This window comes from Phenylobacterium sp. (assembly GCF_035569475.1).
Lineage (GTDB): Bacteria > Pseudomonadota > Alphaproteobacteria > Caulobacterales > Caulobacteraceae > Phenylobacterium.
The window spans coordinates 1-56,543 of record NZ_DATMNA010000092.1; the positions used below are offsets into that span (position 1 = coordinate 1).

Genomic DNA, 56,543 nt, shown 5'->3' on the forward strand with positions numbered 1-56,543 from the left:
CCTGGTTGGAGAACCCGTTCTCGCTCCTGGGCACCAGCAGGTCGGCGACCTCCGAGACGTTGCTCAGGGCCTCCGGGTGCAGCTCCACCTGGCCCTGCGCCCAGCCGCTGAGCACGCGGAACAGCTTCGGGTTCGGCTCGAAGGCGTGCACCGCCTTGCTGTGCGGCAGGAGCGCGTAGGAATAGACCCCCTTGTTCGCCCCCACATCGATCGATACGCGCCGCCTGTCGGCCAGGATCGAGACCAGGCGCAGTTCCGGTTCGCCCTTGCGCAGGTTCCGGTCGTGCAGATAGGCGATCCGCGCCCGCGGCGGCAGCATCCCCTTGAGGCGCTCTTCGAGCTTCAGCGGAGGTTCCCAGGCGTGGGCAGGCGAGGCGTTGGTGGGCACCGGGAAACTTCCTTCCGCGCAGTCGCGACCGTTCCACCCACCGCCCGGGGCGCGAGGCTAAGGCTCGGCTCCAGGACGCCGCGGCAGACTATCACCCTCAGCGGACGGACGGAAAGCCCGGCGGGCCGAGGACGCGGGGAAGAGTCCGGAAGAACGTTCTTGCGTCCTACGGCGCCACCGGATCGGGCGCCGAGACGTAGCGCCCCGCGAGGCTGCCGTCGCGGAGAAACACCAGAATCTCGGTCGGCTGGCCGATGGCGGAATAGCGCTCGGCGAGCGCGCGCGCCGCGTTCTCGGCCTCCGCGCCGCTGAGGAACATCATGCCGTTCTCCAGCGTGTCGCCCTGGACACTCCAGCCATCCTGCGCCGCCCTCACGGTGATCATGAAACTCATCACTAGGCTCCCTGGTCTCATCCGGGCGGATAGACGAATTGCGTGTCACGGGAATGACCGGATGAAGGCCGATGCGGGCCGAGCCCAGCCCGGGAATCAGGCTCGGCGAACGACGCCATCCGGATGCCCGGCGCCGGTCGATGGCCGGCCTCGGCCTCGGTCCAAGGCGCCAACCTAGGCCCTGATAAAGGCCAGAAGGTCGGCGTTGATGGTGGCGGCCTCCGTTGTCGGCATGCCGTGCGGGAAGCCCTTGTAGGTCTTCAGCGTCCCGTTCCGCACCAGCTTGGCGGAGAGGGGACCGGAGTCCGCATAGGGCACGATCTGGTCGTCGTCGCCGTGCATGACCAGGACCGGCACACCGATCTTCTTGAGGTCTTCGGTGAAGTCGGTCTGCGAGAAGGCGACGATGCCGTCATAATGCGCCTTGGCGCTCCCCATCATGCCCTGACGCCACCAATTCTGAATGATCCCTTCCAAGGCCTTCGCACCCGGCCGGTTGAACCCGTAGAAGGGTCCGGACGGCAGATCGCGATAGAACTGGGCGCGGTTGGTGGCGACCTGCGCCTGCAGGCCGTCGAACACCTCTTTCGGCAGGCCGCCGGGATTGGCGGCGGTCTTGACCATCAGCGGCGGCACCGCGCTGATCAGCACGGCCTTGGCCGCGCGGCTCTCGCCGTGGCGGGCCAGATAGTGCGCCACCTCGCCACCGCCGGTCGAGTGGCCGACGTGCACGGCGTCCTTGAGGTCCAGATGCTGGACCACGGCCGCAAGATCATCGGCGTAGTGGTCCATGTCATGGCCGTCGGCGACCTGGCTGGACCGGCCGTGGCCGCGCCGGTCGTGGGCGATCACGCGGTAGCCTTGCAGCAGGAAGAACATCATCTGCGCGTCCCAGTCGTCCGCCGACAGCGGCCAGCCGTGGCTGAAGACGATGGGCTGCCCCTTGCCCCAGTCCTTGTAGAAGATCTCCACGCCGTCTTTCGTCGTGATGGTCGGCATGTTGCGGCCTCCTCATGTCTTCGGCTGCTTGGCGTGCTCGGGACGGCTCGCCGCCGCCGCGCCGGCCGAAGTCTAATCCCGGCGCACGCCCGGCGCTTGCTCGATCGTCCACGGTTTTGGACGATCGGCTCCGCGATCGCGATTTTCAAGCCGCGCGCCTGGGCCGGGCGCGGCGCCGGCGTGCGAATCCGGCCGGGCGATGGCCCACCCCGGTTCCCGCCCCCTACTCCTCGCAGCGCAGGCGGTAGCCGATCCCCGGCTCGGTCATCAGCAGCTCGGGACTGGACGGCTCGGCCTCCAGCTTCTGGCGTAGCTGGGCCATCAGGACGCGGACGAACTGGGCGTCGGCGTTGGTCTCGGAGCCCCAGACCGCGGTGATGATCTGGCGGTGGGTGACCACCTGCCCGGCGTGGCTCGCGAGGATGCGAAGGAGCTGGTACTCCCGCGGCGTCAGCCGCACCTCCTCGCCCTGGATCATCACGCGGCGTGCGGGAAAGTTGATCTCCAGCTCGCCGAACACGAACCTGGGCTGGGCGGAGAACCGCCGCTCGCGCCCGCGCATCACCGCGCGGATGCGGGCCAGCAGCTCGCCCACGCCGACCGGCTTGTTGACGAAGTCGTCGGCGCCCAGGTCCAGGGCGGCGATCTTCTCGGCCTCGAGGTCGCGGGCCGATAGCACGATGATCGGAGCGTCCGACCACTCGCGGATGCGCTGGATCACCTCCTTGCCGTCGATGTCCGGCAGGCCGAGGTCGAGGATCACCACCTCGCTGGGCTCGCTGGCGAGCTGCGCCAGCGCCCCCTCGCCGTCCTCCGCGGCGGTGACCGCGAAGCCCGCCGCGGCCAGCGCCGGGGTCAGCGCGCGCACGATCTGCGGCTCGTCGTCGACGATCAGCAGCCGGCCCAAACTCGCAGTCATTCGCCCGCCACTCCCAAACCGCGCCCCGTCATACCCTGACCGCCGGCAACATCAGCGACATCACCATCCCGCTCGGCGCATCGGTGCGCAGCGCCGCGCTCGCCTGGCCGCCCATGCCCTGCATCACCCCGCGCACGATGGAAAGGCCCAAGCCCGTGCCGGGCAGCCGCCGCGCACCCGAGCCGCGGTAGAACTTGTCGAACAGCTTGCCCAGTTCGCTCTCCGGCACGCCGGGCCCCTCATCGGTCACCTGCACCACCACCTGGCCGCCGCGCGGGAAGCTGGTCAGCGCGATGGTCGCGCCCTCGGGGCTGTAGCGCACCGCGTTCTCCAGCACATTGGCCAGCGCCACCTCGAACAGCACCGGATCGCCCATGGCCACGTCGGCGCCCTCGCCCAGGGTGCAGGAGATCTTGCGCTGGCCGCGCAACCGCTCGAAGCGCCGGCGCGTGCGGTCGACCACCTCGGCCAGGTCGAAGACCGCGCTGGCGGGGTCCAGCGCCCCGCCTTCGAGCCGGGTCATGTTCAGGAGGTTGGTGACGAAGGCGTTCAGCCGCTCGGCCTCTTCCTGGATGGTCGCGGTCAGGTCGTGGCGGGTCTTGGCGTCGAACTGGTCGCCGAACTCCTGCAGCGAGGAGGCCGAGGCCAGCACCGCGGCCAGGGGCGTTCGCAGGTCATGGCTGATCGACGACAGGAGCGCGTTCCGCAGGTCCTCGGTCCGCGCCCGGGCCTCGGCGTCCGCCTTGGCCACGGTCAGGGCCGCGCGCGACGTCGCCGCGGCGCCGGCGTCGGCCAGGATCTGCAGCAGGTTCTCCTCGTCGGCGTCCGGGGCCGGCTCGGCCCGCCAGCCGGCCACCGCGCCGCTCGCCAGTCGGCGCACCCGCCAGCCCGCCGCCTCCACGGTCCTGGGCTCCTTCGTCGCCTCGGCGGCCAGCGCCTGGGCCGCCGACAGCACCATCGGCTCCGGCGCGCCGGAGCCGGCCGAGCACAGCACCTCGCCGTCCAGCACGAAGGCCTGGCCCCGCGCCGCCGCCGCCAGGTGGTCGGCCAGCCGCGCCCGGATCAGGCCCGCGTCGTCCGAGGCCGAGAATTCGCGCGTGCCCTCGAACAGCACCGCGGTGATCAAGGCGCGGGCCTCGGCCCGCTTGGCCTCGTCGCGCACGCGGCCCGTCAGGTTGCCCATCAGCATGGCCACCGTCGGGAAGGTCAGCAGCACCAGCACGTCCTCGGGCGAATAGTGCTCGAAGCCGAAATGCCCGCCGGTCACGTAGAAATTGTAGATCACGAACGAGATGACCGCCGCCGCATAGCCCGGCCCGGAGCCCACCAGGTACGAGGTCACCAGCACGCCCACCAGCCAGGCGCCGCCGACCCGTGTGGAATGGGTGATCTCGTGCAGGAGCTGGGCCGCGCCGGTGGAGATCGCCACGATGACGAAGGCCACGGCGTAGCGCCCCGGCGTCCCGAGGGAGCCGAACCACGAGGGCGAGAATTCGACGCGGCGGGTCAAGGGATCCCAACGGCTCTGTTCCGCCGCCCGGTTCGGCGGCGGCCCCACTGTGCCCGCTCCCGCGCGGCGCACCAAGCATGGTGGGCTTATGCGGCCCTGGGCCGCGCCGCTCTCAGATGCCCGCCAGCCAGGCCTTGTACTCCGGCCGCTCCAGCAGGCGCTCGGCGTAGCGCGCCGCCGCGCCGGACTTGTCGCCGAAATCCGACAGCTTCACGCCATAGGTATGAAACCGCGTCGCGACCGGCGTGTAGAAGGCGTCGGCGATCCCCCACGCCTCTCCGCCCAGGTACGGCCCGCCGAACTTGGTCAGCAGGCCCGTCCACAGGGTCACGATGCGGCGGATGTCCTTGTGCGTCGCCTTCGAGAGCGTCACCGGCTTGGGCCAGGCCGCCAGATCCATGGGGCATTCGCCGCGCAGGGACGAGAAGCCGGAGTGCATTTCGGCGGTCGCCGAGCGCACATAGGCCCGCATCCGCGCGTCCTTTGGCCACAGCTCCATGTCGGGGAACCGCTCGGCCAGGTACTCGCAGATCGCCAGCGAGTCGGAGATCTGCACGTCCCCGTCCTTCAGCGCCGGCACCAGGCCGGTGGGCGAATGGGGCAGGATCGCCGCCTCCGAGCCGCCGTTCTCCTGGCGAAGCTGGATGATCCGTTCCTCGAACGGCACGCCGGTCTTCTTCAGCACAAGCCACGGCCGCATCGACCACGTCGACCACGCCTTGGTGCCGATCACGAGTTCCATCAAGCCTCCTTACGCCCTGCGCCAAGGCGATAGCGCGGCGACGCCGCTTCCCTCAACGCCCTAAATGCATGAGGTTTGCCTAAGCAGCCGTTAGAGCCGCCCCCAAGAAACGCACAAACCGGAAACGCACATGGCCGACATCACCACGCCCACCGGCGAAGCGCTGGTGGACGAGACACCCGCTCACGCCGAGCCTCCTCCGGTCTCCGACGCCTACCGCCGCTACGCGCTCTGGCTCCTCCTGCTGGTTTATGTGGTCAACTTCATCGACCGCCAGGTGATCAATATCCTGGCCGAGCCGATCAAGAACGATCTGCATCTCGCCGACTGGCAGCTTGGCCTGCTCTCCGGTTTCGCGTTCGGCCTTGTCTATACAGTGCTGGGCTTCCCCCTGGCGAGAGCCGCCGACCGCCATCATCGCGGCTACATCATAGCCGCCTGCCTCGCCGCCTGGAGCGCGTTTACCGGCGCCTGCGGCTTCGCACAGAATTTCGGCCAGTTGGTGGCGTTCCGCGCCGGGGTCGGGATTGGCGAGGCCGGCTGCACGCCCACCTCCCACGCCCTGATCGCCGACTACAGCCCGAAGGAGAAGCGCGCCTCGGCGCTCGCCTTCTACGCCATGGGCACGCCGATCGGCTCGCTGCTCGGCCTGGGCATCGGCGGGGTGATGAGCGACTACTTCGGCTGGCGCCAGGCCTTCATGGTGGCCGCCGTCCCGGGCCTGATCCTGGCCATCGTCGCGGCCTTCACGCTCAAGGAGCCCCGCGCCCGGCTCAGCGCCGCCATGCGCGCCGCGGGCCAGGGCGCCACCGGCGCGCTGGCCACCTTCTCCGAGACCATCCGCTACCTGGCCGCCAAACGGGCCTTCTGGTTCCTGGCCTGGGGCGCGGGCGTCCGCTCCTTCCTGGGCTACGGCCACGCCGCCTTCGCCCCCAGCTTCTTCTACCGCTGCCATGGCCCGGAGGTGGCGGCGCTGGCCCACCATTTCCACCTGCGGCCCCAGACCTTTATCGGCCTCTCGCTCGGCATCCTGGCCGGGGTGGCCGGCACGCTGGGCTCGTGGGTCGGCGGCCAGATCGCCGACAAATGGGGCGCGCGCGACCTGCGCGTCTACGGCTCGGTCCCGGCCGTGGCCGTGCTGATCGCCGCCCCGGTGGCCATCTTCCTCTATTCGACCCCCTCCGCGGCCCTGGCGCTCAGCCTGATCGCCGTCACCAACTTCGTGGGCACGCTCTGGTACGGCCCGGTCTACGCCTCCGCCCAGGGCATGGTCCCCCAGCGGATGCGCGCCATGAGCGCCTCGATCATGCTCTTCGTGATCAACTTCCTGGGCCTGGTGCTGGGCGCGCTCTGCATCGGCCTTCTCTCGGACCTCCTGAACAAGGGCCTCCACCTCGGCCCCGCCGAGGGCGTCCGCTGGGCGCTCATCCTTTCCGTCATCGGCGGCGCCGTCAGCGCGCCCCTCTTCTGGCTGGCCCGCCGCCAGGTCCGCGAGGAGATGGTGAGCTAGGGCAAAGCCTAAGGCCGGCTCCCCGACGCCGAGAACAGCAGGTCCGACCAGCGCCAGTCGCCGGTCCCCACCGCCAGCCGCGAGGCGCCCGGCCCGTCGTGCAGCGACAGCACGATCAGCCCGTGCACCGGCTGGGCGCGGCAGGCCACCGGCGCGAAGGCCACGCGCCACATGATCGCCTCGCGCACCGCCGCCAGGCCTTCGCCCTCCTGCCCGGGATGGCGAACCCAGGCGCCGTCCCAGACGCGGATCGCCTTGCCCGGCGCCACCTCGGCCACCGTCGCCTGCACCTGGCGGTCCTCGCGCAGCGCCTTCTGCAGCCAGCGGGCCATGTCGCAGCCCGCCCCGCCGCCGGCGCCCGCGCCCACCGTCGCCGCGCCCGCCAGCTCCGAATCGCTCATCTCAACGGGCGCCGCCGCCGCGGGGCCCGGCTTGGCCACGATCGGCGCCACGGTCACGGGAAGCTTCGCCGCGCGCCCCAGCCGGGGCGGCGGCGGTTCCTCGGGCTTGGGCTCCGGCGCGCTCTCCGGCGCCACCGGCGCGGGCGGCGTCGGCGGGACCAGGGACACGCTCATCGTCGGCGGCTCCGCCGGGCGCGGCGCCGCCGTCCAGGTCGCCAGCAGGGCTGCCCCTGCGGCCACATGGACGGCGAGGCTGAGCGCCGTCGCGCCGAAGCGCCGGCGCCGGCCTGAAGGGCGGCGATCCTGCGCCACGGCTCCTGCGGACCCCCGAAGGGGCCGCCCGCCTGACGCCTAGGCCAATACGATCAGCACGACACGGCGGTTGGCCGCGCGGCCGTCACGCTTCTTGTTCGGCGCGACCGGGTCGTCGGCCCCGTAGGAGATCGTGCCGATCCGGTTCAGCGCCACGCCGTGCTCGTTCAGATAGCGCCGCACGGCCTCCGCCCGCTCCTCGCCGAGGCGATAGTTGCCTTCCTTGGAGCCCGTGGCGTCGGTGTGGCCCTGCACCTCGACATAGACGTTGCGGTTGTCGGTCTTCAGCTTGTCCACGAAGGCGTCGAGCCGGGCCTGCGCCTCAGGCGAGAGCTGCGCCTTGGAGACCCCGAACTTCATGCTGTCGTCCGACAGGACCTGCGAATAGAGGAACTTGCCCTCCGCCAGCTTGCCCGCCGCCGTCGCCCGCTCGAGCGCGTCCTTGGTCGACTGGTCCAGGTTGGCCAGCTTGGCGTCATGGTCGGCCACCTTGGCGGTGACGTCGGTCACCTGGCCGGAAACGCTGTCGACCCGGGTAGAGACCTGCCCCACCTGCTCGTTGACGAACTTCTTGGTGGCGCACCCGCCCAGGGCCGCCACCCCCAACACCGCCGCCGCGGCGATCAGCGTCCTCGAAACCCGCTGGCTCATCGATATCTCCTTCACACCCAGACGGCCCAAGCCGCCGCAGACCCACCAGCCGAGGCGCATTGCAGGGATGAAAAACGGCGCCCTCCCGGCCCGATCAGGGCCATTCCGCGGCGCAGCTTGGCCGTAGCTTGCCGGGCCTGTCGCGGCCTTCGCCGGGGACGGGCAGCCAATGAACCCCTCTCTCTCCAAGGCGACCGTTGGTATCTTCTAAACCCCTATCCACCCTGGCGCCTGCCCGTTAACCTCCCTCCAAACCGCCGCCCGCCCACGGGCGGTGAGAACACTTTCCGGGGAACGCTTCGCCATCATGACCGCCACGACCGTGGGCGCCGCGCCCGTCGCCCAGCCGCCCGCCGCCAAGCCCGTCTATTCGGAGAACTACAAGCGGCTGATCCTCTTCCTGCTGGTCACGGCCTACACGCTGAACTTCATCGACCGCACGATCATCGCCACGCTCGGCCAGCCGATCAAAGACACCCTGAAGATCAGCGATACCCAGTTGGGCCTCCTGGGCGGGCTCTATTTCGCCCTGCTCTACACCTTCCTGGGCATCCCCATCGCGCGGCTCGCCGAGCGGTTCAGCCGGGTCAACATCATCTCGGCGGCGATCATCATCTGGTCGGGGTTCACCGCGCTCTGCGGCACGGCGGGCAGTTTCGCGGTGCTGGCGGCCTACCGCTTCGGGGTGGGCATCGGGGAGGCCGGCCTGTCGCCGCCGGCTCACTCGCTGATCAGCGACTACTTCGAGCCCAAGAAGCGGGCCTCGGCGCTGTCGATCTACTCCTTCGGCATTCCGCTGGGGACCATGATCGGGGCGGTGGCCGGCGGGCTGATCGCCAAGACCTTCGGCTGGCGCGTCGCCTTCATGGTGGTGGGGCTGCCGGGCGTGATGGTGGCGATCGCGCTGAAGGTGCTGGTGAAGGAGCCGCCGCGCGGCCACTCCGAGCCAGACCCGGCGGCGGTGGCGCGGCCCCAGGGCGCGGAGCCCTATGCGGGCGAGGAGCTGGTCCCGGCCGCGCCGGCGCCGTCTCTCGGCCGCGAGTTCGCCGAGATGGGCTCGGTGATCAAGCTGTTGTTCGGCAAGTGGCCGATCCTCAACATGGTGCTGGGGATCACCCTGGTGTCGTTCGGCAACTACGGCGGGGGCCAGTTCGCGCCGCCCTATTTCCTGCGCACCTTCCACCTGGACGTGGGCCAGGTGGGGCTGATTGTGGGCCTGGCGGCGGGCTTGAGCCAGGGGCTGGGGACGCTGATCGGCGGGCCGCTCACCGACCGGCTGTCGAAGCTGTCGCCGCGCTGGTACGCCCTGGTGCCGGCGATCGGGGTGGCGCTGGCCTACCCGGCCTATGTGGGCGTCTACACCGCGGGAAGCTGGCAGATCGCGGGAGCCTTCATGCTGCTGCCGGGGCTGTTCTCCTACGTCTACCTCGCGCCGACCTTCGGGGTGGTGCAGAACATGGCGCCGACCCACCAGCGGGCGACGGCGGCGGCGATCCTGCTGTTCTTCCTGAACCTGATCGCCCTGGGCGGCGGGCCGCTGTTCTCAGGCTGGGCGATCGACCATTTCGCGGCCTTCCACTACGCGCACGCCGGCTCGGGATCGATCTGGGACGCGCTTGGCGGGTTCTTCGGCTCGCACCCGGCGGACTTCCAGACGGCGTGCCCGGGGGGCAAGGCGGCCAAGACGGCGAGCGACGCGGCCAAGGCGGCCTGCTCCGGCGCCCTGGTGCTGGGCACCCGCCAGGGCATCCTGGTCTCCTACGCCTTCGGCCTCTGGGGCGCGTTCCACTACCTGCTGGGCTCCCTGGGCCTGGCCCAGGCCATGTCCAAGGCCCGCGCCGACCGCGGCGAGCGCGACTAGCCAATATCCGCTCATCCCCGCGCAGCCGGGGATGAGCGGAGTGAGCTTGGGCGCAGCCCTTCACTTTTTCATCTCAGAATTTGACTTGGCGCTGAGGTCGCCCGCATACCGGGCGGCATGATCCCCCGCTACGCCCGCAAGGAAGCCGCCGCGATCTGGAGCCCCCAGACGCGCTTCAAAATCATGTTCGAGGTCGAGGCGCATGCGGCCGACGCCATGGCCGATCTGGGCGTCATCCCCAAGGAAGCCGCCCGGGTCATCTGGGAGAAGGGCCGCGACGCGGTCTGGGACGCCGAGCGCATCGACGAGATCGAGCGCGAGGTGAAGCACGACGTCATCGCCTTCCTGACCCACGTCACCGAGATCGTGGGTCCCGAGGCGCGGTTCCTGCACCAGGGCATGACGAGCTCCGACGTCAACGACACCACGCTCGCCGTCCAGCTCTGCCGCGCCACCGACCTCCTGATGGAGGACGTCGACCTCGTCCTGGCGGCGCTGAAGCGCCGGGCCTACGAGCACCGCTTCACCCCCACCGTCGGCCGCAGCCACGGCATCCACGCCGAGCCCACCACCTTCGGCCTCAAGCTCGCCGGCCACTACGCCGAGTTCGTGCGCGCCAGGGAGCGGCTGGCCATGGCCAAGTTCGAGATCGCCACCTGCGCGATCTCCGGCGCCGTCGGCACGTTCGCCAACGTCGCCCCCGAGGTGGAAGCCTATGTGGCGGAGAAACTGGGCCTCGCCGTCGAGCCGGTCTCCACCCAGGTGATCCCGCGCGACCGCCACGCGGCCTATTTCGCCGCCCTGGGGGTGGTCGCCTCCTCCATCGAGCGCTTGGCCACCGAGATCCGCCACCTCCAGCGCACCGAGGTGCTGGAGGCTGAGGAGCCCTTCGACCCGGGCCAGAAGGGGTCGTCCGCCATGCCGCACAAGCGCAACCCGATCCTGACGGAGAACCTGACGGGCCTGGCCCGGCTGGTGCGCTCCGCCGTGGTGCCGGCCATGGAGAACGTCACCCTCTGGCACGAGCGCGACATCAGCCACTCCTCGGTCGAGCGCGGCATCGCCCCGGACGCCACCGTCCACCTGGACTTCGCCCTACGCCGCCTGGCCGGCGTCATGGAGCGGCTGGTGATCTATCCGGAGAACATGGCCAGGAACCTCGACCGCCTGGGCGGCCTGGTGCACTCCCAGCGCGTGCTGCTGGCGCTGACGCAGAAGGGCGTGGCCCGCGAGGTCGCCTATGCGGCGGTGCAGCGCAACGCCATGCGCGTCTGGCGCGGCGAGGGCAATTTCCTGGATTTCCTGAGGGCCGACCCGGACGTCACCCTCACCGAGGCCGAGCTTTCGGAGCTCTTCGACCTCGCCTACCACTTCAAGGCCGTCGACCGCGTCTTCGCCCGGGTGTTCGGAGACGAGGCGAACGCGACGGACCGGATGTCGGCCGCCGCGACGGCCTGACGTCTAGCGCAGTCAGGCCTCGCCGCGGACCTGTTCGCGCGCCTGGGCCAGCAACTCGGCCATCTTCATACGCACTTCGCCCTCGGAGATCTGCACGCCGGAGCCCTTGAGGTCCTCGAAGACCTTGCGCAGCACGTCTTCCTCGCCCGGCTGCTCCAGGTCGGACTTCACCACGGCCTGGGCGTATTCGGCGATGTGCTTGTCGGTGAGGCCCATCAGGCCAGCCGCCCACTCGCCTAGAGCGCGGTTACGCCGCGCCGAGGCCTTGAACTCCTGCTCTTGATCGAGCGCGAAACGCTTCTCGAAGCCACGTTCACGGTCGTCAAAGGTGGTCATGGGGTCCCTGGGCAAAGCAACTCTGCGGGCGATCACATATCCCGCCCGGTCGGGCGCCGCAATCGAAAGGCGGCCCCGCGGCGAGGTTTGCGCCCCCGCGCCGCATCCGCTAATTTCCCGCCGCCTCATATGAAGCGAGACGCCGAGTCGAATCCGCGCGCGAGGGACTTGGACCCCGCGCGTTTTTCGTTATTTCGACCGGCAAAGCCCTCGCCCACGGAGAAGGCGCGATTATGACCCGGCGTAAGAAGATCTACGAGGGCAAGGCGAAGATCCTCTACGAAGGTCCCGAGCCTGGCACTCTGATCCAGTACTTCAAGGACGACACCACCGCCTTCGACGCCACCAAGAAGGCGGTCCTCGAGGGCAAGGGGGTCATCAACAACCGGATCAGCGAGCACATCATGACCAAGCTCGCCTCGATCGGGGTGCAGAACCATTTCATCCGCCGCCTGAACCTGCGCGAGCAGTTGATCCGCGAGGTGGAGATCGTTCCGCTGGAGGTGATCTGCCGCAACGTGGCCGCGGGCTCGCTGTCCACGCGCCTGGGCCTGCCGGAGGGCCAGGCCCTGCCGCGCTCGATCATCGAGTTCTGCCTGAAGGACGACAAGCTGCACGATCCGCTGGTGTCGGAAGAGCACATCACCGCCTTCAACTGGGCCACCACCCAGGAGATAGACGACATCATGGCGCTCACCCTGCGGGTGAACGACTTCCTGACCGGCATGTTCGGGGCGGTCGGGATCACCCTGGTGGACTTCAAGGTGGAGTACGGCCGGGTCTGGGAGAACGACTTCTCGCGGATCATCCTGGCCGACGAGATCAGCCCGGACAGTTGCCGCCTGTGGGACTCGACCACCAACGAGAAGCTCGACAAGGACCGCTTCCGCCGCGACCTCGGCAACGTCATCGAGAGCTACACCGAAGTCGCCCGCCGGTTGGGGATCATGAAGGAGATGCCGACCGTGATCCAAGGAGGCCTGCACTAGTGAAGGCGACCGTCCATGTGTTTTTGAAGCCCGGCGTCCTGGACGTGCAGGGCAAGGCCGTCGAGCAGGCCCTGCACGGCCTGGGCTGGGGCGGCGTCTCGGGCGTCCGCGTCGGCCGCACCATCGAGTTCGACCTCGCCGCCAAGGACGCCGCCGGCGCCGAGGCCGAGGTCAAGGCCATGTGCGACAAGCTGCTGGCCAACACGGTGATCGAAAGCTACCGCGTGGAGGTGGCGTGAGGGGGCTCTGCGCCCTCCTTCTCACCGCACTCCCGCTCTGCGCCTGCGCGCCGAAGCCGCAAGGTCCCGCCTTCGCGCCGATCGCGCTCGACTGCGCCATGCCGTTCGACGCCCAGGCCGCCAGGATCACCGCCCAGCCGCACCTGCTGCCGGCCTCGCACGCCCCGGGCGAGCCCTATTTCTTCTATTCCACCGACAACGGCCGCGCCTCCTACCTGATCACCGAGAAGGGCGCGCCGGGCCATCCGGCGATCATGATGCAGACCGCCGAGGGCGGGCAGGTGAAGACCGTGGGCTGCGCCTATGGCGACCAGAAGGGCTATAGGCAGCTTCTGGCCTACCTCGACTCCCTGAAGACCTGGACGCGCCGATGAGCGGCTTCCACCTCGCCCAGTTCAACGTCGCCCGCCTGAGCGCCCCGATCGAGGCGCCGGAATCGGCCGAGTTCCGCGCGGCGCTGGACGAGATCAATGCCCTGGCCGAGGCCTCGCCGGGCTTCGTCTGGCGCGCCACGGGGATCGGCTTCGATTCCGAGAAGCCCGCCTGCGACATCGACCCGATGATCCTGGCCAACCTGTCGGTCTGGGAGAGCGCCGAGGCCCTGGCCGCCTTCGCCTACCGCTCGGCGCACGGCGGCTTCGTGCGGCGCGGACGCCTGTGGTTCGAAGCGGGCGCCGAGGCCCAGGTGGTTATGTGGTGGATCCCCGCCGGCGCCCTGCCGACCCGCGCCGAGGCCTTCGAACGCCTCGACCGCCTGCGCGCCCACGGCGCCTGCGACCAGGCCTTCGACTTCAAGACCCGTTTTCCCGCCCCCGACCGCCAGGAGACCCTCGCATGAAAGCCGCCGTCATCGTCTTCCCCGGCTCGAACTGCGACCGCGACTGCAAAGTGGCCATCGAGCGGTCCACCGGCGCTCACGTCGACATGGTCTGGCACGGCGACACCGAGCTGCCGTCCGGCGTCGACCTGATCGTCCTGCCGGGCGGCTTCGCCTACGGCGACTACCTGCGCTGCGGGGCCATGGCGGCGCTCTCGCCGATCATGGGCGAGGTCAAGGCCGCCGCCGAACGCGGTGTGGCCACCGTCGGCATCTGCAACGGCTTCCAGGTGCTGTGCGAGGCCCGGATGCTGCCCGGCGCCCTCCTGCGCAACGAGCGGCTCAAATATGTCTGCAAGACCGTGGAGCTGGAGGTCACCAACGCCCAGACGCGGTTCACCGCCGGCTACACCGGCCGCCGGCAGGTGGCCATGACCGTCGGCAACGGCGAGGGCAACTTCTTCGCCGACGAGCCCACGCTCGACCGGCTGGAGGGCGAGGGCCAGGTGGTGTTCCGCTACCTCGACAACCCCAACGGCTCGTCGCGCGGCGTGGCCGGGATCGTCAACGCCAAGGGCAATGTGCTGGGCCTGATGCCGCACCCCGACCGCGCCTTCGAAGCCGAGCTCGGCTCGGCGGACGGCGCCATCCTCTTCCAGAGCGCGCTGGCCAGCGCCTAGACGCCGGCCGAAACGACGCCCGTGCGCGTGCTTCTGACCGGATCGTCAGGCTGGCTCGGCCGCTTCCTGGCCCCTCGCCTCCGGGCGGCCGGACACCAGGTCGTCGGCATGGACGTCGTCCCGGGCGCCGAGACCCAGGTCGTGGCCTCCGTCGCCGATCGGGCCGCAATCGAGCGCCTCTTCAAGGACCACGGCGTCGAGGCGGTCGTCCATGGCGGCGCCCTGCACAAGCCGGACATCGCCCGCTTCCCCGTCCAGGCCTTCGTCGACGTCAACGTCACCGGGACCCTCAACCTGCTGCAGGCCGCGGTCGCGGCGGGGCACGACCGCTTCGTCATGACCTCCACAACCTCCCTGATGATCTCGCAGTCGATCCGGGACGAGGCCGGCGCCGCGGCGGTCTGGCTCGGCGAGACCACCGGGCCGCTCGCGCCGCGCAACATCTACGGCGTGACCAAGCTCGCCGCCGAGGGCCTGTGCCGGCTTCACCACGCCGAACACGGGCTGAGCAGCATCGTGCTGCGCACCGCACGGTTCTTCCCCGAGGACGACGACACCCATTCCGAACCCTCAGGCGAGAATCTCAAGGCGAACGAGTTCCTCCATCGGCGGCTGACCGTCGACGACGCCGCGCAGGCCCATGTGGCGGCCCTGGAGCGGGCCCCTTCGATCGGCTTCGGGACCTACATCGTCTCGGCGCCGACGCCGTTCGCGCGTTCGGACGCCCAGGCCCTCAAGCGCGACGCCGCCGCCGTGGTGGCCGGCTACTTCCCCGAGGCGGCGGAGCTCTACGCCCGACGCGGCTGGCGGCTGCCGTCCAGCATCGGGCGGGTTTATGATGCGGCCCTGGCCGAGCGCGAGCTGGGCTTTCGCTGCCGGACCGATTTCGCGACCGTCCTGGACGCCCTGCGGACGGGCGCCCCGCCGCCGTTCGCGCACGACCCCGCCTATGAATCGCCCTCCGCGGCGACCGCCCGTTAGACCCTGCTGAGAGCCCTTCCCAACCTCGCCTCATCGGCTACGGTCCAGCCATGACCCGATTTGCGCTCCCCGCGGCCCTCGCCGCCGCCTTCGCCCTGCTCGCCGCCGCGCCCGCCCTGGCCCAGACGCCCGCCGGCCCCGAGATCACCCCCGACATCCCGGCCAAGTTCGAAAAGCCCACCGCCAACAACGACTGGGTCAAGCGCACCGTGATGATCCCCATGCGCGACGGGGTGAAGCTCTACACCGTCATCGTCATGAAGAAGGGGACCAAGGACGGCCCGATCCTTCTGACGCGCACGCCCTACAACGCCAAGAAGCGCGCCGAGCGGTTCGACAGCCCGCACATCACCGACGAACTGGCGCAGATGGATGAACCCTTCGTCACCGACGGCTATATCCGTGTCTACCAGGACATCCGCGGCAAGTGGGGCTCCGAGGGCGACTACGTCGTCACCCGCCCGCTGATCGGGCCGCTGAACCACACTGGCGTCGACCACGCCACCGACACCTACGACACCATCGAATGGCTGGTGAAGAACGTGCCGGAGACCAATGGCCGGGTCGGCATGATCGGCTCGTCCTACGACGGCTTCACCACCCTGATGGGCCTGATCAACCCGCACCCGGCGCTGAAGGCCGCCGTGCCGCAGAGCGCCATGGTCGACGGCTGGATGGGCGACGACTTCTTCCACTACGGCGCCTTCCGCACCACCAATCTGGACTACATCGCCGGCCAGATGACCGCTCGCGGCGAGGGGAACAAGATTCCCAGGCAAGCCCTGGACGACTACTCCAACTTCCTGCGCGCCGGCTCGATCGAGGACTACGCCAAGGCCGCCGGCCTCGACCAGGTCCCCTACTACCGCAAGCTCACCGAGCACGCCGCCTACGACGCCTTCTGGAGCGAGCAGGCGCTGGACAAGGAGCTGGCCCGCCAGCCGCTGAAGGTGCCCACCATGTGGGTCGGCGCCCTGTGGGACCAGGAGGACATGTGGGGGACCATCCACTCGTACCTGGCCACAGAGCCCAAGGATAAGAACAACGACATGAACTACCTGGTACTGGGGCCGTGGCGGCACTCCGGCGTCAACTACGAGCAGCGGCAGCTCAACGCGCTCAAGCTGCCCGGCGACACGGCCACCGAGTTCCGGCTGAAGATCCTCAAGCCCTTCCTCGACGAGCACCTGAAGACCAACGGGCCGAAGGCCAACACCCCGCCGGTGTTCATCTTCCGCACCGGCGACATGGAGTGGGACCGCCTGCCCAAGTGGCCGCTGGCCTGCGAGGAGGGCTGCGCGGGCAAGATGAAGCCGCTCTACCTGCAGCCCGGCCTGGGCCTTGGCTTCCGGGCGCCGGCGGCCGCGGGCCCGGCCTACGACGAATATGTCTCCGACCCCGCGAAGCCCGTGCCCTATGTCCGCCGCCCGGTGCGCACCGACGACGGCGACCAGTGGCGCTACTGGCTGACCACCGACCAGCGGTACGTCGACGACCGCCCCGACGTGCTCACCTATGAGAGCGAGGTGCTGACCGCCCCGGTGCGCATCTCCGGAGCGCCGATCGTCAACCTCTTCGCCTCGACCAGCGGCGCCGACTCCGACTGGGTGGTGAAGATCATCGACGTCTACCCCGACACCGTGCCCAGCCAGGCGGAGATGGGCGGCTACGAGCTGCCGATCGCCATGGACATCTTCCGCGGCCGCTATCGCGAGAGCTTCTCGACCCCGCACGCCATTCCCGCCAACGCCGTCGAGAAGTACCGGTTCGTCATGCCGACGGCCAACCACGTCTTCCTGCCGGGCCACCGGATCATGGTGCAAATCCAGTCAAGCTGGTTCCCGCTTTACGACCGCAATCCGCAGACCTTTGTTCCGAACATTTTCTTCGCCAAGCCCGCCGACTATCAGAAGGCGACCCAGCGGATATTCCACTCAGGCCCCCAGGCGACAAACATCGAGCTGCCGGTGGTGGAGATGCATTGATCCGTCTTACTGGATCAGTATGTTGCGCCCGCGCCGCATCGCGACTTGGCAACAATACGAAATGCTGGCGTCGCGTTTCGGAAAGACGATGGCGCCATTAGTCGCCCCGAACTCGTGAGTCTGCAGCTTCCTCCAACCGACCCGCAACGGGTTGCCCTTTCGAATTAGGTCCCGCGGGTGCGCACCCAAAACAAGTTTCGCCAACTGCCCGTGCTCGCGCTCGCCCTCCTGCTGTCTGCGTGCGGCGCCAAGGAGGCCAAGAAGCCGCCGCGGATCCCCGAGGTCGGCTACGTGGTGATGACCGCCCAGACCGTGCCCCTGGTGATCGAGCTCTCCGGGCGGACCAGCGCCTACGAAACCTCAGACGTCCGCCCCCAGGTGAACGGGGTGATCAAGGCCCGCCAGTTTGTCGAGGGCAGCCTGGTGAAGCAGGGCCAGACTCTCTACGAGATCGACCCCAGCCTCTACCGCGCCGCGGTCTCCCAGGCCGAGGCCAACCTCGCCAACGCCCAGGCCACCCTGGAGACCGCCCAGGCGAAGGCCGCGCGCTACAAGCCGCTGGCGGACATCGAGGCGGTCAGTAAACAGGACTATTCGGACGCGAAGGCCGCCGCCGGCGTCGCCGTCGCGCAGGTCGCCCAGTTCAAGGCCGCGCTGGAGACCGCGCGGATCAACCTGCGCTTCACCTCGGTGCCCGCCCCGATCTCCGGGCGTATCGGCCGCTCGCTGGTCACCACCGGCGGGCTGGTGACCACCGGCCAGACCAATCCGCTGGCCCAGATCCAGCGGCTGGACCCGATCTTCGTCGACATCCAGCAGTCCAGCTCCGATCTGGTGACCCTGCGCCGCGAGCTTTCGGCCGGCGGCGTGACCGCCTCGTCGGCGGCCGTGCGCCTCACCCTCGAGGACGGCAGCGACTATCCCCTGACCGGACACGTGCAGTTCGCCGAGCCGGTCGTCGATCCGAACACCGGCACCGTGACCCTGCGCGCGGCCTTTCCCAATCCGCAGGGTCTGCTGCTGCCGGGCATGTACGTGCGCACCCGCCTGGCCCAGGCCGCCGCCCCGAACGCGATCCTCGCGCCGCAGCAGGGGGTCTCGCGCGACCCGCGCGGCAACGCGACGGTCTATCTGGTCGGGCCGGGCGACAAGGCCGTGCTGCGCACGGTCAAGGCCGACCGCACCATCGGCGACAAGTGGCTGGTCACCAGCGGCCTTGAGGTCGGCGACAAGGTGATCGTCGAGGGCCTGGACAAGGTGAAGCCCAACCAGCCGCTGCATCCGGTCCCCGCCGGCTCCGCCCCGCGCCATGGCGGCGGTGCGGGCGGGCCCGGCGGCAAGGCCGGCGGCAAAGGCGACGGCCCCGCCCGGCCGGGGCGCTAGGCCCCATGATCTCCCGGATTTTCATCGACCGTCCGGTCTTCGCCTGGGTGATCGCGATCGTGATCATGCTGGCGGGCATCGGCTCGATCCAGGCCCTGTCGGTCGAGCAGTACCCCGACATCGCTCCGCCGCAGGTCAACATCCGCGCCACCTATCCCGGCGCCTCGGCTGAGGTGCTGGAAGCCAGCGTCACTCAGTTGATCGAGCAGCAGCTCACCGGCATCGACGGGATGATCTACTTCTCGTCGACCTCCGACTCCTCGGGCGGGGTGGGCGTCACGGTGACCTTCCAGAAGGGGACCGACCCGGACATCGCCCAGGTCCAGGTGCAGAACAAGGTCCAGCAGGCCCTCCCGCGCCTGCCCCAGCCCGTGCAGCAGCAGGGCCTGATCGTCACCAAGTCCAATCCCGACTTCCTGCTGATCACCTCGATCTACGACCAGACCGACCGCGCCAGCAGCGCCGACATCTCCGACTATGTGGTCTCCAACATGCAGGAGCCGATCGGCCGCATCCCCGGCGTCGGCGATCTGCGGGTGTTCGGCGCGCAATACGCCATGCGCATCTGGCTCGATCCCTACAAGCTCGCGGCCGTGAAGCTGGTGCCGGGCGACGTCATCACCGCCATCCAGGCCCAGAACACCCAGGTCGCCGCCGGCCAGATCGGCGCCCTGCCCTCCTCCGACGCGCAGATGCTCAACGCGACGGTCACCGCGCACTCGCGCCTGACCACCGCCGACGAGTTCCGCAAGATCATCCTCAAGACCCAGACCGACGGGTCGAAGGTGACGCTGGGCGACGTCGCCCGCGTCGAACTGGGCAGCGAGAACTACTCGACGCTCAGCCGCCTCAACGGCCACCCGGCGTCCGGCATCGCCGTCAACCTCGCGCCCGGCGCCGACGCGCTGAAGACCGCCGAGCTGGTCCGCGCGGCGATCATCGAGCGGGCGAAGTCCTTCCCGCCCGGCTACACCTACGCCTTCCCCAACGACGCCACCGCCTTCATCAAGCTGTCCGTGCGCGAGGTCGTGCTGACCCTGATCGAGGCCATCCTGCTGGTGGTCATCGTGATGTTCGTGTTCCTGCAGAGCTGGCGCGCCACCCTGATCCCGGCCATCGCCGTGCCGGTCGTTCTGCTCGGCACCTTCGGCATCCTGGCGCTCGCCCATTTCAGCATCAATGTGCTCACTCTGTTCGGCCTGGTGCTGTCCATCGGCCTGCTGGTCGACGACGCCATCGTCGTGGTGGAGAACGTCGAGCGGGTGATGGCCGAGGAGCCCGGAATCTCTCCGCGCGACGCCACCATCAAGTCCATGGACCAGGTGCAGACCGCCCTGATCGCCATCGCCCTGGTGCTGTCGGCGGTGTTCCTGCCCATGGCCTTCTTCGGCGGATCGGTGGGCGTGATCTACCGCCAGTTCTCGATCACCATCGTCTCGTCGATGGTGCTGTCGGTGTTCGTGGCCCTGACCCTGTCGCCGGCCCTGGCCGCGACCCTGTTGAAGCGCCCGGGCGAAGAGCACCACGATAGCAACGTCCTTGACCGGGCGCTCGCCCGCTTCGGCGGCCGGTTCAACACCTGGTTCAACGAGACCGCCGACCGCTACCAGCGCGGGGTCAAGTGGGTGATCGGCAAGATGCGGGTCGCCATGTTCATCTACGCCGCGCTGGTCGCGGGGCTGGTGGTCCTGTTCCTGCACCTGCCGACCAGCTTCCTGCCGGCCGAGGATCAGGGCACCGCCCAGCTTCAGTTCACCCTTCCGCCCGGCGCCACCATGCCGCGCACCCTCGCCGCCGTCAGGCAGGTCGAGAACTATTTCCTGACCAAGGAAAAGGCCAACGTCTCGGCCGTCTACGCCGTGGTCGGCCAGAGCAACCAGGGCGCCGGCCAGAACGCCGGCCGCGGCTTCATCTCCTTCACCCCCTGGGACGAGCGCAAGGGCAAGGAAAACACCGCCCCGGCCATCACCCAGCGCGCCACCCGCGCCATGGGCGGCCAGTTGCGCGACGCCCAGTTCTTCGCCCTCAACCCGCCGCCGGTGCGCGGCCTCGGCCAGTCCAGCGGCTTCACCATGGAGCTCTTGAATTCCGGCAGCCTCGACCGCCAGCAGTTCAAGGCCGAGATGAACCAGTTGCTCGCCGAGGCGCGCAACGATCCGGTGCTGACCGGGGTCCGCCAGAACTCACTGGACGACAATCCGACCCTGAACGTCGACATCGACGAGGAGAAGGTGGGCGCGCTCGGCGTCCCACAGGCCCAGGTCGACCAGACCCTCACCGCCGCCTGGGGCGGCAACTACGTGGACGACTTCGTCGACCGCAACCGGGTGAAGCGGGTCTACGTCCAGGGCGACGCGCAGTTCCGCAGCCGGCCCGAGGACCTCAGCAACTGGTTCGCCCGCTCCGCCAGCGGCGAGATGGCGCCGTTCTCGGCCTTCGCCCACATCGGCTGGGGCCAGGCGCCGAGCGCGCTCGGTCGCTTCAACGGGGTGTCCAACTACGAAATCCAGGGCGACGCCGCCGCGGGCAAGAGTTCCGGCGAGGCCATGGACCACATCGCCGCCATCGCCGCCAAGCTGCCCGGGGTCTCGGTGGCCTGGAGCGGGCTGTCCTACCAGGAGCGGCTGTCGGGCGGCCAGGCGCCGATGCTCTATGCGATCTCGCTGCTGGTGGTGTTCCTCTGCCTGGCGGCGCTCTACGAGAGCTGGTCGGTGCCGTTCTCGGTGATGCTGGTGATCCCGCTGGGCCTGCTGGGCGCGGCGCTCGCGGTCTGGCTGCGCAGCCTCACCAACGACGTCTATTTCCAGGTGGGCCTGCTCACCACCATGGGCCTGTCGGCCAAGAACGCGATCCTGATCGTCGAGTTCGCCGAGGGCGCGGAGCGGCGCGGCAGGAACCCCTATGACGCGGCGATCGAAGGCGCGCGCTTGCGCCTGCGGCCGATCCTGATGACCAGCCTGGCCTTCATCTTCGGCGTGCTGCCGCTGGCGATCTCCACCGGCGCCGGCGCCCAGAGCCGCATCGCCATCGGGACGGCGGTGATCGGCGGCATGCTGACGGCCACGGTGCTGGCGATCTTCTACGTGCCCATGTTCTTCGTCCTGGTGCGCCGCATCTTCCGCAACCGCCACGCCCCCGAATCCAGCGGCGGCGAGGCGGCGCAAGAGACCCCGGCGTGAGGAACCTGCTGGCCATCGCCTTGAGCGGCGCGGCGCTCGCCGGCTGCACGCTGGAGCCGCACTACGTGCGCCCCACGCCCGCCGCGCCCCAGGCCTGGCCGGTGGGCGAGGCCTATCCGACGGCGCCCGCGCCGCCTCTGCCCTCGCTCAGCTACCGCGACGTCTTCAAGGACCCGCACCTGCAGGGGATCATCGGAGAGGCGATCGGCAACAACCAGGACCTGCAGGCCGCGATGGCCAATGTCGTCATCGCCCGCTCGCAGTACCGCGTGGAGCGCGCCCAGCTACTGCCGCTGGTCACCGCCAGCGGAAACGTCACCGAATCCCTCGGCAAGGTCACCGTCGTCCAGCCCAACGGGGTCGTCACCCCGCCGCGCCAGGCCACCCGGAACTACCAGGCCGACGTGGGCTTCAGCTCTTTCGAACTCGACGTCTTCGGGCGGGTCCGCTCGCTCACCCACGCCGCCCAGCAGCAGTATTTCGCCAGCGAGGCCGGGGTTCACCAGGCGCGCCTGACTCTGGTCGCCGAGGTGGCCGCTGCCTACCTGACCCTCGCCACCGACCGCAGCCTGCTGACCATCGCCAAGGACACCGTCACGAGCGCGGCCAAGACGGTCGAGCTGACCCAGGCGCGGCTCAGCGGCGGCGTGGCCGCGCGCACCGACCTGCGCTTGGCCCAGACCGTGCTGGAGCAGGCCAACTCCGACGTCGCCAACCTCACCACCATCGTGGCCCAGGACCGCAACGCCCTTGAGCTGCTGGTCGGCGCGCCGGTCGCCGACGCCGACCTGCCGGCCTCCATCGAAGCCGTCGACGGCCTGCTGGCGGAGGCGCCCGCGGGCCTGGATTCCCGCGTCCTGCTGCGCCGCCCGGACGTGGTCACGGCGGAATACAGGCTGCGCGCCGCCAACGCCCAGATCGGCGCGGCGCGGGCCGCCTTCTTCCCCGCCATCAGCCTGACCGCCCTGGCCGGCGTCGCCAGCCCGGCGCTTGGCCAGTTGTTCACCAGCAAGAACTACGACTGGACGGTCTCCGGCTCGGCCTCCCAGACGATCTTCGCCGGCGGCGCCAACATCGCCAACCTGTCCCTCGCCAAGGGACAGCGGCAGCTCGCGGTCGCCCAGTACCAGAAGGCGATCCAGACGGCCTTCAGCGAGGTCGCCAACGCCCTGGCTCGCCGCGGCACGATCACCGCCCAGCTCGCCGCCCAGAACAGCCTGTTCGCCGACGCCAACGACGAGCTGATGCTCGCCACCGCCCGCTATCGCGAGGGCGTCGACCCCTTCCTGAACACCCTGGTGGCCGAACGGACCCTCTACCAGGCCCGTCAGACCCTGACCGCCACCCGCTTCACCCGCGCCGACAACCTGGTGACCCTCTACCGCACCCTGGGCGGCGACGAGCTGATCGACACCAAGCCTCCGCCCAGGCTCACCCTGCCGCGCTAGGCGCGCCGGGCGCCGTTGGGGCATGCTTGCCGCGCCGCCCGCCGGGACTAAGGTGCCTCCCGGCGAACAGGGAGACCACGGCCATGGCGGATTTCGGAGCCGATATCGAGCTTGAGGACTTCCGCGCCGAGGCCGCCGCCTGGCTGAAGGCCAACTTCCCCGCATCCCTGGCCGGCAAGGGCCAGTTGGCCATGGCCGAGCGCGCCACGCCGGGCGCGGACCTCACGGCCTGGAAGCAGGCGATCGGCGAGAAGGGCTGGGCGACGCCCACCTGGCCGACCCAGTACGGCGGCGGCGGGCTCTCGCCGGCCCAGGCCCGCGTGCTGGCCCAGGAAATGGCCAAGGTCGGCGCCTTCAACCCCCTGCTGTTCGGCATGGGGATCACCATGATCGGCCCGACGATCCTCGACTACGGGACCGAGGCGCAGAAGGCCCAGCACATCCCGCCCATCGTCCGCGGCGAGGTGCAATGGTGCGTCGGCTATTCCGAGCCCAACGCCGGCTCGGACCTGGCCTCGCTGCAGACCAAGGCCGTCGACGCCGGCGACCGCTGGGTCATCAACGGCCAAAAGACGTGGACGAGCGGCGCGCAGTACTCCGACTGGTGCGGCCTGCTGACCCGCACCGACCCCACGGCGAAGAAGCACGACGGCATCTCCTTCATGCTGGTCGACATGCATCAGCCGGGGATCGAGACCCGGCCTATCGCCCTGATCGCCGGCGCCTCGCCCTTCTGCGAGACCTTCTTCACCGACGCGGTGGCCCCCAAGGACGCCCTGCTGGGCCAGCTCAACGTCGGCTGGACCGTGGGCAAGCGCCTGCTGCAGCATGAGCGGGCGAGCCAGACAGGCGCCATCGGCGGCGGCCGCCAGGCGCCGCTCAGCCAGGTCGCCAAACGCTATGTCGAGATGGACGCCTACGGCCGCATCGCCGACACCGACCTGCGCTCGCGCCTGGTCCGCCACGAGATGGACGCCAGGACCCACGCCCTGACGCTGGCCCGCGTCATGGCCGAATCCAAAGAGGCCAACGGCGCCACCAACGGCGCCTCGGTCCTCAAGAACTCCGCCACCCACGTCGCCCAGACCCGCGCCGAGCTGACCCTGGAGATCATGGGCGGCCAGGGCCTCGGCTGGGACGGCGAGGACTTCACCCGCGAGGAGATCGAGACCGTGCGCGCCTGGCTCGGCGGCAAGGCCATGTCGATCTACGGCGGCTCCGCCGAGATCCAGAACAACATCATCTCCAAGCGCATCCTGGGCCTGCCCGACACCACGCACTCGTCTTAGCGAAGCCTCATCGCCGGGGGGCGAACCATGACCTATCCGATCCTCGCGCCGGTCGTCGCCCTGGTGCTCTGGACCTTCGTGATGTGGGCCTGGCTCTACGCCACCCGCATTCCGGCGATCGTGGCCCTGAAGATCGTCTACGACCCCAAGCGGCCGGCTTCGGAGTTCAACGACCTGATCCCGCCGCGCGTCCGCTGGAAGGCCGACAACTACAACCACCTGATGGAGCAGCCGACGCTGTTCTATGCGACCGCGCTCGCCCTGGCGATCCTGGGCCAGGGCGCGGGCCTGAACCTCTGGCTGGCCTGGGCCTACGTCGCCCTGCGCGTCGTCCACAGCCTGGCGCAGGCGACGGCGAACGTCATCGTGGTCCGGTTCTCGATCTTCATGGCCGGTTCGGTCGTCCTGCTGGCCCTGGCGGTCCGCGCAGCGATCGTCGTGTTCTGAGCCGGACCCCGGACGCAAGAAAGGCCGCCCTTGCGGGCGGCCTCTGCCGCTTCCGTCTGAACCGCGCAGGACCGAAATCCCGGGAAGCGCCGCGGGGCCCCTTGCCCCGGCGCCGGGCAAGCCCAACGCCGTTGCCACCGTGTTCGCCGAAGGCGCGGGCCCTGACAAGGGGCCAACCGACGTTGTGCGACGGTTGCGCTCGCCCTGTGCCCGCCGCGCCACGCCCCGAAATGGCCCCATTGGCACCCCCGCGCGGCCACATGCCGCCTGTTTAAGGTGAATGTCGGCTGATCGGCATCCGGTCGGATCCTGAACAGCCCCCCAGCCCCCTGATTGGGCGCAGGTCAGCCGACGCCTCTTCCCCAAATCGCCAGACGACGCGGCATCGCGCAAAGCGCGACGATCTGTAGGGCCGCGCCTATCGCGCTCGCCTCCGAGTCCGGCTAGAAGCCCGCCATGAGCGTCGCGCCCTCCAAGACCATGGCCGAAACGGCCGCCGAATTCGGCCTGAGCGCCGCCGAGTACGGCGTCATCGTCCAGCGCCTGAACCGGGAGCCCAACCACGTCGAGCTGGGCGTTTTCTCGGTGATGTGGTCCGAGCACTGCTCCTACAAATCCAGCAAGATCCACCTCGGCAAGTTCCCCACCACCGGTCCCAAGGTGATCTGCGGCCCGGGCGAGAACGCCGGGGTCGTCGACATCGGCGACGGCCAGGCCTGCATCTTCAAGATGGAGAGCCACAACCACCCCTCCTACATCGAGCCCTACCAGGGCGCGGCCACCGGGGTCGGCGGCATCATGCGCGACGTCTTCACCATGGGCGCGCGGCCGATCGCGCTGCTGAACGCCTTGCGCTTCGGCGACCCCGGCCATCCGAAGACCAAGCGGCTGGTCTCGGGTGTGGTGAGCGGCATCGGCGGATACGGCAACTGCGTAGGCGTGCCCACCGTGGCCGGGGAGACCAACTTCCACCGCGGCTACGACGGCAATATCCTGGTCAACGCCATGTGCGTGGGCCTGGCCGACGCCGACAAGATCTTCTACTCCGCCGCGCCGGCGCCCGGACTGCCGGTGGTCTATTTCGGCTCCAAGACCGGCCGCGACGGCATCCATGGCGCCACCATGGCCTCGGCGGAGTTCGACGACGCCTCGGACGAGAAGCGCCCTACCGTCCAGGTCGGCGACCCCTTCGCCGAGAAGCTGCTGATCGAGGCGACCCTCGAGCTCATGGCCTCCGGCGCGGTGGCGGCCATCCAGGACATGGGCGCCGCGGGCCTCACCTCCTCCTCGGTGGAGATGGCCGGCAAGGGCGGCGTCGGCGTCGAGCTCGATCTCGACCAAGTGCCCCAGCGCGAGGAGGGCATGAGCGCCTACGAGATGATGCTCTCGGAGAGCCAGGAGCGGATGCTGGCCATCCTCAAGCCTGGGCGGGAAGCAGATGGGGAGCGCATCTTCGCCAAGTGGGGCCTGGACGCCGCCACCATCGGCTGGACCACCGACACCGGCCGCCTGGTCCTGAAGCACCAGGGCCAGACCGTCTGCGACGTGCCGCTCGCGCCCCTGTTCGACGACGCGCCGCTCTACGACCGCCCCTGGACCGCGCCCGAACCGCAGCCGCGCCTGACCGCCGCCGACGTCGCCGCGCCCCAGGACTACGCCGAGGCCGTGCTCAAGCTGATAAGCGCCCCGGACATGGCCTCGAAGCGCTGGCTCTGGGAGCAGTACGACCGCCACGTCATGGCCGACACGCTGGAGGACAGCTCGACCGGCGCCGACGCCGGCATCGTGCGGGTCCACGGGACCAAGAAGGCGCTGGCCGTCACCTCCGACGTCACCCCGCGCTACGTCCAGGCCGACCCCTACGAGGGCGGCAAGCAGGCGGTGGCCGAGGCGTGGCGCAACCTCACCTCGGTCGGCGCCCTGCCCATCGCCATCACCGACAACCTCAACTTCGGCAACCCTGAGCGCCCCGCCATAATGGGCCAGATCGTGCGCGCCATCGAAGGCATGGCCGAGGCCTGCCGCGCGCTGGACTTCCCCGTCGTGAGCGGCAACGTCAGCCTCTACAACGAGACCAACGGCGCGGCTATTCCGCCCACGCCGACGGTCGGCGCCGTGGGCCTGATCGCCGACTACGCCCGGCGCGCGGATTTCTCGTCCATGAAGCCCGGTGACACCCTGATCCTCATCGGCGAGACCACCGGCGAACTCGGCGCTTCCATGTACCTGCGCGAGATCCTGGGCCGCGAGGACGGCGCCCCGCCGCCCGTCGATCTCGCGGTCGAGCGACGCAACGGCGACTTCGTGCGGAGCCTCATTCTTTCAGGCCAAGTCTCTGCCGTGCATGATCTTTCCGACGGCGGCCTAGTCGCGGCGCTGGCCGAGATGGCGCTCGCCTCCAAGGTCGGCGCCCAGCTCCTGGCCGAGGCCGACGCCCCGGACCACGCCTGGCTGTTCGGCGAAGACCAGGCCCGCTACCTCGTCGCCACCTCCGCCCCCTCCGCCCTCCTCGCCGCCGCCGCGGCCAGCGGCGCGCCGGCCCGCGTGGTTGGTGAAGCGGGCGGCGACGCCCTCGCCCGCCCCGGCCTCTTCAGCCTCAGCCTGGACGCCCTGCGCGCCGCGCACGAGGGCTGGATGCCCGGGTTCATGGGCGCGTGAGCTCCGTGCGCCTGCAGCGCCCCCTCCACCCCTTCGGGGTGCCCCTCCCCCGCGCCTGCCGGCGCAAGGGAGGCTTTCAAATCATTCGGCCTCGATCTCCAAAAACCTCCCCCATAGCGGCAGCGTACGGGGGAGGGGGACCCCGAAGGGGTGCAGGGGGCGTCGCCACCGCAGAGAGCGCAATTCCGTGAACGACCGCCCCCACCTCGCCTACGCCCGCAGCCTGATCGGCCAGCCGGGCTCGCGCGCCCTGATCCCGACGCCCGCGGCGGTCCTCGACCTCGACGCATTCGAGGCGAACCTGGCCCGGATGGCGGCCCGGGCGAAGTCGGCCGGCCTTGCGCTGCGCCCACACTCCAAGTCCCACAAGAGCTCGGCGATCGCCCGGCGGCAGATGGAGGCCGGCGCGATCGGCGTCTGCTGCGCCAAGCTGGCCGAGGCCGAGGCCATGGCCGCCGCCGGGATCGGCGCGATTCTGGTCACTTCCCCCATCGCCGGCGCCGCCAAGGCCGAGCGCGCCGCGGCGCTGGCGGCCGGGCTTGCCGACTTCCGCATCGTCGTCGACCACCCGGACGGCGCCGCCGAGCTCGGGGCGGCCGCCCAGGGGCCCATCCAGGTGCTGATCGACGTCGACGGCGGCATGGGCCGCACCGGCGTCCACGACGCCGCGCAAGCGGTTGCGGTGTTCCGCGCCATCGCCGCGCAGCCGAACCTCAAGTTCATCGGCGTGCAGTGCTACGGCGGCCATTGGCAGCACATCGCCGGAGCCAATGCGCGAGCCGCCGCAGTCGCCGACGGCATGGCCTATCTGTCGTCGGTGCTGACGGCCTTGCGCCAGGCCGGCGCGGAGATCGGTGTGGTCACCGGCGGCGGCACCGGCTCCTTCGCCGCCGACGCCGCCCAGGGCGTGCTGAGCGAGGTCCAGCCGGGCTCCTATCCCTTCATGGACCGCGACTACCGCGAGGCCCTGCAGAACGATCCCGACGGGGCCTTCGAACAGAGCCTGGTCATCGCCACCACCGTGATCAGCGCCAACCATCCCGACTGGGTCACGGTCGACGGGGGCCTCAAGGCCTTCTCCACCGACGGTCCCCTGCCCGTCGCCCTGACGCCCAAGTTCGCCGAGAGCGCCTACCGCTACTTCGGCGACGAGCACGGCCGCCTCGCGCGGCCGCAGGGCGAGGCGGTCGCCCGCGGCGAGCGCGTCGACTTCGCGCCCGGGCACATCGACCCGACCCTCGACCGCTATGACGTCATGTACTTCGTGCGCGGCGACACTCTGGTCGAGATCGCCCCGTTGGAGGCGCGCGGCGCCTCGCAATAGGGACCGGTCGGCGCGCTAGCTGATCCCGTCGGGGACCCCGTTTGTGACCGGCGGCGGGGCGCAGGACCCGGCGCGCGCCTGGACCACATAGAAAAGCGCCCGGCTCTCGGCGAAGGCGGAGTGTTCCGCCAGCGGAGTGGTCGGCTGGCCGGTGGTGATGCTGCTGGCCTCGATGTCCGCGCCCGGCTGGTTCAGCGTCTGCTGGTTCCAGCGCGAGAGCTGGACGTTGCACGCCGCCACCGCCGCCTCGGCCACCGTGTCGGCGGTGTCGCGCGACCCGGCCAGGCTGTAGGCCCAGCGCTTAACGCATTCCTCCATCGGCGCGGCGCCCTCGGCGCCCGCGACGATCGGTGTGGCCTTGGGCTGCTTGAAGTCCACGCAGAGCTTGGAGTTGGCGGCCATCTCGTGGCGCTCGTCGCACGCCCCAAGGGTCAGGGCGGCAAGGGTCAGCACGGCGGCGGCGGCATAGCGCTTCATGGGTCGGACCTCGAGGGAATGGGGCTGGCCAGGGATCCGCGCGCCGCCAGGACCGGCGGCGCGCGCAAGGGTTGCGTCAGCGGTTGTAGTAGGGCGTCGCCGGGACCACGGCGTTGCCGTACTGGTCGTAGTAGACCCGGCTGCGCGTCGGCGCGCCGTACTGCGCCGTGGAATAGGGCGAGTTGGAATAGCCGCGGCGGCCGTTGCGATAGTAGGCGTGGCGGTACGAGCCGCCGCAGCCGCTCTTGGCGATCTCGTGGCCGACCACCGCGCCGCCGAGGCCGCCGATCACCGCGCCGCCACCACCCTTGGAAATCGAGTTGCCAAGCAGGGCGCCGCCAACGCCGCCCAGGATGGTGCCCGTCTCCTTGCGCCCCTGGCACGAGGCGCTGGCGTCGGTCGGGCCTGCGATCAGGGGCAGGGAAACGGCGGCGGCGAGGGCCGTCAAGGCAAGGATGTTACGCATCTTCTGGGTTCCGATCTGTGATCTCAGACCGGCGTAACGCGCGAGACTGTGTCGGGATGCCAACAAAGCGGCGCCGTGTGCCGGTTGACCCCGCTCCAGGATCGCGCACCATCGCCTCCAAGATGACCCGCACCATCCTGATCTGGGCGCTCGTCCTGGCCGTTGGAGCCTTCGCCCTGCAGTGGCTGGAATACCAGTACCTGGCGCGGCGGTTCTCCTTCGAGATCTATGTGGGCGTGATCGGGACGGCGTGCGCCGCCGGCGGGGTGTGGCTGGGGTGGCGGCTCACCGCCCGCCCGGCCGCCGGCCCTTTCGCCCGCAACGCCGCCGCCCAGGCGGCCCTGCGCCTCACCGGCCAGGAGATGAGGGTGCTGGAGCGCCTGGCCGCCGGCCAGTCCAACAAGGAGATCGCCCGCGCGCTCGGCCTCTCGCCCAACACCGTCAAGACCCACCTGGCCAACCTGTTCGCCAAGCTTGAGGTCGCCCGCCGCACCCAGGCCATCGGCAAGGCGCGCGACCTGCAGCTCATCCCCTGACGGCGCGCCCGACAAATGGACCAGACGAACGAATTCACCCTTTTGGGCGATACCGTCCCGGCGGCCGTCGCCCCAGGCTCCCGGCGATCCAACAGGGAACCCACACCATGACCCGCATCATCCTGACCTATGGCCTGATATCGGGCCTCGTCATCATCCTGGGAGTCATCGGCACGCTCATCGCCACCAACGGCGGCCACCACGGCGCCGCGAACCTCTGGCTGGGCTATCTGATCATGCTGGTGGCCCTGTCCTCGATCCTGGTCGGCGTGCGCCAGCATCGCGACCAGGCGCTGGGCGGGACGATCAAGTTCCGCACCGCCCTGCTGATCGGCCTCGGCATCGCCCTGGTCGCCTCGATCGCCTACGTCCTGATCTGGGAGGTCTACCTGGCGGCCACCCACTACAGCTTCATGGACAAGTACGCGGCCTCCATGCTTTCCGCCAAGCGCGCCGCCGGCGTCACGGGCGCGGCCTACGCCAAGGCCGTGGCCGACGCCGAGACCATGCGCCGCCAGTACGCCAACCCGCTCTATCGCCTGCCGGAGACCTTCCTGGAGATCTTCCCCGTCGGCCTGCTCATCGCGCTCGCCAGCGCCGCCCTGCTGCGCAACCCGCGGTTCCTGCCGGCCAAGACGCGGGCGGCGACGGCCTAGCCGCGCATTGGTGGGGGACGCCTGCGGCGGCGCCCGACCCTGTATGCTCTCAGTTCTCGGCCGATGCGGACGCGCCGCGCGAGACCATGCTGACGAGCTCGATGTGCAGGTGCGGGCCCTCGCGGCCGTGGGCGCCTTCCGCCGCGACCCTGGCGAGGGGGGCGCCGGCGCGCTTCAGCCTGGCGGCCGCGGCGGCGGGCGTGAGGCCGGCGACCACGGCGTCATAGGCGCCCGGCGCCTCCGGGTCGCCCAGCGAATGGCGCGACAGGCGCCCGGCCGGCACGGTTCCGGCGCCGGCGCGGCGCAGGGCGTTCTCCTGGGCCACGGTGCGGTAGCCGCTCGTCTCGCGCCAGCGGCCCGGGCCGAACACCCGATCCATCATGGTCTTGAAGTCATTCGGCGGAGGCGCCTCGGCGTGTTCACGGCGGTGGCGGCCCGGGTTGGCTTTCTCGGCCTCGTCATCGGCGCTGACGACCGCGATAACCGGCGCAGCGGACGGCGCGGCGGCGGCGCGGATGGCCAGCGCGCTCCCGCATGGCGCCAGCCCGCAGGCCAGGATCAAGCTCGCCAAAAGGGTTCTCGCCGCCAATCTCATGCCCCCAGCCTACGAAAGAATGGCTTCCAGACCGTTGACCGGCGGCCGCACCCCAAATTCGTCATCGTGGGGTGCGCCGGCCTTCCGGGTTTTCCTCGGCGCCTCTGCCCTACCCCACCGCCCGCCTGAGCAGGTCCAGCGCCGCCGCCGAGAATGCGACCATGTTGGCCGCCCGGTCGCTCTCACCGGTCTCGAGCGTCACCGCCATCTCCATCGGCCCGGAGATCGCGATGCAGGTGTGGCCCGCGGCGTCCCCATAGCCATTGCCGGTCGGCCCCGCCGCACCGGTCTCGGAGAGGCCCCAGGTGGCCCCGAACCGCTCGCGGGCCGTGCGCGCCAGGAGCAGCGCGTAGGGCTCGCTGGCCGAACGCATCCCAGCCACCGCCTCGCGCGGCAGGTCCATCAGCACCATCCGCGCCTTGCCTGTGTAGACCACGGCGCCGCCCAGATAGTACTTCGACGCCCCCGGCACGCCGAGCAGGGCCGCCGAAATCAGGCCGCCGGAGGAGCTTTCCGCCACAGCCACCGTCTGGCCCTGCGCCTTCAGCCGCTCGCCCAGCTCGGCCGCCCGTTCGTTCAGCGCCTCCATGCCATCTCCTTTTTCTTGGCCAGCCGCCGCATCGGCGCCCATGATGCCGGTCAATTAGAGCACTCAGGCATTTTCCCGGGAGGATATTTCATGGACGCCCAATCGCAGTGGACGGGCCTCGACGCCGCACGGCTGGAGCGCATCGGCGATCACCTGGAGCGCAACTACATCGCCAACGGCAAGATCGCCGGCTGCCAGGTCAGCGTCGCCCGCCACGGGCACCTGGCCTACTTCAAGTCTTTCGGCCAGATGGACCGCGAGCGGGCCAAGCCCACCGCCGACGACACCATCTACCGCATCTATTCCATGACCAAGCCGATCACCTCGGTGGCGCTGATGACCCTCTACGAGCAGGGCTATTTCCAGCTCAACGACCCGGTCAGCCGCTACGTCCCCTCCTGGAAGGACCACCGCGTCTGGGTCTCCGGCGAAGGCGCGGACATGAAGACCGAGGCGCCCGCGCGGCCGGTCAGCTTCCGCGACGTGCTCTCCCACCAGGCGGGCCTGACCTATGGCGGCGGCCTGCCGGGCGTCGGCATCCAGCACCCCATCGACCGCATCTACCGCGAGCTGAAGATCCGCTCCGCGGGCAGCACCGACAGCATGGTCCAGTTCATGGACAAGCTCGGCCAGGTGCCGCTGCGCTACCAGCCGGGGACGGCCTGGATGTATTCGCTGGCCACCGACGTCTGCGGCGCCCTCGTCGAGATCATCTCCGGAAAGCCCTTCGCCCAGTACCTGCAGGACGAGATCTTCGAGCCGCTCGGCATGAAGGACACCAGCTTCTTCGTGGCGCCCGACAAGGTCGACCGCTTCGCCGCCAACTATCAGCGTGGGCCTGACAAGAAGCTCAAGCTGATCGACGACCCGGCGACCAGCGAGTTCACCAAGGACCCCGGCTTCAAGTCCGGCGGCGGCGGCCTGACCGGCACGTCCGCGGACTACCTGAGGTTCTGCGAGATGCTGCGCCGGGGCGGCGAGCTCGACGGCGCGCGTATCCTCGGGCCGCGCACGCTCGAGATCATGCACATGAACCACCTGGCCGGCGGCAAGGACCTGACCCAGGTGGCGCTGGGGACTTTCTCGGAGACCGCCAATGAGGGCGTGGGCTTCGGCCTCGGCTTCGCCTCGACGCTGGGCCAGGTGGAGACCGGCACACTCGGCGTCGGCGACTACTACTGGGGCGGCGCGGCCTCGACCATCTTCTGGGTCGACCCGAAGGAGGACCTCTCGGTGGTGTTCATGACCCAGCTCATGCCGTCCGGAACCTTCAACTTCCGGGGGCAACTGAAGAGCATCATCTATTCGGCGATCATCGACTGAGGCGTCGCGACACCCTGCTGACATGAAGCTGTCAGCAGGGCCCCGCTAAGCCTGTCCGGCAAGCTGAGGGCAGGACCATGAACGCCATCGCCATCGTCAAGGACGGCCGGCACGACTTCGACTTCTTCTACGGCCAGTGGGCGGTGCAGCACCGGTTGCTGAAGCGCCGCGGCGCGCACTGCGAGGACTGGCTGGAGTTCTTCGGCACAGCCCAGTGCCGCGGGCTGATGGGCGGGCTGTGCAACGTCGAAGAGAATGACATGCCGGCGCGCCGCAGCCAGGGGGTCGCCTTCCGCAGCTTCGACATCGCCCGGCGCACCTGGTCGATCCATTGGGTCAGCAGCACGGACGGCCTGGTGGGCGAACCGGTCTACGGGCGCTTCGAAAACGGCGAAGGCCGCTTCTACGGGGTCGACCTGGACGACGGCCGACCGGTGAAGGTGGCCTTCCACTGGAGCGGGATCTCCGAGCGCGCCGCACGCTGGTCGCAGGCCTTTTCCTACGACGAGGGGCGCTGCTGGGAGCTGAACTGGACCATGGATTTCACCCGCGTGGGCGCCTGACGCCGGGACCCGCTCGGGGTCTTCGATTGAGCTTCTGCGCGCCCGGCGCTAAGCACCGCCGCATGCCCATCGCCCAAACCCAATTGGAAGCCATCCTGCGCGAGGGTTTCCCCGACGCCGAGATCGAGGTCCAGGACCTGGCCGGCGACGGCGACCACTACAAGGCCCGTATCGTCTCGACGGCGTTTGCGGGCCTGCCCCGCGTGCGCCAGCACCAGCTCGTCTACGCCGCCCTGAAGGGCCGGATGGGCGGCGAACTCCACGCCCTGGCGCTGGAGACGTCGGCGCCCTGACCTCCCGCCGCTGCGCGGGGGAGGTTGACCTGAGCCAGCCGGCTCCCTAGCTCTTGGGCTACCCGTTTTGCGCCGAAGGGCCGGACCATGACCGACGCGACCACCGCCAATCCCGTCCACGGCTTCATCGCCAAGACCGTGGAAGACCATCCCGTGGTCCTGTTCATGAAGGGCGTGCCGGAACAGCCGCAGTGCGGCTTCTCCGCCCAGGTCGTGCAGATCCTCGACCACCTGGGCGCCGACTTCGTGGGCGTCAACGTCCTGCAAAGCGACCCGCTGCGGGAAGGGATCAAGACCTTCTCCGACTGGCCGACCATCCCGCAGCTCTATGTGGCGGGCGAGTTCGTCGGCGGCGCCGACATCGTGCGCGAGATGTTCCAGTCGGGCGAGCTGAAGGCCCTGCTCGACGAAAAGGGCCTGCTGGCCGCCTGATGGCGTCGGGCGCGCTTCTGGAGCCGCCGCCCGGGCGCAAGGTCTTTCGGCTGACCTTCCAGCCGACCCCCGCCGACATCGACGACAACGGCCATGTGAACAACGTGGTCTATCTGCGCTGGGCGCAGGACCTGGGCGTGGCCCACTGGCAGAGCGTCGCGCCGGCCGAGGCCCAGGCGACCTGGGCGTGGGTGGCGCTGCGCCACGAGATCGACTACCGCCGCGCCCTACTGCCCGGCGAGGCGGGCCATGGCCGCACCTGGGTCTCCGGAACCGCCGAGGGCCCGCGCTTCGACCGCTTCATCCGCATCGACGCCGCTGACGGCGCCATGTGCGCCCAGGTCAGGACCACCTGGGTCCTCATCGAACAGGCCACCGGCCGCCCCAAGCGCGTCCCGCCCTGGATGGTGGAGCTGTTCGCCTAGACCCTGTCCCGGCTGACGGAGGTGGGGTCACCCTCCGCGCGAGACCGCGGTTCGGGAAGCATCAAAGGCGGAGAAACCCCACCTCCGACCTGCTCCGCAGGCCAGGTTCTCCCGCAAGGGAAAGGGCATGTCGGCCGCCCTCCGCGCCTGAAACCCGCGTCCCCGCGCCCAACTCTGCAAGCCGCCGCCAAGCGGGGCCGTAATTTCGCCATCAGCCCCTCCGAGCTTTTTTCGAAGCGCGGTTCAGCGAACGTCGCACGCCTGGGGCATGAAATGAGACATCGCATCGGTTCGGCAGCCGCGCTGGCGGTGTTCCTGCTGGCCCCAGGCCCGTTCGCCGCCGCCCAGCCGCCGCCCGCGCCTACTGCGCCCGCCTCAAGCCTGGTCGCCGAGACCCCGGCCAGCGAGCTCGGTCGCCGCCTGCTGGCCGCCGCCAAGGCCGGCGACGACGCCTTCCTGGCCTTCAGCCACGAAGTCGATCCCAATACCAGGCGCCCCGACGACGTCACCCGCACCATGGGCCAGCAGCTCGCGGCGATACAGCTCCACGCCCTCGTGGCCGCCACGCCGACCCATGCCGAGTTCCAGGGCTACGATCCAAACATCGAGAGCTGGGTGCTCCTCACCCTCGATGTCCCCGCCGACGCGCCGCACACCATCACCGGCCTGCGCCTGCGCGCCAGCCGCCGTCCGGCCGATGTCGCCGCCCCGCCGCGCCTTCAGCCGGCCGCCCTGGTCGCCGCCGCCCGCCAGCGCCTGGAGGCCGCCGCGGCCGCCGACCGCTTCTCCGGCGCGGTGCTGATCGAGGAGGCCGGCAAGCCGGTCCTCTCCGCCGCCTACGGCCTGGCCGACCGCGAGGCCAAGACCCCGGCCGCGACCGACACCCAGTTCCGCTTCGGCTCCATGGGCAAGATGTTCACCGCGGTCTCGATCATGCAGCTCATCCAGGCGGGCAAGATCGATCCCACCGCCCCGATCGGCCGCTACCTGCCGGGCTATCCGAACCGCGACATCGCCGACCATGTGACGGTCAACAACCTGCTCACCCACACGGGCGGCACCGGCGACATCTTCGGGCCGGAGTTCGAGGCCCACCGCCTGGCGCTGAAGGAGCCCGCCGACTACGTGGCCCTCTACGGCGGGCGGCCGCCGCTGTTCGCACCTGGCGCGCGCGACCAGTATTCCAACTACGGCTTCATGCTGCTGGGCCGCATCGTCGAGACGGTGAGCGGCCAGTCTTACGACGACTACATCTCAGCCCATATCTTCAAGCCTGCCGGCATGACCGCCACGGGCAACCAGCCGGAGAGCGTCCATCTGCCCAAACGGGTTGTCGGCTACATGAGCCGGGGCGGCCAACTCGTCTCCACCGCCGACACCCTGCCCTGGCGCGGCACCCCGGCCGGCGGCGGCTATTCCACCACCGGCGACCTCGGCAGGTTCGCCAACGCCCTGATGGCCAACCGCCTGCTCGACGCCGCCCATACCAAGATGCTGACCGACGGCGGCTTCACCGGCGCGGACGGCAAGTTCTGGCGCTACGACTTTGGCGCCCCGGCCGGCGATGGCCGCCGCTACTACGGCCACAACGGCGGCGCGCCCGGCATGAACGGCGAGCTGCGCATCTTCCCGGCTGAGGCCCCTAAGGACGGCAAGCCCAGCCACCCGGCCTATACGGTCGCCGTCCTCGCCAACCGCGACCCGCCGGCCGCCACCGGCGTCGCCAACTTCATCACCGACCGGCTGCCCTAGGGCGCGCGGCCGGCTCACCAGAACGGCGAGACGTCTTCGGACAGCAGCACCGCCGCCACGGTAAACGCGCTCGCCGCCCACAGCAGCGCCACCGCTCAGACCAAAGGCCCCGCCTTCGCAGCTTCACTTGATTTCCGCATGGGTAAGCGCCTCCGGCACTGAACCCCGCCCCGCTCGCGCCGGCCCGTTGAACGGTCTCCCGGGAGGAGGATGCCGGCGGCGCTTAGCCCATTCCCGTCAGTGTTGGGGCTTCAGCTTCCGGTCGAAGAAGTCGAGCGTGGCGTGGGTGCGGTGGATCATCGGCTTGGAGGTCCAGCCCGTGCGGTGCCGCAGGCCCGGATAGGTCATCATCTCGAACGGGATACCCTTGGCCTGCAGGCCGGCCAGGACCCGGGTCGAGTTCTCGAAGATGACATTGTCATCAGCCATGCCGTGGATCAGCAGGAGGGAGCCGGGCTTCAGGTTCGCCAGCCGCGAGGTCACCTGGGAGTCGCGATAGCCCTGCGGGTTGTCCTTGGGCGTGCCCATGTAGCGCTCGGTGTAGGCGGTGTCGTAGAGCGTCCAGTCGGTGACCGGCGCACCCGCCACGCCCGCCGCGAACGGCGAATGGGGCACGGTCAGCAGCATCAGGGTCATGTAGCCGCCGTTGGAGAACCCAGTGACCCCCAGGTGGTCGCCGTCCACATAGGGGAGCGACTTCAGGTAGGCCGCGCCGGCGAGCTGGTCCTCCACGTCCGGCCCGCCCATCCTGCGGTCGAGCGCGGTCTTGAAGGCCACGGAGCGGTTGGGCGTGCCGCGGTTGTCGATGGCGAAGAGGATGTAGCCCGCGTCCAGCAACACCTGGTCGGCGGGCGAGGCCCAATGCCGCTGCACCAGCGCCCCGGCCGGGCCGCCGTAGACCTGGACGATCACCGGATAGCGCTTTGCCGGATCGAAGCCGGCGGGCTTGCGCATCGACCAGTGCAGGACCTGGCCGTCCGAGGCCTTGAGGGTCCCGAACTCCGGGATGCTGAGCCGCTCGCGGTAGGGCCAGAAGGGATGGCGCGCGTTGAGCGGATTCTCCTCGATCCAGCGCACCAGGGTTCCGTCGGCCTTGTAGAAGCCGGTGCGCGGCGGGGTCTTCGGGTCCGAATAGCTGCCGGCGAAGGCGCCGCCGGACTTGGCCACGTCCGCGGTCCACCAGCCGCCGGCCGGCGTCAGGGCCTTGGGCTCGCCCGGCGTCAGCCACGAGACCTCGTAGAGCCGCCGCTCGACGGGCGTGTCCTTGCTGGCGCCGAAGATCGCCACATGCCGCGCCTCGTCGACGCCCTCCAGGTCGGCGACCGGCCAGTCGCCATGGGTGACCTGGCGGATCAGCTTGCCGTCCCCGGCGTAGAGATAGAGGTGCTTGTTCCCGTCCCGCTCCGACGACCACAGGAAGGTCCCGTCCTTCAGCGGCTTCATGTCCTCGCTGAGGTCCACCCAGTGCGGGCTGGTCTCGCTGAGGATCACGTGGCCGGCGCCCGTGGCCGGATCGACCGCCAGCAGGTCCAGCCGCTTCTGGTCGCGGGTCAGGCGCTGGACGTAGAGGGTCCTGCCGTCCTTCGCCCAGTTGACGCGGCCCAGGTAGATGTCGGCGTCGGCGCCGAGGTCGACCTTCACCCGCGCCCCGCTCGCCACGTCGGCGACGTAGAGCTCGACCACCGCGTTGGGCCGCCCGACGCGCGGGTAGCGCTGATGGACGATGGTCCCGCCCTCGGCGCCGATGTCCACGCGGTCGATGACGTCGACGCCCGACTGGTCGACGTGGGTGAGCGCGATCCGCGTCTCGTCCGGCGCCCACCAGTAGCCGGTGAAGCGATGCAGCTCTTCCTGGGCGATGAACTCCGCCGTCGCCCAGCTCTTGAGCTCCGTCCCGCCGGTGGTCAGAGCCCGCTCCGTCCCGCCGGCCGCGAGCGGCATGAGGTAGAGGTTGTCGTCGCGGACGTAGGAGACGAATCCACCCTTGGGCGAGATCTTGCCGTCGATCTCGTCGCCCGGCGTGTCGGTCAGCCGCCGCGTCGTCCCGCCGGCCCGCTCGTAGAGCCACAGGTCGCCCTGCACCGGCGCCAGGATGTACCTGCCCTCGTCGTCCCAGTGGTACTCGACCACGCCGCGGCTGCGCAGGCCCAGCCGTTCGCGGCGGCTCTTCTCGGCCTCGGAGAGGGCGTGGCGGTCATCGGAGAGCGCGCGGCCGTCGATCAGCCGGCGCGGCTCGCCGCCCTTCACGTCGGCGATCCACAGGTCGTTGACGTCAACGTCGTCGGTCTTGGCCTTCAGATAGGTCACCGCCGAGCCGTCCGGCGCCAGCGCCACGCCGCGCGCCTGCGGGCCGGAGAGGTCCGGACTGGCGAACACCCGCTCCGGCGTCAGGATCTCGGCGCGGGCGCCCAGGGGAAGCGTGGACAGGGACATGCAGGCGGCCACCGTGGCGATGAAGAACTTCATGGAATCCCCGACCCGTTTGCGGGGGACCTGAGCGCAACGCCGCGCCCTTGCCAAGGGGCCTGGCGCCTAAGGCGGGGCCACGGGATTGAGCAGGAAGACCGGCGTGCGGGGCGCGAGGCCCAGTTCGGCCCAGGTGAAGGCGATCTCCGCGCGGCCCGGCGCTGTCCTGCAGACATCCACATGGCTGCGCGCGAAGGCCACGGCCACGGCGCCCGCCCGCCGCTCCACATAGAAGGCGAAGTCGGGCCTGGCCGTGCAGCCGCCGCTCGCCACGCGGATCGTCAGGCCGTCGCGGCCCGGCTCGACGGCGTAAAGCGGCTCCAGCTCGGCCAACGGCCCGGGCGCGGCCCCCGGCGGCGCAACGGTCGCGCAGCCGCCGAGCGCGAGGGCGGCGAGAACGAAGCACCTGCGATCCATCCCCCCACTCCGCCACAGCCCCCCTCAAAGCAAAAGAGGGCAAAGCAAAAGGCCCGGGATCGCTCCCGGGCCTTCGCAATCTGTTCCTCCCCCACAGGGGGAGGTGGCCCAAAGGGCCGGAGGGGGTTTCCGCCGCGAACTCGGCTGAGGACCCCCTCAGTCGCTCCGCGACAGCTCCCCCTGAGGGGGAGCAACTACGACGCGTAGAACTCGATGACGAGGTTGGGTTCCATCTTCACCGGATAGGGCACTTCGGCCAGTTCCGGCATGCGGACGTACTTGGCGCTCATGCCCTTGCCGTCGACTTCGATGTAGTCGGGGGTGTCGCGTTCCGGCGACTGCAGGGCTTCCAGCACCAGGGCCATGTTGCGCGACCGCTCGCGCACCGAGACCACGTCGCCGGGCTTCACGCGGTAGGACGGGATGTTCACCCGCTTGCCGTTCACCAGCACGTGGCCGTGGTTGACGAACTGGCGGGCCGCGAACGGCGTCGGCACGAACTTGGCGCGATAGACCACCGCGTCCAGGCGGCTTTCCAGGAGCGCGATCAGGTTCTCGGAGGTGTTGCCCTTCCGGCGGGCGGCCTCTTCGTAGATCTTGCTGAACTGCTTCTCGGTCAGGTTGCCGTAGTAGCCCTTCAGCTTCTGCTTGGCGCGCAGTTGCAGGCCGAAATCGGAGACCTTCTGCTTGCGGCGCTGGCCGTGCTGGCCGGGGCCGTAGGCGCGCTTGTTGATCGGGGACTTCGGGCGACCCCAGATGTTTTCGCCCATCCGGCGGTCGAGTTTGTACTTGGCGCTATGGCGCTTGGACATGCATCGCTCTCATTCGACCCGAGCCGGCGCTTCTGAAAAAGAAGCGCGATTCCAACGGCGGCCTTCGCGTCAACCCGTCATAGCTCCGCCGCGCGGCAAGCGCGCTGCGAAGAAGGCGCGGTGTATGCCCACCGCTCCTCGCCGAGTCAAGGTCAGGCGCGAACCAGCGCCGGCGCGCGCCAGCGGCCGTCGAGCATCTCGGACTTGGCGAGATAGGCCCGCAGGCTGATCGAGAAGGGGCCCTTGGCCGGCGCGGGCAGCCAGTTGGCGGTGCGGTCTCCGCCCGGGTCGGTGCGGCCGATCCAGATGTCCAGCGAGCCGTCGGCGTTCGTCTTCAGCCCCGCCGTGCGGTCGCCGATCGAATAGCGGTTGAGCGGGTTCTCGGTCAGGAAGAACTGCCCGTCGGGGGTCGCCTCGTACATGGTGATCGACCAGAAGGCGTTGACCGGCGGCAGCTTTCCGGCCGCGAAGCTCAGCCGATAGTCGCCGTTGAGGGTCGCGCCCGGGCCGCTGTCGCTCACCGGCCGCAGGTACATGGCCTCGGGCGGGGTCAGGGCGGCCAGCCCGCCCAGGGCCACGGCGGCGCGGAAGTCGTAGTCCTGGCCGAACCAGCCGATGTCGCCACGCGGATAGGTCCAGCCCTGCACCACGTTCGGCGCGGAGCGGCGGAGCGCGCTCGGCAGGGCCTCGGCGACGCCCGCCTCGATCTCCCGCGCGGCCGCGGCGTCGAGCTTGCCCGGATCGAAGCCGCCGCCGGGCTTGAGGCCGAGCGCGGCGATCCGGCGCAAGACCACCCCGTCGGTGGCCGGCGGCGGGTCGGAGATCAGCAATCGCTGGGCCGAGGCGAAGTAGTCCTGCCACGAGGACTTGCGCGTCGCATAGGCGGGCGGCGCGACGCCGGCGGGCCCGTGCAGCACGAAGCCGTCCTGCACCTTGTGCGCCGCCGGCAGGTCGGCCGGCCCGTCGTTGAGGATCCGCGCCAGCAGCCAGGCGTGCGGCGTCGAACAGCGCACGACGTTCGCCCCGGAGCCGGGCTGTCCCGGCCCCACGATGGTGTAGCGCCCGCCGCCGTTCCCCGTGGTCCGCGTGCCCAGGACGGCGTCGTTGTCGCTGTACATGTTGAGCAGGGCCACCGAGACGTAGCGGTCCCCGCTGGGCGGTATCGTCAGGGTGACCGGCCCCTTGGTGAGGTCCAGCCAGGCGCTGGAATAGAGGGTGTCGTTGTTGGGCGTGGTGATGGCGCGGTTCTTGGGGCCGGCCAGGCTGCGGGTAGGCCGGAAGGCGTTGATCGCGGCCGGCTGGCCATCGCCGTGATCGTTCAGCATGCGGTCGCGCGCGGCCGCCATCTCGATCAGCGGCAGGCAGTAGATGAAGGCCTCGCGCGCGGCGCCGCGCAGATCGCCGGCCGCCGCGAAGGCGCGCGCCGTGGGGATGAGCCCCATCGCGCCCGCGAACGCCAACAGTTCACGCCTGTTCATGCGAAGCCCTCTCCCTCGTGGCCGGGGAGGTTTGGGCCAGGCGCCGACCGCGGACAAGTCGGGCGGCCTCGATTTCCGGCAAGCGGAACTGCGCCGTCACCCGCCGGCCGCGCCCGTCCGGCGCGCCAGGGCCTGGGCGGCCTCCTGGGCCTGCGCCCACCAGAGCCGGACCATTTCGCCCGCGGGGCCGGGCCTGGCCAGGGTCACCGCCTGACCGGCCCACAGCGACATCATCTGCGGATCGCCCGCCTTGTCGGCCGCCGCCCGCATCGCCTGGGTCAGGCGGTTCTGCACCGGATAGGCGGGAACCTCTTCCTGCACGGCGGCCATCTCGCGCAGGAAGCGGTTCTGCAAGCCCCGCGCATAGCGGCCCGAAAAGGCCCGCGTCAGCCGGGTGGCGTCGTCCGGCGCGGCGCGCAGGGCGGCCTGCCAGGTCGGGCCGTTGGTCGCCTCGTCGGCCAGCAGGAAGGCGCTGCCCATCTGCACGGCTGCGGCCCCGAGCGCGAGCGCGGCGGCCACCCCGCGCCCATCCATGATCCCGCCGGCGGCGATCACCGGCAGGTCGACAGCGGCCAGCACCGTGGCGACCAGGGCCATGGTCCCCACCGACGAGGCCTCGATATCCCCCAGGAAGTAGGCGTGGTGGCCGCCGGCCTCGAAGCCCTGGGCGCAGATCCCGTCGGCCCCGGCCTCGGCCCAGGCCCGCGCCTCGGCCACCGAATTGGCGGTCCCGACCACATAGCTGCCGGCCGCGTGCAGGGCGTCGACCTGGGCCCGGGTCAGGATCGAGAAGGTGAAGGAGGCCACCGGCGGCGCGGCCCGCGTCAGGGCCTCGAGCTGGGCGTCGAAGTCCTGCGAGAAGCGGTTCGGGTGCTCCGGGACCTCGAGCCCCAGTTCGGCGTACCAGGGCGCGAGCCGAGCCAGGGCCGCGTCGACCTCGGCCGGCGCCGGGCTGGCCGGCGGCGCCATCAGCAGATTCACGCCAAACGGTGCGTCGGTGCGGGCGCGGATGGCGTCGATGGCCGGGCCGATCTCGTCCGGCGCCAGGGTGGCCGCGGCGAAGGTCCCCATCCCGCCGGCCTGGCTGACCGCCACGGTCATGGCGTCGAAACTGGCGCCGACCATGGGCGCCTGGAGGATCGGGATCGGCAGGCTTTCCAGCAGGGCCGCGAAGCTCATTCGCTCTCTCCTTTCCGGGCCACCTCTCCCCGCTCCGCCTTCTGTTTCGCGAGCTTGGCCAGCACCCGGCCGCGGCCCCGGGAGAGCGCCGTGACCACGCCGCGCAGGGTGCGCACCTCCTGCACCGACAGATGCGCCTTGCCGAGCGCCGAGCGCAGGTTCTGGACCATCGAGGGCCGCTTCTCCGGCGGATGGAAGAAGCCCGCCTCGTCCAGCTCGCGCTCCAGGTGCTCGAAGAGGCCCAGCATCGCCGCGCCGTCGGCCGGCGGAAAGGCCTCGCGGAAGATCGGCGGCGCCGCCTCTTCCTGGGTCAGGCGCCATTCGTAGGCGTTGATCGCCACGGCCTGGGCGAGGTTCAGCGAGCGGAAGCGCATGTCGATGGGGAGTGTCACCACCGCCTGGCAGAGCGCGATGTCCGCGGTCTCCAGCCCCGCCCGCTCGGCCCCGAACAGCAGGCCTACCCGCTCGCCCTCGCCCACCGCTTGCGCCAGCCGGGCCATGGCGGCGCGCGGCGTCAGGATCGGTAGTTGCAGCTCGCGCGGCCGGGCCGTGGTCGCGTAGACCCGCTGCAGGTCGGCGATGGCCGCCTCGACGCTGGTGAAGAGCCGCGCGGCGTTCAGCGGCCAGTCGGCGCCGGAGGCCGAGGCCCAGGCGCGTTCCTGCGGCCAGCCGTCCCTGGGATTGACCAGCCGCAGCTCCGACAGCCCGAAATTGGCCATCACGCGGGCGGCCGCGCCGATGTTCTCTGCGAGCTGTGGCGCGTTCAGGATAATGACAGGTGCGGCAGGGGAGGCTTCGGCCATGAACGGGTTACAGTCGCTTGGCGGGGCGAGCGCAAGCCTTGGTCGGCGCCAACTGCTGATCGGCGCCGGCGGCCTGGTGCTGGCGGGCTGCCACAAGAACGAGGCGCTCACCGCCTCGCACACGCCCCGGCTGAACATGAAGCGGCTGGATGCGGAGGTGGCCGCCATCGCCGCGCGCGCCGCGCCGGGGGTGCTGGGCTTTGGCCTGATGAACCTGGAGAGCGGCGAGTTCTGGGTGCGGCTCGGAGAGCGGCCTTTCCCGATGCAGAGCGTCTTCAAGCTGCCGCTGGGCGCGGCGGTGCTGTCCGAGGTCGACGCCGGTCGCCTGAAGCTCGCCGAGACCCTGACGATCGAAGCCGAGGACCTGTCGCCGCCCTGGTCGCCCATCGCCGACGCGTGGCCCGGGCGCAGGGTCTACACCGTACAGGAGCTGCTGGAGGCGGCGGTCAGCGACAGCGACAACACCGCCGCGGACCTGCTGATGAAGCGGATCGGCGGGCCCGGCGCCGTGAGCGCCTGGCTGCAGGGCAAGAACGTCAGCGGGGTGCGCGTCGACCGCTATGAGCGCGAAGTCCAGCCGGACGTCTATGGCATGGCGTCGTTCCGTCCGGCCTGGAAGGGCGAGGCGGCCTTCAACGCCGCGAAGGGGACCGTGCCGCCGACCCGCCGCCGCGCGGCGATGCTGGCCTACATGGCCGATCCGCGCGATTCGGCGACGCCGGGCGGGATGCTGGGCTTCCTGCGCCGGCTGGACGAGGGCGAGCTGGCCTCCCCGGCCTCCACGGCGCGCCTGCTGACCATCATGCTGGGCGCGCCGCGGGGCGCGGACCGCCTGAAGGCCGGCCTGCCGAAGAACGCCCGCTTCGCCCACAAGACGGGCGCGTCGGGCACGGACCAGGGCCTGAACGCCGCCTTCAACGACGTGGGCATCTTCACGCTCGCCGACCGGCGCAGCTATGCGATCGCCGCCTTCCTGACGGGCTCGACAGCCTCCGACGCCCAGCGCGCCGCCCTCTTCGCCGAGCTTGGCCATACGGCCGCCCACAGCGTCGGCTGACCCTCGTCCGCCCCGTGCGCGGAGCAGCCTTTGCGTCCGCGCCGACGAAGGCTATTAGGGCGCCCAACCCTGGTTTCGCGCGGAGCGCCTGTCCCACATGGCAAAGATCAAAGTCGCCAACCCTGTCGTCGATCTCGACGGGGACGAGATGACCCGCATCATCTGGAAGCTGATCAAGGACAAGCTGATCCTCCCCTTCCTGGACCTGAAGATCGAGTATTACGATCTGGGCATGGAGAACCGCGACGCCACCGACGACAAGGTGACGGTCGAGGCCGCCGAGGCGATCAAGAAGTGGGGCGTCGGCATCAAGTGCGCGACCATCACCCCCGACGAAGCCCGGGTGAAGGAATTCAACCTGAAGAAGATGTGGAAGTCGCCGAACGGCACCATCCGCAACATCCTCGACGGCGTAGTCTTCCGCGAACCGATCATCTGCAAGAACGTACCGCGGCTGATCCCCGGCTGGACCCAGCCGATCATCATCGGCCGCCACGCCTTCGGCGACCAGTACCGCGCCACCGATTTCAAGGTGCCCGGCCCCGGCAAGCTGACCATGAGCTGGGTGGGCGAGAACGGCGACCAGCTGGATTTCGAGGTGTTCGACTTCCCGGCCGCCGGCGTGGCCATGGGGATGTACAACCTCGACGCCTCGATCCGCGACTTCGCCCACGCCTGCCTGAACTACGGCCTGGCGCGCGGCTTCCCGGTGTACCTGTCGACCAAGAACACCATTCTCAAGGCCTATGACGGGCGCTTCAAGGACATCTTCGCCGAGGTCTACGAGGCGGAGTACGCCGCCAAGTTCAAGGCCGCCGGCATCGTCTACGAGCACCGGCTGATCGACGACATGGTCGCCTCGGCGCTGAAGTGGTCGGGCAATTTCCTGTGGGCCTGCAAGAACTACGACGGCGACGTGCAGTCCGATTCCGTGGCCCAGGGCTTCGGCTCGCTGGGCCTGATGACCTCGGTGCTGATCACCCCGGACGGCAAGACCATGGAGGCCGAGGCCGCCCACGGCACCGTCACCCGCCACTTCCGCCAGCACCAGCGCGGCGAGGCCACCTCGACCAACTCCATCGCCTCGATCTTCGCCTGGACGCGCGGCCTGGAGCATCGCGCCAAGCTGGACGGCAACGCCGAGCTCGACCGCTTCGCCAAGACGCTGGAGAAGGTCTGCGTGGCGACCGTCGAATCCGGCTCGATGACCAAGGACCTGGCCCTGCTGGTCGGCGACACCCAGGGCTGGCTCACCACCGAGGGCTTCATCGACAAGGTGGCGGCGAACCTGGAGAAGGCCCTGGCCGCCTAGGATCCAGGGCTCGGACCAGGCCCTCGCGGAATCGGGACCCGGTCATCGGTTCGTTCTTGCTTCGTTCCACGGCTGCGGTATCGTCGCGGCGGATCGAGAGGGACGCACCATGACCATCGGCTACATCACCATCGGCTACAACGACGAGGCCCGGGCGGTGGCGTTCTACGACGCCGTGCTGGGGGCGATCGGCTATGAGCGCGGGCCGCTCGACGGCGGCTGGGCGTTCTACGGCAAGGGCGACGCGCCGGGCGTCGGCCTGTGCAAACCCTTCGACGGCCAGGCGGCGCGCGGCGGCAACGGGGCCATGACCGGCTTCAAGACCGACACGCCCGACCAGGTGAAGGCGGCCCACGCCGCGGCCCTGGCCTATGGCGGGACCGACGAGGGCGCGCCGGGCTTTCGCCCGCCGGAAGCGACGACGGGCTTCTACGGCGCCTATGTCCGCGACGGCGCGGGCAACAAGCTCTGCGTCTACGCCACCGTCGCTTGATTAGGCGCTGATCGCGGCCTTGGCGGCCGCCAGGCCTTCGGCGGCCCTGGCGCCGTCGGGGGCGCCGCCCTGGGCGAAGTCGGGACGGCCACCGGCGCCCTGACCGCCCAGGGCCTGCACCGCCGACCTGGCGATCTCCACGGCGTTGTTGGCGGCCTGGGCAGAGCCGGTCACCGCCACGGTGACCGCGGCCTTGCCGTCGGCCGTGCCCACGAGGACGATCACCCCGTCGGGGAGCTGCTTCTTGAATTCCTCGGCGATGGGCCGCAGGTCCTTGCCGCCGACGCCGTCCATCACCCGCGCCAGCACCTTGACGCCGGCGACGTCCTCGGGCCCGGCCGCCGCGCCGCCGCCCGAGCCTGCGCCCATGGCGAGCTGGCGCTTGGCGTCGCCGAGCTCCTTCTCCAGTTGGCGGCGCTGGGCCTCGAGGGTCGCCACCCGGACCGGAACCTCCGAGACCGGGACCTTGAACTGGTCGGCGAGGCCCTTGGCCACCGCCGCTTGGTCCAGCAGCCAGCGGCGCGCCAGTTCGCCGGTGAGCGCCTCGATCCGGCGCACGCCCGCCGCCACGCCCTGCTCTTGGACCACCTTGAACAGGGCGATGTCGCCGGTGCGCGCCACGTGGGTGCCGCCGCAGAGCTCGACCGAATAGGCCCCCTGCCCGTCCAGCGACTCCCCGAGCGTCAGCACGCGCACGGTCTCGCCGTACTTCTCGCCGAACAGGGCCATGGCGCCGGCGGCCATGGCCTCCTTGGGCGCCATCAGTTGGGTCTCGGCCGGCAGGTTCTGGCGCACCACCGCGTTCACCTCGGCCTCGATGCGGTCGATCTCCTCCGGGGTCACCGGTGCGCCGTGGCTGAAGTCGAAGCGGATGCGCTCGCCGTCGACCATCTGGCCCTTCTGGGTCACGTGCGGACCCAGCACATTGCGCAGGGCCGCGTGCAGCAGGTGGGTGGCGGAGTGGTTGGCCCGCGTCTGGGCGCGCCGCTCGGGGTCGACCGCCAGGCGCACCTGCGCGCCGGGCGCCAGCGCGCCCTCGGCGATCTCCAGGTCGTGCACGAACAGGTCGCCGGCCTGCTTCTGGACGTCGGTGACGCGGGCGCGGCCCTTCGTTCCGTCGGCCATGGCCCATTCCACCTCGCCCTGGTCGCCCGCCTGGCCGCCGCTCTCGGCATAGAAGGGCGTGCGGTCGAACACCGCCTGGACGCGGGCGCCGGCCACGGCCCCGTCGATCTCGCGGCCGTCCTCGACCAGGGCCAGCAGCTCGCCGGTGACCTCGATCGCCTCGTAGCCCACGAACTCGGTCGGCCCCAGCCGGTCGCGGATCGCGAACCACTCGCCCGCCGCGGCCACCTGGCCGGAGCCCGTCCAGGCCTCGCGGGCCTGCTCGCGCTGGCGCGCCATCGCCGCGTCGAAGCCGTCGAGGTCGACCGTCAGGCCCTTGGCCCGCACCGCGTCCTGGGTCAGGTCGAGGGGGAAGCCATAGGTGTCATAGAGCCTGAAGGCGGTGTCGCCGGACAGCACGTCGCCGGCGCCGAGCCCGGCCGTCGCCTCGTCCAGCAGGCTCATGCCGCGCCCGAGCGTGCGGCGGAAGCGCTCCTCCTCCTGGCGGAGGGTGTCGACGATCGCGGGCTCGGCGCGCTTCAGCTCCGGGAAAGCCTCGCCCATCTGGGCCACCAGGGTCGGCGCCAGGCGGTGCATCAGCGGCTCGGCCGCGCCCAGCAGGTGGGCGTGGCGCATGGCGCGCCGCATGATCCGGCGCAGAACGTAGCCGCGGCCCTCGTTGGACGGCGTCACCCCGTCGGCAATCAGGAAGCTGGACGAGCGCAGGTGGTCGGCGATCACCCGGTGCGAGGGGCCGTTCGTGGCGCCGCCCTCGCCGCCGACCAGGTCGCGGCTGGCGGCGATGAGGCTGCGGAACAGGTCGATGTCGTAGTTGTCGTGCACCCCTTGCAGGACCGCGGCGATCCGCTCCAGGCCCATGCCGGTGTCGATGGAGGGCTTGGGCAGGTTGGTGCGATCGCCGCCCGCGAGTTGCTCGTACTGCATGAAGACCAGGTTCCAGATCTCCACGAACCGGTCGCCGTCCTCGTCCGGGCTGCCGGGCGGGCCGCCGGGGATGTGGGCGCCGTGGTCGTAGAAGATCTCCGAACAGGGACCGCAGGGGCCGGTGTCGCCCATCGACCAGAAGTTGTCGGCCGTGGCGATGCGGATGATCTTGCCGTCCGGCAGGCCGGCGATCTTCTTCCAGAGGCTGTGGGCCTCGTCGTCCTCGGCGTAGACGGTGACGAGCAGCTTCTCGACCGGCAGCTCGAACTCCTTGGTGAGCAGCTCCCAGGCGTATTCGATGGCGCCGGCCTTGAAGTAGTCGCCGAATGAGAAATTGCCGAGCATCTCGAAGAAGGTGTGGTGGCGCGCGGTGTAGCCGACGTTGTCCAGGTCGTTGTGCTTGCCGCCGGCGCGGACCGACTTCTGCGACGACGCCGCGCGCGGCCAGGGCGCGGTCTCGGCGCCGGTGAAATAGTTCTTGAACGGCACCATGCCGGCGTTGACGAACAGCAGGGTCGGGTCGTTCTGCGGCACCAGGGGAGCCGAGGCGATCACGGCGTGGTCCTTCCGCTGGAAGTAGTCCAGGAAGTGACTGCGGATCTCGTTCACGCTCGGCATTGGGCTGTCGCAACTCTCGTTCGATTTCGGCGGACGGCCGCCCGGCTTCGGGCGCGCCCACCCCAGATGGGAACCGGCTGACCGTTTACGAAACTTGGCCCGCCTCGAACAAGGAAAAGGGCGCCGCAAACGGAAAAGGACGCCCGGGCGAACCCGGACGTCCTCGCTTCCGATGCCGCGCGCCGGCGCGGGGTGCGCCACGGGCCGGTTGGCGGGAAGGCCCGTCGCGAAGGCGGCGCGCGGCAGGGAAACCCTCCAGGCCGCCTATTCGTCTTCCGGCTCGGGGCCGCCGACGAGGAGTTCCTCCTCGATGACCGCCTTGGCGCCGCGGACCGCCTTTTCGATGTCGTTGGCCACGTCGGGGTTGGCCTTCAGGAACTCGCGGACATTGTCGCGGCCCTGGCCGATGCGCTGGCTCGCGTAGGAGAACCAGGAGCCGGACTTCTCGATCACGCCGGCCTTGACGCCCAGGTCGATGATCTCGCCCAGCTTGGAGATCCCCTCGCCGTACATGATGTCGAACTCGACCTCGCGGAACGGCGGGGCGACCTTGTTCTTGACCACCTTCACGCGGACGTTGTTGCCGATGATCTCGTCGGCCCGCTTCACCGACCCAGTGCGGCGGATGTCCAGGCGCACCGAGGCGTAGAACTTCAGCGCATTGCCGCCGGTGGTGGTCTCCGGCGAGCCGTACATCACCCCGATCTTCATGCGGATCTGGTTGATGAAGATCACCAGGGTGTGGGTCTTGGAAATGGAGGCGGTGAGCTTGCGCAGCGCCTGACTCATCAATCGGGCCTGAAGGCCCGGCAGGCTGTCGCCCATCTCGCCTTCGATTTCCGCCCGCGGGGTGAGCGCGGCCACCGAGTCGATGACGATGATGTCCACCGCGCCCGAGCGCACCAGGGTGTCGGTGATCTCCAGCGCCTGCTCGCCGGTGTCCGGCTGGGAGACCAGCAGCTCGTCCAGGTCGACGCCCAGCTTGTGGGCGTAGGACGGGTCGAGCGCATGTTCGGCGTCGACGAAGGCCGCGGTGCCGCCGGCCTTCTGGACCTCGGCCACCACATGCAGGGCCAGCGTCGTCTTGCCGGAGCTTTCCGGCCCGTAGATCTCCACGATCCGCCCCTTGGGCAGGCCGCCGATGCCCAGCGCCATGTCGAGGCCGAGCGAGCCGGTCGACACCGACTCGATCTCCACGATCTTGCCCTTGTCGCCCAGCTTCATCACCGAGCCCTTGCCGAAGGCCCGGTCGATCTGGCTCAGCGCCGCTTCCAGAGCGCGCTGCTTGTCACCGTCTTCACGTGCCACGAGTTTCAACGCCACCGGCTGAGTCATTTTTCCCAAGCCCCTTATCCTACGATTCCGCCAACAGGATCGGCCAATCGACCCGCCCTCGGGCCACGACCGCCGTGGGACTCATGCGTACCGGCTTTGTTCCATGTTCGCAAGATGTTCTTTTTGACGTCGCGCCGGGGTATAGCGAAGGATCGATCGCAACCAGCCGCGCACCACAGCGGGGCCACAAGCGCGGACATAGGCGGTGCCTGATCCCGCACAATTTCGCGCGTTAGATGGCCGCGAGCTGATCGAAGATGCCGACCGTCACGCGCTCTGCCATGTGATTGAGCGCCAAGCGTAGCTTGAATTCAGACATGATCGACCTGACACGAGTGGGACGGCGGAGATATTGTCACGCTCAAGCCGCCAGATCGCCTTGGGAAACGGGACGACGTCTCCATGACCGCCAACAACCGCATCGTCCTCTCGAGCGACCACCACGGCCTTCAGCTCCGGCAGGCCATTGCCGCTCATATCGCGGCGCAGGGCTGGGTGGCGGTCGACATCGGGCCGACGACGCGGGAGAGCACGGACTATCCCAGGCAAGGCGAAGCGGCGGGGCGGCTCGTCGCCTCCGGTGACTGCCGGTTCGGCGTCATCCTGTGCGGAACCGGCCAGGGCATCATGATGGCGGCGAACAAGGTCAAGGGCATCCGCTGCGGCGTCTGCGCCGACACATTCTCAGCCCGCATGATCCGCCGGCACAACGACGCCAACATGCTTTCGATGGGTGTGCGCGTGGTGGGCGAAGGGCTGGCGCTCGACATCGTGGATGCGTTCCTGACCGCCCGGTTCGAGGGCGGCCGGCATGCGGCGCGGGTGGCGATGATCGGGACGCTGGAGGGGTAGCCTGGATCTCCGCCTGCGCGGGGACGAGCGGATTGGCGGGGCCCGCCGCGTCGTCTGTCAGGTCCGCCCCAGGCGGGGCTCTGTCCCGGCCAGCAGGCGCTGAATATTGGCGCGATGGCGCACGATCACGTAGGCGCCGCCGGCGATGACCAGCAGCCGATAGGGCAGCGGTTGCGGCAAGCCGCAGATCAGCGCGATCGCGGCCAAGGCCGCCAGCATCGAACTCAGGGAGACGATCCGAAAAACGGCCAGCCCGACGCCAAAAGCCGTCGCCGCGCCCAGGCCAACCGGCCAGGACAACGCCAGCAACACGCCCAGCCCCGTCGCAGCGGATTTGCCGCCCGTGAAATTCAGCCAGATCGAACGGCTGTGCCCCAACAACGCGGCGAGTCCGGCCAGGCACACGGTCCAGGGCGCCCAGGCCTGCAGATCTAGCGCCGTCGGCGGCGTGACGGACAGCCATGTCGAGAGCCAAGGATAAAGCCAGCGGGCGAACAGGATCGCCGCCACGCCTTTCAGCACATCGACCAGGATCACCACCAAGGCGGGCCATTTCCCCAGGGTCCGCAGCACGTTCGTCGCGCCGGTGGATCTGGAGCCGTGTTCCCGGATGTCGATGCCTTTGAGCAGCTTCCCCGCCAGATAGCCCGTCGGCGTCGAACCGAGGAGATAGGCGATCGCCACGCCGGCTCCGCTCGCTATCCAGAAAGCCATGGGATTTGCCTTCGACGCTACAGGTTCAGGCGCTAGTTCGGCGCCTTGGCGGCGGGGAGCAAGGGCTATGTCTGCGGGTCTGCCCCTGGGCGTTGGCGAATGTCCCGTTTGGCGCGAGCCGAAACCTAAGCTACGGCTCCCAGGACGCCCCACCTGAGGCGCTCGTCGTCCAGGGGCGTCCTCTCACCGAGGCCCCGATTACCCTGCACCGGATGGACCCGCTCGCATGAACTGTGCCCGGCAAGGCCGCGCGTGATTTCGGCCTTCAGCGGATCGGCCGGGGGCGGCGTCGCATGCGCGTAGCGGGACCCTGGCGGCGCGCCCGGGGCGGCGCGGTCGCGGCGATGGCGGCGCTGGCGGTGGGGGCGGCGTCGCCGGTCCTGGCCCAGGCCCAGCCGCCGGCGGCGGGGCCGCTGGCCACGACGTCGAACGGCGATCCCTTCGAACGGGTGAACCGCGGGCTCTTCGCCTTCAACGGCGTCCTGGACCGCGTCCTGCTGCGCCCGGTGGCCATGACCTATCGCCGGCTGCTGCCGCGGCCCGTCCGCCGGGGCGTGCACAATGTCCTCGGCAACCTCGACGAGCCGATCGTGCTGGCCAACGACCTGCTGCAGCTTCGCCTGCGGCAGGCGGCGCAGACCGCGGCGCGGTTCGTGGGCAATACGACGGTGGGCGTTCTGGGCGTCTTCGACGTCGCGACCCCCGCCGGCCTGCCGCACCACGACAACAGCTTCGGCGACACGCTGGGGCGCGCCGGCGTCCCGGTCGGGCCCTACCTGTTCCTGCCCGCGATCGGCCCCACCACGGTGCGGGAGCTGCTGGGCGGCGCGGCCGACTTCTATATCGACCCGGTGGCGCACCTGGGCGGGGTGAACGCCCAGCAGGTGGGGATCGGGCAGGCCGTGCTCGGCGCGCTGGACGCCCGGGTGGAGGCCGACGCGGACATCAAGAGCCTCGAGGCCAGCGCCATCGATCCCTACGCCACCGCCCGCTCGGCCCACCTCCAGCAGACCGCCGCGCGGCTCAACGGGGGCGAGGTCCCGCTGGACGCCCTCCCCGACATTCCGCCGGAGACCGCGCCCGCGCCGCCGGTCCCCGAGGCGCCGACGCCGACGCCCGACTCGCCGCCGGAGCCCTAGACCGTGCGGATGACCTCCCCTGCCGAGCTGGCCGCGCAATCCGGCTTCGTCGCCAAGCTGGTCGCCCGCCTGGTGGGGCTGGGCGCGGGCCGGCCGCGGCTGGTCGCGCTGGCGGCGCTGGCGGCCTTCGTGGCCAGCCTCGCCTATCTGGCGGCGAACCTCTCGATCCGCACGGACCTCAACGGCCTGATCGACAAGAGCGTGCCGTGGCGCCGCACGACCATGGCCATCGAACAGGCCTTCCCGCAGATGGGCGACGACATCGTGGTCGTCATCGACGGCCAGACCCCCGAGCGCGCCCACCGCGCGGCTACGGCCCTCACCACGGCGCTGCAGGCCCGCACCGACCTGTTCAGCCAGGTCGACCCGACGGACGCCTTCCTGGATCGCGAGGGGCTGCTGTTCCTCGGCCTGCCGGAGGTGAAGGCCCAGACCCAGGCCCTGATCGCGGCCCAGCCCCTGCTGGGCCCGGTGGCGGCCGACCCCAGCCTGCGCGGGCTGGCGGACGGCCTGCGCGCCGCGCTGACCGGCGCCGAGCAGGACCCGCAGCGGCTCACGCTGCTGGGTCCGCCGCTGGCCAGGATCACCGCCGCCCTCGATTCGGCCGCGCGAGGCAAGCCGGTGGCCTTCTCCTGGCAGGCCCTGTTGAGCGGCGGCGCGGCCGACCGCGGCGACCTGCGGCGCATCGTGCGGCTGACCCCCGTGGTGGACTATTCGAAGGTCGCGCCCGGCGAGCGCGCGGAGGCGGCGATCCGCAGGACCGCCAAGGACCTTGGCCTTAACCCCGCCTCCGGGGTCACCGTGCGCCTCACCGGCAGCGTCCCGATGGCCGACGACGAGCTCGCTACCTTGGGCGAAGCCATCGGCCCGATCGCCGCCCTGAGCCTGGCGGGCGTCGCCGCGGTGCTGATGCTCGCCACCCGGTCCTGGCGGATGATCTCGGCGATCGCGGCCACCGTGTTGGTGGGCCTCGGGATGACCAGCGCGCTCGGCCTGGCGATCTACGGCGCCTTCAACGTGATCTCGGTGGCCTTCCTGCCGCTGTTCGTCGGGCTGGGAGTCGATTTCGCCGTGCAGTTCGCCATGCGCTATCGGGTCGTGTCGCAGGATGCGCCGAGCGTCGCCGCGGCGCTGGTCCAGTCGGGCCAGTCCATCGGGCGCAGCATCGCCCTGGCCGCAGCGGCGGCGGCCATCGGCTTCCTCTCCTTCCTGCCCACCGCCTACAAGGGCGTCTCGGAGCTCGGCGGCATCGCGGGCCTGGGCATGATCGTCAGCTTCCTGCTGACCCTGACCCTTTTGCCCGCCCTGATCGGCCTCCTGGGCGCACGGCCGCCCCCGCCGCGGACGGCGGCGGTCGGCCGGCCGCCCTCAGCCCTGACGCTGGCGGCGATGGGCGCGGCGGCCCTGGCCGGCGCGGCGACCCTGGGCCTGCTCCGGTTCGACTTCGACCCGCTCTCGCTCCGCAACCCCGCGACGCAGTCGGTCGCCACCTATCACGACCTCGCCGGGCGGCCGGAGACGACGCCCAACACCCTCGACATCCAGCGGCCGGACCTCCGCTCGGCGACCCAGCTCGCCGACCGGCTCGCCCGCCTGCCGCAGGTGGCCCACGCCTACACCCTGCGCAACCTCGTGCCTGCGGACCAGGCGCCGAAGCTGGCGGCGATCGGCGACGCGGCGCTGCTGCTGGACTCGACCCTGTCGCCGTTCGAGGTCGCCGCCCCGCCGGACGACGCCGCCATCGTGGCCAGCCTCGACGCCCTGGCGGCGCGGCTGCGCGAGGTCGCCGCCGCGCCCGGACAGCCCGGCGGGCCCGCCAAGTCGGCGCGCCAGGCCGCCGCCGTCCTCGAGAGCCTCGCCCGCGCGCCCGCCGCCGGCCGCGCCCGGGCGCAGGCCGCCGTCCTGCGCGACCTGCCCGAGGCGCTGGACGAGATCCGCATGGCGCTGGCCGCCCAGCCGGTCACGCTCGACACCCTGCCCCCGGCCCTGAAGCAGCAGTGGGTCGCTCCGTCCGGCGTGGCGCGCATCGAGGTCTGGCCGAGCGGCGATCCCACCCGCGCCGCGGCGATCCAGAGGTTCGTCGCGGCGGTGCGCGGGCTGGCCGCCGACGTCAGCGGCGTCCCCGTGATCGTGCGCGATGTGGGCGCAACGGTGCTGACCGCCTTCCTGCAGGCGGCGGGCCTTTCGGTCCTGGCCATCGCGATCCTGCTGTTCGCCGCCATGCGCTCGGCGGTCGGCGTGGCCCTGACGCTGGCCCCCGTCGTGCTGACCCTGCTCCTGACCCTGGCGACCACCGCGGCGCTGAGGCAGGCCATCAACCTGGAGAACATCATCGCCCTGCCGCTGGTGCTGGGCATCGGGGTGTCGTTCAACGTCTACCTGGTTTCGGCCTGGCGCAGCGGGGCGCCGGCGCCTCTGCGGGCCAACCTGGCGCGCGCGATCCTCTACAGCGCCCTGACCACCGGCGCGGCGTTCGGCGCCCTGGTCCTGTCGTCCCACCCGGGGACCGCCAGCCTGGGGCTGGTCCTGACGGTCGCCCTCGGCTGGACCATCGTCACGACGCTGGTGTTCCAGCCGGCCCTGCTCGCGTGGAAGCCGGTCGGACGGCTACTTTAGGCGCGCGGTCGCCTCGTCCAGCTTCTTGACCAGGGCGCCGGCCCCGCCCTTGGCCAGGACGCCGGTGAAATCCGCCCGCTGGGTGGCGATCTCGCTGACGCCGTTCTCGAACACATCGACGGCCTGCCAGGCGCCGGAATATTCCCGCAGCCGGTAATAGAGCTTCGTCGGGGTCTCGCCGGGGGCGCGCACCTCG

General features: G+C 70.3%; 54 protein-coding genes (1 of these 54 running past the window's edge). 31 read left to right on the plus strand and 23 right to left on the minus strand.

All coding sequences use genetic code 11. The features are described from left to right. The 6 genes from VNW53_RS14320 to VNW53_RS14345 form a co-directional block, all read right to left on the minus strand. Positions 1 to 388, minus strand: a 388-nt coding sequence (locus VNW53_RS14320) for a hypothetical protein (protein ID WP_325556383.1), incomplete at its 3' end; no start/stop codon positions are given. A 166-nt stretch (positions 389 to 554) separates the two neighbouring features. Next, complete coding sequence (locus tag VNW53_RS14325; RefSeq protein WP_325556384.1) at positions 555 to 782, minus strand: hypothetical protein; 228 nt, start codon at positions 780 to 782, stop codon at positions 555 to 557. Between the two features lie 174 nt (positions 783 to 956). Beyond that, positions 957 to 1,781, minus strand: a complete 825-nt coding sequence (locus VNW53_RS14330; protein WP_325556385.1) for an alpha/beta hydrolase — start codon at positions 1,779 to 1,781, stop codon at positions 957 to 959. 223 nt (positions 1,782 to 2,004) lie between these two features. After that, complete coding sequence (locus tag VNW53_RS14335) at positions 2,005 to 2,700, minus strand: response regulator transcription factor (RefSeq protein ID WP_325556386.1); 696 nt, start codon at positions 2,698 to 2,700, stop codon at positions 2,005 to 2,007. A 28-nt stretch (positions 2,701 to 2,728) separates the two neighbouring features. Then, the gene (locus tag VNW53_RS14340; protein WP_325556387.1) at positions 2,729 to 4,210 is read right to left on the minus strand and encodes a sensor histidine kinase; all 1,482 of its coding nucleotides are present in this window, start codon (positions 4,208 to 4,210) and stop codon (positions 2,729 to 2,731) included. 112 nt (positions 4,211 to 4,322) lie between these two features. Beyond that, on the minus strand, positions 4,323 to 4,952 hold the full coding sequence (locus tag VNW53_RS14345; protein ID WP_325556388.1) for a glutathione S-transferase family protein: 630 nt from the start codon (positions 4,950 to 4,952) through the stop codon (positions 4,323 to 4,325). A 130-nt stretch (positions 4,953 to 5,082) separates the two neighbouring features. Between VNW53_RS14345 and VNW53_RS14350 the strand changes: the two genes are divergently transcribed. Beyond that, entirely contained in the window at positions 5,083 to 6,462 is a 1,380-nt protein-coding gene (locus tag VNW53_RS14350) for an MFS transporter (protein WP_325556389.1), read from the plus strand. Positions 6,463 to 6,470: 8 nt separating this feature from the next. On the opposite strand, the gene VNW53_RS14355 is transcribed toward VNW53_RS14350, so the two are convergent. Both VNW53_RS14355 and VNW53_RS14360 read right to left on the minus strand, forming a co-directional pair. Next, positions 6,471 to 7,175, minus strand: a complete 705-nt coding sequence (locus tag VNW53_RS14355) for a hypothetical protein (RefSeq protein ID WP_325556390.1) — start codon at positions 7,173 to 7,175, stop codon at positions 6,471 to 6,473. 39 nt (positions 7,176 to 7,214) lie between these two features. After that, positions 7,215 to 7,826: an OmpA family protein gene (locus VNW53_RS14360; RefSeq protein ID WP_325556391.1), complete on the minus strand. Its 612-nt coding sequence runs from the start codon at positions 7,824 to 7,826 to the stop codon at positions 7,215 to 7,217. Positions 7,827 to 8,133: 307 nt separating this feature from the next. On the opposite strand from VNW53_RS14360, the gene VNW53_RS14365 reads away from it, so the two are divergent. Then, positions 8,134 to 9,687, plus strand: coding sequence for an MFS transporter (locus VNW53_RS14365; protein ID WP_325556392.1), 1,554 nt, complete (start codon positions 8,134 to 8,136; stop codon positions 9,685 to 9,687). Positions 9,688 to 9,804: 117 nt separating this feature from the next. Further along, on the plus strand, positions 9,805 to 11,145 hold the full coding sequence (gene purB, locus VNW53_RS14370; protein ID WP_325556393.1) for an adenylosuccinate lyase: 1,341 nt from the start codon (positions 9,805 to 9,807) through the stop codon (positions 11,143 to 11,145). 12 nt (positions 11,146 to 11,157) lie between these two features. On the opposite strand, the gene VNW53_RS14375 is transcribed toward purB, so the two are convergent. Then, a complete protein-coding gene (locus VNW53_RS14375; RefSeq protein ID WP_325556394.1) occupies positions 11,158 to 11,481 on the minus strand; it encodes a DUF1476 domain-containing protein in 324 nt (107 codons plus the stop codon). Positions 11,482 to 11,711: 230 nt separating this feature from the next. On the opposite strand from VNW53_RS14375, the gene purC reads away from it, so the two are divergent. The 14 genes from purC to VNW53_RS14445 all read left to right on the plus strand — a co-directional run bounded on the left by purC (position 11,712) and on the right by VNW53_RS14445 (position 28,900). Further along, positions 11,712 to 12,470 (plus strand): phosphoribosylaminoimidazolesuccinocarboxamide synthase, encoded by a 759-nt coding sequence (purC, locus tag VNW53_RS14380; protein ID WP_293367163.1) that lies wholly within the window; start codon positions 11,712 to 11,714, stop codon positions 12,468 to 12,470. Continuing rightward, positions 12,470 to 12,709, plus strand: coding sequence for a phosphoribosylformylglycinamidine synthase subunit PurS (gene purS / locus VNW53_RS14385; protein WP_325556395.1), 240 nt, complete (start codon positions 12,470 to 12,472; stop codon positions 12,707 to 12,709). Before purC ends, purS begins: the two co-directional genes overlap by 1 nt. After that, entirely contained in the window at positions 12,706 to 13,083 is a 378-nt protein-coding gene (locus VNW53_RS14390) for a hypothetical protein (protein WP_325556396.1), read from the plus strand. Before purS ends, VNW53_RS14390 begins: the two co-directional genes overlap by 4 nt. After that, entirely contained in the window at positions 13,080 to 13,547 is a 468-nt protein-coding gene (locus tag VNW53_RS14395; protein ID WP_325556397.1) for a DUF3291 domain-containing protein, read from the plus strand. Before VNW53_RS14390 ends, VNW53_RS14395 begins: the two co-directional genes overlap by 4 nt. Beyond that, positions 13,544 to 14,206: a phosphoribosylformylglycinamidine synthase subunit PurQ gene (gene purQ / locus VNW53_RS14400; RefSeq protein WP_325556398.1), complete on the plus strand. Its 663-nt coding sequence runs from the start codon at positions 13,544 to 13,546 to the stop codon at positions 14,204 to 14,206. Before VNW53_RS14395 ends, purQ begins: the two co-directional genes overlap by 4 nt. A 27-nt stretch (positions 14,207 to 14,233) precedes the next feature. Further along, complete coding sequence (locus VNW53_RS14405) at positions 14,234 to 15,187, plus strand: NAD(P)-dependent oxidoreductase (protein WP_325556478.1); 954 nt, start codon at positions 14,234 to 14,236, stop codon at positions 15,185 to 15,187. A gap of 50 nt (positions 15,188 to 15,237) precedes the next feature. Further along, positions 15,238 to 17,172, plus strand: coding sequence for a CocE/NonD family hydrolase (locus tag VNW53_RS14410; protein ID WP_325556400.1), 1,935 nt, complete (start codon positions 15,238 to 15,240; stop codon positions 17,170 to 17,172). 177 nt (positions 17,173 to 17,349) lie between these two features. Beyond that, positions 17,350 to 18,555, plus strand: a complete 1,206-nt coding sequence (locus tag VNW53_RS14415) for an efflux RND transporter periplasmic adaptor subunit (protein WP_325556401.1) — start codon at positions 17,350 to 17,352, stop codon at positions 18,553 to 18,555. 5 nt (positions 18,556 to 18,560) lie between these two features. Further along, the gene (locus VNW53_RS14420; protein WP_325556403.1) at positions 18,561 to 21,734 is read left to right on the plus strand and encodes an efflux RND transporter permease subunit; all 3,174 of its coding nucleotides are present in this window, start codon (positions 18,561 to 18,563) and stop codon (positions 21,732 to 21,734) included. Then, entirely contained in the window at positions 21,731 to 23,182 is a 1,452-nt protein-coding gene (locus VNW53_RS14425; protein WP_325556405.1) for an efflux transporter outer membrane subunit, read from the plus strand. The genes VNW53_RS14420 and VNW53_RS14425 overlap by 4 nt, the downstream gene beginning before the upstream one ends. A gap of 83 nt (positions 23,183 to 23,265) precedes the next feature. Continuing rightward, positions 23,266 to 24,471, plus strand: a complete 1,206-nt coding sequence (locus VNW53_RS14430) for an acyl-CoA dehydrogenase family protein (protein ID WP_325556406.1) — start codon at positions 23,266 to 23,268, stop codon at positions 24,469 to 24,471. 27 nt (positions 24,472 to 24,498) lie between these two features. Continuing rightward, the gene (locus VNW53_RS14435; RefSeq protein ID WP_325556407.1) at positions 24,499 to 24,918 is read left to right on the plus strand and encodes an MAPEG family protein; all 420 of its coding nucleotides are present in this window, start codon (positions 24,499 to 24,501) and stop codon (positions 24,916 to 24,918) included. A 456-nt stretch (positions 24,919 to 25,374) separates the two neighbouring features. Beyond that, on the plus strand, positions 25,375 to 27,576 hold the full coding sequence (gene purL, locus VNW53_RS14440) for a phosphoribosylformylglycinamidine synthase subunit PurL (RefSeq protein ID WP_325556409.1): 2,202 nt from the start codon (positions 25,375 to 25,377) through the stop codon (positions 27,574 to 27,576). Positions 27,577 to 27,763: 187 nt separating this feature from the next. Further along, positions 27,764 to 28,900, plus strand: a complete 1,137-nt coding sequence (locus VNW53_RS14445) for an alanine racemase (RefSeq protein WP_325556411.1) — start codon at positions 27,764 to 27,766, stop codon at positions 28,898 to 28,900. Positions 28,901 to 28,915: 15 nt separating this feature from the next. Here VNW53_RS14445 and VNW53_RS14450 read toward each other — a convergent pair whose 3' ends face one another. Together VNW53_RS14450 and VNW53_RS14455 are read right to left on the minus strand one after the other, a co-directional pair. Beyond that, positions 28,916 to 29,377 (minus strand): hypothetical protein, encoded by a 462-nt coding sequence (locus VNW53_RS14450; RefSeq protein WP_325556412.1) that lies wholly within the window; start codon positions 29,375 to 29,377, stop codon positions 28,916 to 28,918. A gap of 76 nt (positions 29,378 to 29,453) precedes the next feature. After that, positions 29,454 to 29,843, minus strand: coding sequence for a glycine zipper 2TM domain-containing protein (locus VNW53_RS14455; protein WP_325556413.1), 390 nt, complete (start codon positions 29,841 to 29,843; stop codon positions 29,454 to 29,456). A gap of 122 nt (positions 29,844 to 29,965) precedes the next feature. Here VNW53_RS14455 and VNW53_RS14460 point away from each other — a divergent pair, with 122 nt between their 5' ends. Next, a complete protein-coding gene (locus VNW53_RS14460; protein ID WP_325556479.1) occupies positions 29,966 to 30,379 on the plus strand; it encodes a response regulator transcription factor in 414 nt (137 codons plus the stop codon). Between the two features lie 107 nt (positions 30,380 to 30,486). Then, positions 30,487 to 31,035: a DUF4199 domain-containing protein gene (locus VNW53_RS14465; RefSeq protein WP_325556414.1), complete on the plus strand. Its 549-nt coding sequence runs from the start codon at positions 30,487 to 30,489 to the stop codon at positions 31,033 to 31,035. 49 nt (positions 31,036 to 31,084) lie between these two features. Here VNW53_RS14465 and VNW53_RS14470 read toward each other — a convergent pair whose 3' ends face one another. Together VNW53_RS14470 and VNW53_RS14475 are read right to left on the minus strand one after the other, a co-directional pair. Next, positions 31,085 to 31,606, minus strand: coding sequence for a hypothetical protein (locus VNW53_RS14470; RefSeq protein ID WP_325556416.1), 522 nt, complete (start codon positions 31,604 to 31,606; stop codon positions 31,085 to 31,087). Positions 31,607 to 31,739: 133 nt separating this feature from the next. Further along, positions 31,740 to 32,219, minus strand: a complete 480-nt coding sequence (locus tag VNW53_RS14475; RefSeq protein ID WP_325556418.1) for a CinA family protein — start codon at positions 32,217 to 32,219, stop codon at positions 31,740 to 31,742. A gap of 90 nt (positions 32,220 to 32,309) precedes the next feature. On the opposite strand from VNW53_RS14475, the gene VNW53_RS14480 reads away from it, so the two are divergent. The 6 genes from VNW53_RS14480 to VNW53_RS14505 all read left to right on the plus strand — a co-directional run bounded on the left by VNW53_RS14480 (position 32,310) and on the right by VNW53_RS14505 (position 37,007). Further along, positions 32,310 to 33,542, plus strand: a complete 1,233-nt coding sequence (locus VNW53_RS14480; RefSeq protein WP_325556420.1) for a serine hydrolase domain-containing protein — start codon at positions 32,310 to 32,312, stop codon at positions 33,540 to 33,542. A gap of 77 nt (positions 33,543 to 33,619) precedes the next feature. Continuing rightward, positions 33,620 to 34,105, plus strand: a complete 486-nt coding sequence (locus VNW53_RS14485) for a DUF1579 domain-containing protein (protein WP_325556421.1) — start codon at positions 33,620 to 33,622, stop codon at positions 34,103 to 34,105. A 62-nt stretch (positions 34,106 to 34,167) separates the two neighbouring features. Further along, a complete protein-coding gene (locus VNW53_RS14490; protein ID WP_325556422.1) occupies positions 34,168 to 34,398 on the plus strand; it encodes a BolA family transcriptional regulator in 231 nt (76 codons plus the stop codon). Positions 34,399 to 34,485: 87 nt separating this feature from the next. Next, positions 34,486 to 34,830, plus strand: coding sequence for a Grx4 family monothiol glutaredoxin (gene grxD / locus VNW53_RS14495; protein WP_325556423.1), 345 nt, complete (start codon positions 34,486 to 34,488; stop codon positions 34,828 to 34,830). Beyond that, a complete protein-coding gene (locus VNW53_RS14500; protein WP_325556425.1) occupies positions 34,830 to 35,255 on the plus strand; it encodes a thioesterase family protein in 426 nt (141 codons plus the stop codon). Before grxD ends, VNW53_RS14500 begins: the two co-directional genes overlap by 1 nt. A 273-nt stretch (positions 35,256 to 35,528) precedes the next feature. Beyond that, complete coding sequence (locus VNW53_RS14505; protein WP_325556426.1) at positions 35,529 to 37,007, plus strand: serine hydrolase domain-containing protein; 1,479 nt, start codon at positions 35,529 to 35,531, stop codon at positions 37,005 to 37,007. A 237-nt stretch (positions 37,008 to 37,244) separates the two neighbouring features. On the opposite strand, the gene VNW53_RS14510 is transcribed toward VNW53_RS14505, so the two are convergent. From VNW53_RS14510 to VNW53_RS14535, 6 genes are all read right to left on the minus strand, one after another. Continuing rightward, a complete protein-coding gene (locus tag VNW53_RS14510) occupies positions 37,245 to 39,473 on the minus strand; it encodes a S9 family peptidase (RefSeq protein ID WP_325556427.1) in 2,229 nt (742 codons plus the stop codon). A 66-nt stretch (positions 39,474 to 39,539) separates the two neighbouring features. Then, positions 39,540 to 39,890: a hypothetical protein gene (locus VNW53_RS14515; protein WP_325556428.1), complete on the minus strand. Its 351-nt coding sequence runs from the start codon at positions 39,888 to 39,890 to the stop codon at positions 39,540 to 39,542. Positions 39,891 to 40,084: 194 nt separating this feature from the next. Further along, the gene (gene rpsD, locus VNW53_RS14520) at positions 40,085 to 40,702 is read right to left on the minus strand and encodes a 30S ribosomal protein S4 (RefSeq protein ID WP_325556429.1); all 618 of its coding nucleotides are present in this window, start codon (positions 40,700 to 40,702) and stop codon (positions 40,085 to 40,087) included. 152 nt (positions 40,703 to 40,854) lie between these two features. Next, positions 40,855 to 42,180: a DUF1254 domain-containing protein gene (locus VNW53_RS14525; RefSeq protein WP_325556430.1), complete on the minus strand. Its 1,326-nt coding sequence runs from the start codon at positions 42,178 to 42,180 to the stop codon at positions 40,855 to 40,857. A gap of 96 nt (positions 42,181 to 42,276) precedes the next feature. Next, a complete protein-coding gene (locus tag VNW53_RS14530; protein ID WP_325556431.1) occupies positions 42,277 to 43,359 on the minus strand; it encodes an NAD(P)H-dependent flavin oxidoreductase in 1,083 nt (360 codons plus the stop codon). Beyond that, complete coding sequence (locus tag VNW53_RS14535) at positions 43,356 to 44,162, minus strand: RNA methyltransferase (RefSeq protein ID WP_325556433.1); 807 nt, start codon at positions 44,160 to 44,162, stop codon at positions 43,356 to 43,358. The genes VNW53_RS14530 and VNW53_RS14535 overlap by 4 nt, the downstream gene beginning before the upstream one ends. Here VNW53_RS14535 and bla point away from each other — a divergent pair. The 3 genes from bla (at position 44,161) to VNW53_RS14550 (ending at position 47,024) form a co-directional block, all read left to right on the plus strand. Then, positions 44,161 to 45,219: a class A beta-lactamase gene (gene bla / locus VNW53_RS14540; RefSeq protein WP_325556434.1), complete on the plus strand. Its 1,059-nt coding sequence runs from the start codon at positions 44,161 to 44,163 to the stop codon at positions 45,217 to 45,219. The two genes, VNW53_RS14535 and bla, sit on opposite strands and share 2 nt — an antisense overlap. Positions 45,220 to 45,316: 97 nt before the next feature. Continuing rightward, a complete protein-coding gene (locus VNW53_RS14545; RefSeq protein ID WP_325556436.1) occupies positions 45,317 to 46,531 on the plus strand; it encodes an NADP-dependent isocitrate dehydrogenase in 1,215 nt (404 codons plus the stop codon). Between the two features lie 109 nt (positions 46,532 to 46,640). Then, positions 46,641 to 47,024: a VOC family protein gene (locus tag VNW53_RS14550; RefSeq protein WP_325556437.1), complete on the plus strand. Its 384-nt coding sequence runs from the start codon at positions 46,641 to 46,643 to the stop codon at positions 47,022 to 47,024. Here VNW53_RS14550 and alaS read toward each other — a convergent pair whose 3' ends face one another. Then, positions 47,025 to 49,691: an alanine--tRNA ligase gene (gene alaS, locus VNW53_RS14555; RefSeq protein ID WP_325556438.1), complete on the minus strand. Its 2,667-nt coding sequence runs from the start codon at positions 49,689 to 49,691 to the stop codon at positions 47,025 to 47,027. It abuts the gene before it with no gap. 264 nt (positions 49,692 to 49,955) lie between these two features. Then, on the minus strand, positions 49,956 to 51,026 hold the full coding sequence (gene recA / locus VNW53_RS14560) for a recombinase RecA (protein WP_325556481.1): 1,071 nt from the start codon (positions 51,024 to 51,026) through the stop codon (positions 49,956 to 49,958). A 402-nt stretch (positions 51,027 to 51,428) separates the two neighbouring features. Between recA and rpiB the strand changes: the two genes are divergently transcribed. After that, a complete protein-coding gene (gene rpiB / locus VNW53_RS14565) occupies positions 51,429 to 51,878 on the plus strand; it encodes a ribose 5-phosphate isomerase B (RefSeq protein WP_325556440.1) in 450 nt (149 codons plus the stop codon). A 57-nt stretch (positions 51,879 to 51,935) separates the two neighbouring features. Here rpiB and plsY read toward each other — a convergent pair whose 3' ends face one another. Then, a complete protein-coding gene (plsY, locus tag VNW53_RS14570; protein ID WP_325556442.1) occupies positions 51,936 to 52,562 on the minus strand; it encodes a glycerol-3-phosphate 1-O-acyltransferase PlsY in 627 nt (208 codons plus the stop codon). A 323-nt stretch (positions 52,563 to 52,885) separates the two neighbouring features. Here plsY and VNW53_RS14575 point away from each other — a divergent pair, with 323 nt between their 5' ends. Together VNW53_RS14575 and VNW53_RS14580 are read left to right on the plus strand one after the other, a co-directional pair. Continuing rightward, a complete protein-coding gene (locus VNW53_RS14575; protein WP_325556443.1) occupies positions 52,886 to 53,731 on the plus strand; it encodes a VacJ family lipoprotein in 846 nt (281 codons plus the stop codon). A gap of 9 nt (positions 53,732 to 53,740) precedes the next feature. Continuing rightward, entirely contained in the window at positions 53,741 to 56,347 is a 2,607-nt protein-coding gene (locus tag VNW53_RS14580; protein WP_325556445.1) for an MMPL family transporter, read from the plus strand. On the opposite strand, the gene VNW53_RS14585 is transcribed toward VNW53_RS14580, so the two are convergent. Further along, on the minus strand, positions 56,339 to 56,543 hold the end of the coding sequence (locus tag VNW53_RS14585; RefSeq protein ID WP_325556447.1) for an MlaC/ttg2D family ABC transporter substrate-binding protein. The gene runs 383 nt beyond the window's last position; 205 of the gene's 588 nt are visible here — the last part of the coding sequence; the start codon falls outside the window, past its right edge; the stop codon is at positions 56,339 to 56,341. The two genes, VNW53_RS14580 and VNW53_RS14585, sit on opposite strands and share 9 nt — an antisense overlap.

Coding starts and splice junctions, on each gene's coding strand:
- VNW53_RS14325 (WP_325556384.1), bottom strand. CDS start 782: ATGAGTTTCATGATCACCGTGAGGGCGGCGCAGGATGGCTGGAGTGTC.
- VNW53_RS14330 (WP_325556385.1), bottom strand. CDS start 1,781: ATGCCGACCATCACGACGAAAGACGGCGTGGAGATCTTCTACAAGGAC.
- VNW53_RS14335 (WP_325556386.1), bottom strand. CDS start 2,700: ATGACTGCGAGTTTGGGCCGGCTGCTGATCGTCGACGACGAGCCGCAG.
- VNW53_RS14345 (WP_325556388.1), bottom strand. CDS start 4,952: ATGGAACTCGTGATCGGCACCAAGGCGTGGTCGACGTGGTCGATGCGG.
- VNW53_RS14350 (WP_325556389.1), top strand. CDS start 5,083: ATGGCCGACATCACCACGCCCACCGGCGAAGCGCTGGTGGACGAGACA.
- VNW53_RS14360 (WP_325556391.1), bottom strand. CDS start 7,826: ATGAGCCAGCGGGTTTCGAGGACGCTGATCGCCGCGGCGGCGGTGTTG.
- VNW53_RS14365 (WP_325556392.1), top strand. CDS start 8,134: ATGACCGCCACGACCGTGGGCGCCGCGCCCGTCGCCCAGCCGCCCGCC.
- purB (WP_325556393.1), top strand. CDS start 9,805: ATGATCCCCCGCTACGCCCGCAAGGAAGCCGCCGCGATCTGGAGCCCC.
- VNW53_RS14375 (WP_325556394.1), bottom strand. CDS start 11,481: ATGACCACCTTTGACGACCGTGAACGTGGCTTCGAGAAGCGTTTCGCG.
- VNW53_RS14395 (WP_325556397.1), top strand. CDS start 13,080: ATGAGCGGCTTCCACCTCGCCCAGTTCAACGTCGCCCGCCTGAGCGCC.
- purQ (WP_325556398.1), top strand. CDS start 13,544: ATGAAAGCCGCCGTCATCGTCTTCCCCGGCTCGAACTGCGACCGCGAC.
- VNW53_RS14410 (WP_325556400.1), top strand. CDS start 15,238: ATGACCCGATTTGCGCTCCCCGCGGCCCTCGCCGCCGCCTTCGCCCTG.
- VNW53_RS14420 (WP_325556403.1), top strand. CDS start 18,561: ATGATCTCCCGGATTTTCATCGACCGTCCGGTCTTCGCCTGGGTGATC.
- VNW53_RS14430 (WP_325556406.1), top strand. CDS start 23,266: ATGGCGGATTTCGGAGCCGATATCGAGCTTGAGGACTTCCGCGCCGAG.
- VNW53_RS14435 (WP_325556407.1), top strand. CDS start 24,499: ATGACCTATCCGATCCTCGCGCCGGTCGTCGCCCTGGTGCTCTGGACC.
- purL (WP_325556409.1), top strand. CDS start 25,375: ATGAGCGTCGCGCCCTCCAAGACCATGGCCGAAACGGCCGCCGAATTC.
- VNW53_RS14450 (WP_325556412.1), bottom strand. CDS start 29,377: ATGAAGCGCTATGCCGCCGCCGCCGTGCTGACCCTTGCCGCCCTGACC.
- VNW53_RS14455 (WP_325556413.1), bottom strand. CDS start 29,843: ATGCGTAACATCCTTGCCTTGACGGCCCTCGCCGCCGCCGTTTCCCTG.
- VNW53_RS14460 (WP_325556479.1), top strand. CDS start 29,966: ATGACCCGCACCATCCTGATCTGGGCGCTCGTCCTGGCCGTTGGAGCC.
- VNW53_RS14465 (WP_325556414.1), top strand. CDS start 30,487: ATGACCCGCATCATCCTGACCTATGGCCTGATATCGGGCCTCGTCATC.
- VNW53_RS14475 (WP_325556418.1), bottom strand. CDS start 32,219: ATGGAGGCGCTGAACGAACGGGCGGCCGAGCTGGGCGAGCGGCTGAAG.
- VNW53_RS14480 (WP_325556420.1), top strand. CDS start 32,310: ATGGACGCCCAATCGCAGTGGACGGGCCTCGACGCCGCACGGCTGGAG.
- VNW53_RS14485 (WP_325556421.1), top strand. CDS start 33,620: ATGAACGCCATCGCCATCGTCAAGGACGGCCGGCACGACTTCGACTTC.
- VNW53_RS14490 (WP_325556422.1), top strand. CDS start 34,168: ATGCCCATCGCCCAAACCCAATTGGAAGCCATCCTGCGCGAGGGTTTC.
- grxD (WP_325556423.1), top strand. CDS start 34,486: ATGACCGACGCGACCACCGCCAATCCCGTCCACGGCTTCATCGCCAAG.
- VNW53_RS14500 (WP_325556425.1), top strand. CDS start 34,830: ATGGCGTCGGGCGCGCTTCTGGAGCCGCCGCCCGGGCGCAAGGTCTTT.
- VNW53_RS14505 (WP_325556426.1), top strand. CDS start 35,529: ATGAGACATCGCATCGGTTCGGCAGCCGCGCTGGCGGTGTTCCTGCTG.
- VNW53_RS14510 (WP_325556427.1), bottom strand. CDS start 39,473: ATGAAGTTCTTCATCGCCACGGTGGCCGCCTGCATGTCCCTGTCCACG.
- VNW53_RS14515 (WP_325556428.1), bottom strand. CDS start 39,890: ATGGATCGCAGGTGCTTCGTTCTCGCCGCCCTCGCGCTCGGCGGCTGC.
- rpsD (WP_325556429.1), bottom strand. CDS start 40,702: ATGTCCAAGCGCCATAGCGCCAAGTACAAACTCGACCGCCGGATGGGC.
- VNW53_RS14525 (WP_325556430.1), bottom strand. CDS start 42,180: ATGAACAGGCGTGAACTGTTGGCGTTCGCGGGCGCGATGGGGCTCATC.
- VNW53_RS14530 (WP_325556431.1), bottom strand. CDS start 43,359: ATGAGCTTCGCGGCCCTGCTGGAAAGCCTGCCGATCCCGATCCTCCAG.
- bla (WP_325556434.1), top strand. CDS start 44,161: ATGAACGGGTTACAGTCGCTTGGCGGGGCGAGCGCAAGCCTTGGTCGG.
- VNW53_RS14535 (WP_325556433.1), bottom strand. CDS start 44,162: ATGGCCGAAGCCTCCCCTGCCGCACCTGTCATTATCCTGAACGCGCCA.
- VNW53_RS14545 (WP_325556436.1), top strand. CDS start 45,317: ATGGCAAAGATCAAAGTCGCCAACCCTGTCGTCGATCTCGACGGGGAC.
- VNW53_RS14550 (WP_325556437.1), top strand. CDS start 46,641: ATGACCATCGGCTACATCACCATCGGCTACAACGACGAGGCCCGGGCG.
- alaS (WP_325556438.1), bottom strand. CDS start 49,691: ATGCCGAGCGTGAACGAGATCCGCAGTCACTTCCTGGACTACTTCCAG.
- recA (WP_325556481.1), bottom strand. CDS start 51,026: ATGACTCAGCCGGTGGCGTTGAAACTCGTGGCACGTGAAGACGGTGAC.
- rpiB (WP_325556440.1), top strand. CDS start 51,429: ATGACCGCCAACAACCGCATCGTCCTCTCGAGCGACCACCACGGCCTT.
- VNW53_RS14575 (WP_325556443.1), top strand. CDS start 52,886: ATGCGCGTAGCGGGACCCTGGCGGCGCGCCCGGGGCGGCGCGGTCGCG.
- VNW53_RS14580 (WP_325556445.1), top strand. CDS start 53,741: ATGACCTCCCCTGCCGAGCTGGCCGCGCAATCCGGCTTCGTCGCCAAG.